This window comes from Paenibacillus sp. GCM10023252 (genome assembly GCF_042653305.1).
Classification (GTDB): Bacteria; Bacillota; Bacilli; order Paenibacillales; family Paenibacillaceae; genus Pristimantibacillus.
This window is the reverse complement of sequence record NZ_JBHSHW010000027.1, coordinates 1-57,671: the sequence shown is the minus strand read 5'-3', so window position 1 is coordinate 57,671 and position 57,671 is coordinate 1. Positions and strand designations below refer to the sequence as shown.

The window sequence follows — 57,671 nt, the reverse complement described above, 5'->3', positions numbered from 1 at the left end:
CTCAGTGCAGCCTTGAACGAATCCTCGTTGAAAACCTCGCCCGACTTCCACACCATGCCGATCTCCCGCTCCCAAGCGACAAGCTGCAGATTCTGCACCATGCATGCCGCTGCACACAGATCCTCTTCCCAGATGACCGGATTGTCGCTCCTCGGGATGGTAACTACCAGGTTAATCGGCGTGCCCATCAAGTAATTCTCATATCCTTGACGGTACTTCGCTTGATCCTCCTCGCTGAACGTTCCGACCAAGGCATCGATCAGCTTGCGCCTGCCCTCTCCTTCGAACATGAGAAACCGCCAAGGCTCGCGATTGCCGTGAGTGGGAGCCCATACCGCTACATCCAGTAGCTCCAGTACCGTCTCTGGCGTTAGCTCCGTCGGCAGGAAGTCTCGTACCGTCCTGCGCTCTCGAATCAATTGTTCGATCACCTTAAGTCATCTCGCTCTCATTAATAGATAGATGAAGTATGGAGCGCCTAGCAGCGCGATCAACAGCCCCACGGGAATCTCCTTCGCGTCCATCAAGTTCTTGCCCAGTGTATCCGCGAGCAGGACGAGTAGCGCTCCGATCAACATGGACATCGGGATGAGCTTGCGATGCGCGACTCCGACGAAGCGGCGTGCCAGATGAGGACCGATTAATCCGACGAAGGCAATTCCGCCTCCTACGGCCACACAGACTCCAGTGAGAATGACTGCTATGCCTAGGAACAGCTTGCGCTCACGCTGGAGCGCTACGCCAAGGCCGACAGCCGTCAGCTCGCCGAGCCTCATCACATCCAGCTTCTTCGCCTGATACACCGCGAGCGGTATTAGCACGAGCAGCCACGGGAGTGTCGTCCAGACGAAGGTCCAGTTGCTCACCCAGATGCTGCCTGACAGCCAGACCGTCGCTGCAGTTATCCCATAGTCATCCAATCTCATCTGAATGAAGATTAGCAGCGCATTGAACGCCGCATTCACAGCAACTCCAATGAGGATAAGACGTATAGGCGACAATCCTCCCCTTGAAGCCAGGACATATGTACAAGTCGCAGCTAGCAACGCGCCGACAATCGCGGCGAATGGCATCGTGAACGCTTGAAGCATCGACAACGTGCCAGTCGCGCTGCCATTAGCCACTAGCAGATAGAGGACAACCCCGAAGCCTGCACCGGCATTAATGCCGATAATGCCCGGCTCAGCAAGATCATTCTCGGAGACGGCCTGCAGGATTGCTCCAGCGACCGCGAGGCCTGCTCCAATTAAGATGGCGAGCACAATGCGAGGCAACCGGAATTCGAACAGGACGAGATTGCTCTTCGCTGTGCCCAGCCCAACCAGCGTCTGAATGACTTCCAGCGGGTTCAGACGTGAGGCTCCTAAGTTCAAGGAGACGAAGGCGGTTCCGATAATACCGATGAGCACAATGAGCATCGCATATCCGGGACGCCGATTAACAGCAGATGTCATCATAGGCTTGTCCTCCGTTCTCTGGAAGCCAGGTATACGAAGAACGGCACTCCGATCAAGGTCGTCACTACGCTGACTGGCACCTCGAAGGGCGGACTGATGATGCGCCCCAACATATCAGCTAGCAATAATAGTATGGCTCCCAGCACCGCGCTGCATGGAATAATGACGCGGTAGTCGCTGCCGACGAGATAGCGCGTCAGGTGAGGGACTATGAGGCCTACGAATCCAACGTAGCCAGCCATGGATACCGCTGACCCTGTTAGCAGAAGCACCGCGAGGTTGCCCAGCACCTTCGTAACCCCTAGCTTCGAGCCGAGTCCTACTGCGACATCCTCCCCGAAGGAAATTGTCGTAATCCCCTTAGAGAGGGCAATGGCCAGTACCAAGCCGGCCACGCCTAACGGGGCGACGAACGTAATAATCTCCCAATCCATACCCACGAGTCCTCCCGCATACCAGAACGTCAAGTCCTTGGCTACGTTGAACTGCAGCGACACGATCGTAGCGAATGAGCTAAGCAGCATACCTATCGCTGTTCCCGCAAGCGCGAGCTTGGCGGGCGACAGTCCTCCGCGTGAGAATGCGCCAACCAGGAACACCAGCCCGACTCCGAGTGCCGCTCCGGCTAGCGAGAACAAGCTCAGTCCCGTTGTCGTGATCGAAGGGACCAGAGCAAGACCGAGCGCAACCGCGAAGGTCGCTCCTTGGGATACCCCGAAGATCGTAGGATCGGCAAGCGGGTTGCGCGTGAGCCCCTGCATGATGGCTCCGGCTACGGCCAGCATGGAGCCGATCAACACCGCAGCTATCGCTCTTGGCATACGCGTATCATGAACGAGAATGCTATTAGCCTCCGTCGTCTTCGCCGACCACATCAGCTCCCAAGACTGCGAGATAGGCAGATTCAGATTGCCTTGAGCAATAGAGAGCAGAGTAAGCAGGATAATGCAGGGAATGCCTATTACAAGTAGTAAGGTCACCATCAGCGGACGTGAGGATGGCGAATCTGCAGGTGCTGCTGCGGTAGAGTTCATGAGTTCTATAGAGCCTCTCTTAATCCATAAGGAATGCATAGCGGAACGCCTGCGCGTTCATCCACGATAACATCCGCTTGTACGCTGAACACGTCAAGCAGCATAGCGGGGGTAATAATATCGATTGGTGCACCCTCGTAGACAACATTGCCGGACTTAATGGCAATGACATGATCCGCATAGCGAGTGGCGTGATTAAGATCATGCACGACCATCACGATTGTCGTCTTGTGCTTCGCATTAATCTCTTGCAGCAGATGGAGCACTTCGAGCTGATGAGCCATATCTAGATATGTCGTCGGTTCATCGAGGAACAGCAGATCGGTCTGCTGGGCAAGCGCCATAGCAATCCATACACGCTGCCGCTGTCCACCGGATAGATGGTCGATTGGACGCTGACGGAATGCCGTCATCCCCGTCACTTGGAACGCCCAGTCTACAATGTCGCGGTCGGAAGCCGACATTCTCTGGAAGCCGCTCTGATGCGGGAACCGGCCGTAGGCCACGAGCTCCTCCGCGGTAATGCCTTCCGGCGCGGTAGGCGTCTGCGGCAGAATCGCTAGCTTCTGCGCGACTGCCTTCGTCGACTGATGATGAATCGAATGGCCGTCCAAGTAGACAGCTCCCTTCGATGGCTTCATCAGGCGGGACATCGCCTTCAGTATGGTGGACTTGCCAGAGCCGTTCGCTCCGACGAGAGCCGTAATCTTCCCCATTGGCACCTGAATGCTCAGGTCGTTCACAATCGTTAGCTTGTCATAGGAGACCTGCAGGTTCTCCGTGAATAATCCTGTCGCTGCATGCATGAAGGATCGCTCCCTACTCCATTTATATGAATGATTAGTTATGAATGGTAATGATTAATGATTGATGAGGTGATCAATGTTGATTGAATGAAAATGATTATCAATTAAACTCTTACAATGAATAATGATAATCATTATCGGTGAGATCGTCAAGAACTATTTGCTGGCAGGTTCCTGCTGGTTGTATAATACGGAAAGTGTTATATTCGCCCATTTATATTTTCAATTAGTATAGGGAGCTGAACTTATTTGACGAATTGGAATAAGTACATTAATAACTATGGGGATTGCTATGTCTCGCTCGAAGGCCACGAGCTGCGAATCGGGAATGAGGTTGTGGAGAGAGTATGGAATATCTCGCGAGGTATTCCAGTCGTCATGTCACTGCTGAACAAGTCTACGAATAAGGAGTGGTTCACCACAGAGGACACTCATGATTGGTTGACTAACCAGCCTAAGAAGTACGCCTTCTACCACTCTTCCTTCATTAACGAGGACATGCTGTCCCTTAACGTCGAGTCGGCTGCAGGTGATGATTGCGGTATAGCCCGGAAGCATCTCAGAGTAGAAGTGAAGCTGGAATACAAGGACAGCATCGTCAACTGGATTCATATCGTCTACCCGGGGCTTCCCATCTTGCGTACTTATATTGAAGTTAGCCTGAAGGACGGAGTTGTTCTGTCCGAGAGCGTCTCCGAGAGTTCAGAGAATGATGAAGGCAAGCGACCACACTTCCACGAGCTAACCGATGACTATCAGGACAGCTTCCCACTGGAGCCTAGACATTCCGGCTGGCGCAGCGTTCAGTTCGTTGATGTCACCGACGACTTCGACAATCTGGTCTCTACCCAGAGCGGCCTCTTCACTAGACGGGAGCATCGCTTCATCCAGGGCAATCTGCTGTTCGTTCAGGACCATCTGTCTAAGGAAGGACTCACCTTTATTAAGGAAGGACCTACACCGCTTGACTATCTAGGCGGAGTGAGCAGTGACTTCTTCCTGAAGGGAATGAATGTATTCACATCGGGCTTCGGCTTCACCTCGGGCGATCTGAATAAGCATCGCACGCTGACGACCTATGGCAGCACCGTGCTGCTGTGGAGCGGCAAGGAAGAAGAGGCACTGGCTGCGCTTCATGCTTATCATGATGCGATACATATTTTCAACGGGGATAAGGATGCCTTCATCATGTCCAATACGTGGGGCGATCAATCGTCCGACGGGCGGCTGAGCGAGTCCTTCCTGCTTGCGGAGCTTGAGGTGGCGGCGCGGACGGGTGTCACCTTCTACCAGATTGATGACGGCTGGCAGAGCGGAACGTCCGCCAATTCCGTGCTTCCAGGCGGGGCTTGGGGCAAGGGGTATTACAAGCATAATCCTGACTTCTGGACCGTGAACAAGACTAGGTTCCCGAATGGCCTGGAGCCCATCATCGCGTCTGCTGCGGAGAAGGGGATACAGATGGGGGTGTGGTTCTCGCCTGACTCTCTGAACGACTTCGAGAATTGGGAGAAGGACAGCCAGGTACTGATCGATCTTCATCATCAATATGGCATTGCGGCCTTCAAGATGGACGGGATCGAGTTCACCTCCAAGGCTGGTGAGGAGAACCTGACGAAGCTGCTGAGGCGGGTGCTGGAGCATACGGATGGCAGGGTGTTTTTCAACATGGATGTGACGGCTGGCACTCGAAGCGGCTATTATGGGCAGCTGCAGTATGGATCCTTATTCCTTGAAAATCGCTTCACCGGCAAGTTCGGCGCCTGGCCGAACTACTTCCCGCATCATACACTCCGGAACGTGTGGATGCTGTCCCGCTACTATCCGACGTACCGTCTGCAGGCTGAGTTCCTGAATGTGTCGCGGAATGTAGAGCTGTACGAGGGGGATGTGCTCGCGCCGTCCGCATGCGGGCAGGAGTATGCGTTCGCGGTTACGATGTTCGCGAATCCGCTGGCTTGGATGGAGCAGACAGGGCTGAGCGAGGAATCGGTTGCGCTGCTGGAGCAGATTGTGCCGACGTACAGAGCTCATCAGGCCGACATCCTGTCTGGCCATGTGATGCCGATCGGCGAAGAGCCGAATGGGACGACATGGACGGGCTTCCAGTCGGTGACGGCTGGGGCGGCGGTGACGACCGCATCATCGGCTTCAGGTTATCTGCTCGTTGTGAAGGAGTACACTACGAATTCGTCGCAGAGCTACAGGCTGTGGAACCTTGCGAACGTAACTCTTCAGCTGGAGAGTATACTTGGATCTGGCACGCAGGAGCAAGTGAAGGTAGATGGTGGAGGGCATGCGGTGTTCGAGCTAGGTGGCGGTCCGTTCCAGTATGCACTGTACAAGTATTCTGTGCTGCCGAATTAAGCAAGAGCAGTTGGTTGGAGAAGCATCTGGCTCCGAAGGGAAGTTCCCTTCGGAGCCTTTTTTGCTTACCTGGATGGGCGCTGCTGGCAGCTATTTGTAGGCGTAGGGCTGGTGGGTGTGCCTGGTGTGCCTACAACCGGATGGCCCTCCGAGGGCTTAAGACTCCTCAGGAGGCTTAACTCCCACACTCTACTTGATTTCCTGCCACTTAAGACTTCCTAGAAGTCTTAAGTGGTGGAGTTGTCTTCAACGGGCTGAACTTCCAGTAGCTTAAGACTCCTGAGGAGGCTTAACTCCCACACTCTACTTGATTTCTTGTGACTTAAGACTTCCTAGAAGTCTTAACTGGTAGAGTTGTCTTCAACCGACTGGCCTTTCTCGGAAAGAAAATTCGCCGAGTCGGCGCTGTAACGCCAGATTTTGGCGCTGCAGGCTCGACGGCGGCTCGTTCGGCGCCAATAGCGCCAGATTTTGGCGCTGCAGGCTCCGACGGCAGCCGGTTCGGCGCTGTAGCGCCAGATTTTGGCGCTGCAGGCTCCGACGGCAGCCGGTTCGGCGCTGTAGCGCCAGATTTTGGCGTTGCAGGCTCCGACGCCGGCTGGTTCGGCGCTGCAGCCTTCGGCGATGGCTGGTTCGCCGCTGTAGCGCCAGATTTTGGCGCTGCAGGCTCCGACAGCGCCTCGTTCGGCGCTGTAGCGCCTGATTTTGGCGCTGCAGGCTCGACGGCGGCTCGTTCGGCGCCGATAGCGCCAAGTTTTGGCGCTGCAGCCTTCGGCGCCGGCTGGCCCCACCTCCGTAGCGCCAGATTCTGGCGCTGCAGGCATCGCAGCAGCCGGAACACCGTCGGCGCATTAGCGCCCCAGTCTACAGGGCTGCCGAATGGTCAGCACCTCACATGTCTGCGCTTGAACCCAATCTGCCCCTTCTCTATGGCCTTCTCTATGGTGGCGGAAGCGTTCAAGAGCTTGCTCTGCTTGAGGTGCTTATTCACCTCTACAGGCCCAACGGCCTTGGCCGTCTCCAGCGCCATCTCATGGAGAGCTACGTATGAGATACCCACCGTGTAGATGAACTGGTTCATCGCATATCTCGCTCGCTCAGGTGCATCATGAATCTCATGAGCAGCCTTGCCCAGCAAGTCGGCGAGCTTCCCGCTGTCGAACTCGCTGTCCGGCCGATTGCCGAGCAGCCAACAGTAGCAGCTCCACCCCGCCGACATCCTCAGCTCCTCGCTGCTATGAATCCACTTGTCAGCCACCTGCTGCGCAATGTCCGCCTCTGCCAAGGTTACGGCAACCACATAGTCCGACAGCATGTAGAAGTAGGCCCCGTCCAGCCAGCGGTCATAATCACTCTCGGTCATTCCCTTAGGATCGGCAATGATTCCCGCGAAGTACATCGCGTCATAGTTACCCGTCGCATACAGCTCCTCAGCTAGCGGCTGATTAATCTTAATCTGCTTCGACATCGGCTTCATCGCACCGGTAGCCACGCCGAACAGCGGCTCGCGCGCGCCATTGGACACATAGATCTTCTTCGTTCTCTCCTTGCCAAGAGCCTCAAGCTCCCCCATTACCTCTTCATATGTCAACAACACCCTCACAGTCCTTCCCTCACCATATTATCTGCATCTTACTTGCCGCATTTTACTAGCGCATCTTATTCCCCCTAGGCAGCCCTTAACCCAAGCTTCCCAGCAGCCGTCCTCGAATCTCCTGCAGGGTATGATCGCGCAGCAACCGACCATCCTCATAGACCACCTCGAGCAGATCACCCGATCGAGCAGCCTCATACTCATCCACACTAAGATTATCGACATAATCCAGGACGCCATCCTTCTCCGTCACGAGGACGAGTCCCGTCTGCGACTTTTTGAAGTGGCCGCTGTCCGTCTTCGGATCCTTGAAAATCTTGCGCTCCTCCCCATTAATGATGGTGAAGGTCGACTTCAGCGCGAAGCCGAACGTATCCCTCGTATTGTACTGATACGTGTACGAGCCGATGCCGTAGACCATATTCGTCGAGGCGAAGCCCTTCTCAGCTAGCTTCTCGCAGATCTCCCTGCAGCGGCTAATCGTAATAGCATCTCCATAGATGGCTCCAATGTGGGAGTCCAGCTGCTTGTATCCTCGCTCCGTCATCGTGCCGCCGAATATATCCCATAGAATCTCAATGACGCCCTTGCGCTCCAGCTCATCCACCGCATCCGGATCCCCGCATATAATCTTGACCGGATCTCCGCTGTCCGGACGAATGACCACCTTGCCGTCCCGGCTGAGGATATCCTCCTTCAGTCCACGAATCACGACATCCAGCACGCTCCACAGATCCCAAGTATCCGACACGATCGAGACGAATCCGCTAGGGTACACCTCCTTAATGAGGTAGCGGTACGACGCCATCTCATCCGTTCCATGCGCGCACATCACACTATGCTCCGTTGCCGGAATCGAAGTGCCCACGAGCTCCCTCTCCACATTAGCATTGTAGTGCTGCTCCATATAGAGTATAGCGGGGATCGTATCCGTTCCGGTAAAAGACAACAAATGCCCCGCGCCGCTGCTCTTCGCCGCCTCCAGCGAGCTCATGCCTCTCATCGAGAAGTCATGCCCTTGGAAGGGAACGCCTGTCAGATCTCCGTTCGTCAGCTTGGCGTACTGCTCCAGAATCTTGCGGTACTCGAACGCTAACGTCGCACTGGTCGAAGGCATCCACAGCTGGCATGACATGAGCGTCTCCAGGTAGTTCGTCAGCCAGAAGAATTCCGGCTTCGTATTCTCAATCGTCAGCATTGGGACCTTGACAGGTACCAGCTTCCCCTCCTGAACCGCCTTAATCTTGATCGGCAGATATCCAAGCTCATGCAGCTCCTCAATATGCGAAGCGTCCGGCTCCTCCACTCCCAGTGCATACTTAATTACTCGCTTATACTCCCCCGCTACCTCACTCTTCGCCCTGCCGAAGAAGTTCACGTTGAAGTAATCGATCAGGTACTCCTTAATGAATGACTGGAAGCCGAAGGCAACGACCTCATTAACCGCTTCTACACGACTGGTCCGTGCCGTCCAAGTGGAGTACACCAACTCCGTTCCTTGCGGATACTGATTTTTGTGGCTCACCTTATAGAAGTCACATAATAGCGTAGCTGGGTAGACGAATCTCTCTGTCATCTTACATACCTCCTAAGTCGAATAGATGAATACGCTTGTGTGCAGCTTCCCCCAGAATGGAGTTCGTTGTGAACACTCGATTAATTAGCTCAGATGTTAGAATCTTGCCCTCGTAGATGGATTCCTCACAGTGGCCCACGAGCAAGTAGATCTCGGCAGCGCCAAGCTCCTTCAGCCTCTCCGCACTCAGCATGAACGTTCCCCCATACGAGCACAGATCGTCTACAATAATGACCTTGAACCCTTGCCGGGCCACAGATCCTACGACATCAAGAGAAGCAATACGTCCCGTCTGAAAATCCCTCACCTTAAACCCCACCAGATGCTGATATCCGCTTACCTTGCTGTAACGCTTCTGAGCTCCAGCATCCGGGAAGAAGAGATAATCCTCCTCAGGGTTGAACCCCGTCTCACGGATCACTTCATTCAGCAGCTCGATGGAAGGATATCTCGCCTCTGATCGATTCACGAGGGCAAGTGTTACATCGGAGTGCGGTTCAATAATCGTCACCTTGTTGAACTGCAGCGAGTTGATGAAGTTCGCGACGTACTTCAGGGTGAACACCGACGTGCCTTCTACCCTGTCCATTCGACTGTAAGGCATGTAATAGATGATCAGCGAAGCCGTTGCGAGCTGGTCGTCTAGGTAGCTTTTCACCAACATCAGCTTAATCAGATCACTATCACTCTCATACTTGAAGTGAAGCTCATTGTGCTCCTGCAGCAGCTGGCGAATCTGCTCTCCGTTCACTAAGGTCTCCCCGTTCGGGAATACGTTGAATGCCAGCTCTGTTCCGTTCAATCTAATCATGCGGCTCACTCTCCCTGCTTAGCTATAGATGGATAACTGCGGCTCAAGGCCCGTGAAGCGATACAGCTGTGCCGCTCGCTGCGAGTAGCGGTTGGACTGCTTCAGACTACCGTCATCGTTACGTGCTTCTTCAATAATTCCCTTGCGGCTCTGCGTGGACGTCACCTTGCGAATGAAGTTCTTCTCCTCGAAGGCCGGCACGACCGTCTGAATGACCTGATACAGCTCGCCGATCGTGAACTCCTCTGGCAGGAACTCTCTGGCAATCGTCGTCGTCAGCATCTGCTGGCGAATGCGCAGCAAGGCATCGATGAGAATCTGCTTGTGGTCGAAGCCAAGGTCCATGCCGAGCGCCTCCTCCACGGGGAACAGCCCCACCTCTGAAGCATCGACATCTGCCTTGCGATTCGCCAGCACCCGTTCATTCACTAGCGCTAGGAAGGCGTGAGCGATCATCCACCCTCGCGGATCCCGCCCTGGCTGGCTGTATACATGGAAGTAGTCCAGATGCACCCCCTCCACACCCGTCTCCTCCTTCAGCTCCCTCGCCGCACAGGCATACACCGTCTCCGTCTCTCTCGTGAACCCGCCAGGCAGCGCCCACTTGCCATCGAACGGCCACACCTTCCTCCGGATGAGCATGACGTTCAGCTCCCGCTCCGGCAGTGACTTCTTGGCCGCATTCTTCTCCTTAGACAGGATGGTGAAAATAACAATGTCCGTAGGCGCCCCATCAGGCGTCCGATACCGGCTTGCGGAATAGTTGGATTCATTTTCAATCATACTTTGTTATCACCGTTTTATTTTGTCGTTTTGATATTATCATTATGACATAATTAGCAAAGATGTCAAGGGGATATTTGCCATTCATATGCTGTCCCCGTTCCGTTAAGCTTCTATAGTCCAGAATGCACAGGGATTGCTATAATTACTGTATCAAACAATATTGAGGTGATTACTCTTGGATAATCCGAGGCTTGAGAGGATAGATCAGAGACTTGGTTTGATAAGATTGATCGTCGGTTTGAAAACCAAGACAAGCCTCATGCCTAATACGCATGAGGCTTGATTTTTTGTCAACGTGATTACTTAACAGGGACCCAAGCGCCGTTCTGATCGGCTGAGGCGATCTCGGCTTGGACGATCTGAATGCTCTCCAATGTGCTGAGAGGCGTGGCCTTGTCCGTCTGCTTGTCCGCTAGCAAGCTCTCTACGAAGTACTTCAGCTGGCGATAGTAGCCGTTGTCCTCGGACAGCTCCGCGTAGAATGCAGGCTCACCGTGCGGGTTCACCTTCACTTGGTTGCCCTGGAATACGACATTGCCCCGCTCGAAGTTGACCCGGTAGCCCATCTCGAAGCCGAAGTCGCCGCCCATCGTCCAATCGGCCTGGCCGTTAATAACCTTGCCATCTTCATACTTATAATGAGTGGAGACGATATCATAGCCGCTGCCAGGCACGACATTGCGCGCCACGGAGGACACCTGGGACGGCTTGCCGAACAGCCACTGAATCATATCCGTGTCATGGACATGCATATCGAGCATCGCTCCACCGCTCTTGTCCCCCTGAGTGAGCCATGCTCCCCAAGTCGGCGTGTCGCTGAGCCGGGTGAAGACACCGCTCGTCGCCGCGCCGTAAGTGCCCGCCTGCACCAGCTCCTTCAAGTACTCATAGGCCGGCCAGAACCGCAAGCATTGACCAATCATGAGCTGCTTGCCCGATGCATCAGCTGCTTCCGCCATCCCCTCGCACTCCTCCACGTTCATCGCCATCGGCTTCTCGCACAGCACATGCAAGCCAGCCCTCAACGCATGGACGGATACTTCCTCATGTAGGTAAGTCGGCAGTGTAATGTCCACCATATCCAGCTGCTCCTGCCGAATCATGTCCTCATAGCTCGTGTATCGGGCATACCCGCTGAAGTCAATGACCTCTGCTCCGGTATCTATGTTCCCTTCACCGAATGAGCCCGCTTCCATGGCCAGAGGGTTCATATCGCACAGCGCAACCACTTGCACCGGCACACCCTCCCGCTCCAAGCGGATATAATTCTGAAGATGCGTGCGGCCCATGAAGCCGAGCCCAATTAGACCAATTCTAATCATAAGATTACCCCTTCCTTCTTCCTTCCAAGGATGGCGTCCATGGACGCCGAAGTGTTGTAGACGATCTGCTTCGTATGATGCGTGTACGACGGAATCATCTCTGCGATCACATAGCCGCTGTAGTTAATCCGCTCCAGAGCTTGAACGACTCCTGGATAGTTCACGTCACCGGCGAGCAGGTCCACGAACCCGTGCAGCCCGCCCGCATCGCGGCGGTAATCCTTGAAGTGAACCTTCTTGATGCGAGGCCCCAATGCGGAGATCCAGTGCTCCGGATACCCCGTTGCGAGCACATTGCCTACATCGAAGTAAGCGCCGACGTAGTCCGAGCCAATCGTGTCGATGAAGCCTCTCATCTCCAGCGGGGAGAGGAGGAACTTGTTCCATACATTTTCAAGGCCGATGGTTACGCCATGCTGCTCTGCATCCTCCGCCAGCTCCGTGAAGGCTTCGAGCGCGTAGTTGTAGGCGTCCTCATACGGCACAACCTCGGAATCCGGAATGAAGTCTACCCCAACCGCCCCCGGTACGACGAGAATCGTGTCTACACCCAGGATGGAGGCGAACTCCAGCTGCTTGCGCACGATATCCTTCGCCTTGGCACGTGTAGCGGCGCTGCTGCTAGTGAGCGAATACGACCAATAGAGGCCGCTTGCCAGACTCGTCAGCTCGATCCCGATATCCTCTGCGAGTCTCCGGTAGCTGCGCACCTCATCCGAAGTGCTGCCGAGGCTCAGCTCGCCCGTCTCATTCAGAGCCAGCTCGATCCCATCGAATCCAGCGTCCTTAGCCGTGCGAATACATGCTGTGATGTTCATATCCCCAGGGAATGACCAGATGTTGATTCCTTTTTGCATCGTCAACGCCTCCTTATGCCCTCAGTATAATGGCACCGTGCGCCGAAGCATTTATCAGATCAGCCGGAAAGTTTGCACTTTGCTATAATGAGCCTATAGCGCATATATGACGAACGAAGGACGGATGGCCATGACTGACTTCCACCGCATGCCGTTGCTGGAATCGCTTAGCATTCCTCAGCTCATTTCCTTTCATTACTTTGAATATTCCAAGGGCTTCACCTTCGAAGGGGAACAGCATGACTTCTGGGAGCTCCTCTACGTGGACAAGGGAGAGGTTGAGGTGCGTGCGGACGAGCTTACGCATACGCTTGGTCAGGGGACGATGATTTTCCACAAGCCTGAGGAATTCCACACGGTTCGTGTCGATCAGGGGCATAAGCCGCCTAATCTCATCGTCATCTCCTTCGAGTGCGACTCGCCTCCTATGAAGTGGCTGGAGAGGAAGGTGCTGCAGGTAGGTGCACAGGAGCATCAGCTGCTGTCCTCGATTGTGCAGGAGGGGTTCCGTGCGTTCCTGCCGCCCTACAACAGGCCGGACTTGCATCACGTGAAGCGCAATCCCGATGCCCCGTTCGCCAGCGAGCAGTCGTTCAAGTCGTATCTGGAGATCCTGCTGCTACGGATGATTCGCGCTCAGATGGCAGCGTGTGGCGAGGCCGCCCAGCCGGCGGCGAAGCTGCCCTCGATGCAGCAGGACAAGGCGGAGCAGCGCATCGTGCAGCAGGTGCTGTCGTATATGGGGAGCCGGCTCGGCACCTCCCTGTCGCTTGACGAGCTATGTAGGGAGGTTCACCTCGGGAAGAGCCGGCTGAAGGAGATTTTCCAAGGGCATACGGGGAGCGGCGTGATGGAGCACTTCAAGCTGATGAAGCTGGAGGAGGCGAAGGCGCTCATTCGCGAGCAGCTGTACACGTTCACAGAGATTGCGGACCGACTCGGCTACGCCAGCCTCCACTACTTCTCCAGAGACTTCAAGAAGGGAACCGGCATGTCGCCGAGTGAGTATGCAAGGTCGGTTCGGGTGAGGGGATAGGGGTATTTGTTGCAAAAAAAGAACCTTCACATCCATGTTGGGATGGTGAAGGTTCTTTGTATTACAATACCAGTGACTCAGGTCCAGCTAGATCAGATCGGAATTGATCAGCAGGCGCTCGATGATGACCGCCACTTCAGCACGGGTCAGCTTCGCTTGCGGAGCCAGTTCCTCGCTGCTTCGTCCTGTAATTAGACCCGACTGCAGGCATTCCGCAATCGCTTCTATTGCCCAGCTTGAGGCCTGATCCGCATCGCCGAATGGCTGCAGCAGCCCTTCGACGTCGACCTCTCCCGCCTCAAGCTCCGTAATCATCATTGCTCTAGCCACGATTACCATCGCTTGCTCTCGAGTTATGGAATTAGAAGGATGAAGCTTGCCTGATTCATCGCCTTCGATTAACCCATTCTCGTAAGCCGTCTGCACTTCGTCCGCGAACCAATCCTTAGCCGTCACATCGGCGAATGGAGCTTCACTTGTCACCGGCTTGAGTCCAAGTGCACGAACGATGATCGCGATGAATTCAGCCCGCGTTATCGCCGCTTGCGGACGGAACTGCCCCTGGCCGTTGCCTTCCACAATCATCCTAGCGCTCATGCCAGCAATGCTTGCTTCCGCCCAATGGCCTTGGGTATCTCCGAAGGATTGCTCATGCGACACAAGCACATAGAGGCTGTTCGAGAGGCTCTTGAACACAGCATAATACTTGCCATCCTTCTCCACGACCCGGGTCGGGATGTGGCGAATCTTACCGCTCGGATCAACCACGGCCACCGTCGTGACTGTCTTCGGATCGACGTCATCCGGTATGAGAATTGAACGCTGGACATACCCCGTGAAGCCAGTCACCTCGACAGACTTGCCGCCATATTCGGCGGTCACGGTGAACTCCACCGGCGGAATGACCAGCTTCAATTGGATCAGCCCTGCTGCATCGCGCACGAATTGTACGGCTGTATCCGTAGGCTTGGCAATCGTAATGTTAATCTTGATGTCGTCCTGAGGCACGTTGTCGCCCAGCTGTGCAGCCAGCGCCTCCAGGTCCATCTCCGAGGAAGGGAGCGTATAGCTCGCACCTGGCGTCTGAAGCACGATAACCGCTTCTCTCTGCAGGAGATCCTTCACAATTCCTCCAGTGAGTTGTCCGGTGTACTCATCTGAACCCGCCGGGAATGGAAGCGTGACGACCGCCCCGCGCCCCTCTGTCTGGAGGAGTGAGGACAGCTTGTCACGGTTCACCGTCAGCGTGGATACCCAGCGGCCATTGACAAGAGTCTTCACGATCTTGCCCAGCTTCACAGGCTTGCCGTTGATGAACACTTCATCCCCTTCATCCTGTGAGCCGCCGCTGCCGCTGCCGCCGCCGGATGGTGCCGCGGCGCGTGTCACGGTAACCGTGTACGTCTTCGTCGTCGTACCGTCTTGGGCAGTGACGAGTATCGTCACGGTGTTCCCGCTGCCGACCGCGAGCGTGATCGGTCCGCTGGCGCTGCCGCTGACAACCGCCGTACCGTTCACCTTCACCGTAGCGCCGCTGTCAGCTGCTGTCGGTGTCACAGTTAACGTACTTACGCTGTTGGCTGTGTCTGCCGTATAAGTTGCCGTACCGCTTGCGAAGGTCGGGCTGAGCGTTCCATTCGATAGCGTCAGGCCGCTTAGATCGGCATTGCTGCTCGGCGCCCGCGTTACCGTCACCGTATACGTCTTCGTCGTGGTACCGTCTTGAGCAGTGACGAGTATCGTCACCGTATTCCCGCTTCCAGCCGTCAGCGAGATAGGCCCGCTGGCACTGCCGCTTGCAACCGTGCTGCCGTTCACCTTCACCGTCGCGCCGCTGTCGGCAGCCGTCGGTGTCACGGTCAGGGTGCTCACGCTATTGGCTGTATCTGCCGTATAGCTGATTGTCCCGCTTGCGAAGCTCGGGCTAAGCGTTCCATCCGATAGCGTCAGACCGCTTAGATCCGCATTACTGCTCGCCGCTCGCGTTACGGTCACCGTGTACGTCTTGGTTGTGCCGTCTTGGGCGGTAACGAGTATCGTTACCGTGCTAGCACTGCCAGCCGTCAGCGATATAGGTGCGCTGGCGATGGCGCTTGTAACCGCGCTGCCGTTCACCTTCACCGTCGCACTGCTGTCAGCTGCTGTTGGTGTCACCGTTAAGGAGTTCACGCTGTTAGCTGTGTCTGCTGTATAGCTAGTCGTGCCGCTTGCGAAGCTTGGGCTGAGCGTTCCATCGGATAGCGTCAGACCACTTAGATCCGCGTTGCTGCTCGCAGCCCGTGTTACTGCTACCGTATACGTCTTCGTCGTGGTGCCATCTTGGGCAGTCACCACCACCGTCACGCTGTTCCCGCTGCCGACAGCCAGTGCAATTGCCCCGCTGGCTGCTCCGCTCGCAACGGCAACCCCGTTAACGGTTATCGTGGCTTGGGTGTCGGCTGCCGTTGGTGTAACGGTCAAGCTGTTCACACCGTTCGCCACATTCGCCGTGTAACTGATCGTCCCGCTCGCGAAGCTCGGGCTCAGGGTCCCGTCTGACAGGGCTAGACCGCTTAAGTCTGCGTTGCTGCTCGGTGCGCGTGTCACCGTTACGGTGTACGTCTTGGTAGTCGTACCGTCTTCAGCGGTGACAAGCACCGTCACCGTATTGCTGCCGACGTTCAGCGCAATAGCACTGCTGGCCGCTCCGCTGGCGACCGTTGTGCCATTGACTTGAATGGATGCCGTTCCATCAACAGCGGCAGGTGTGACTGTCATACTGCTTACGCTATGAGGGACTCCTGCCGTGTAGCTGGTCGTACTGCTCGTGAAGGTTGGGCTTAACGTTCCGTCCGACAGCGCTAGACCGCTTAAGTCCGCGTTCGTACTTGCCGCCCGCGTCACGGTCACGGTGTACGTCTTGGTCGTACCGTCCTGTGCGGTGACGAGCAACGTCACCGTATTCCCGCTCCCGACCGTCAGCGGGATGGATCCGCTGGCATTACCGCTTGCAACCGCGGTGCCGTTCACCTGAATGGATGCCGCTCCGTCTGCTGACACCGGCGTCACGGTCAAGCTGTTCACGCCATTCGCTACATTCACCGTGTAGCTTGTCGTACCGCTGGCGAAGCTCGGGTTCAGCGACCCGCTCGACAGCGTCAGACCGCTAAGATTCGCATTGCTGCTCTGCGCTCTCGTCACGTCGATGGTATAGGTCTTCGTCGTCGTGCCATCCTGGGCGGTAACCTCCACGGTCACGGTGTTCCCGCTGCCGACACCCAGTGCAATCGCCCCGCTGGCTGCTCCACTTGCAACGGCAGCCCCGTTAACGGTTATCGCAGCGCCGCTCCCCGCCGCCGTTGGTGTAACGGTCAAGCTGTTCACGCCATTCGCGACGTTCGCTGTATAATTGGTCGTTCCGCTTGCGAAGCTCGGGTTCAGCGACCCGCTCGACAGCGTCAGGCCGCTAAGGTTAGCGTCACTGCTAACTGCCCGCGTCACCGTCACCGTGTAGGTCTTCGTCGTTGTTCCGTTCTGAGCGGTTACGACGACTGTTATTGTGTTGTTGCCGACATTCAGCGCAATCGGGCCGCTGGCGACTCCGCTTCCAACCGCGACACCATTCACCGTAATGGTACCAGGCTCAGCCGCTGTTGGAGTCACAGTTAGACTGGTTATGCCGTTGGCAACACTGGCGGTATAGCTCGTTGTCGAGCTCGCGAAGGCTGGACTCAGCGTGCCGCTCGACAGCGTCAGATTGCTAAGATCAGCATTCGCGCTAGCTGCACGCGTAATCGTCACGGTATACGTCTTCGTCGTCGTACCATTCTGTGCCGTTACCGTTACATTCACCGAGTTGCTGCCAACGGACAGCGGAATGGAGCTGCTGGCGGTCCCGCTTGCAGCTGCGCTGCCGTTCACCTGGATCGAAGCCGTCCCATCTGCCGCAGTCGGTGTCACAGTTAGACTGCTCACGCCATTCGCAACACTGGCGGTATAGCTCGTTGTCGAGCTCGCGAAGGCTGGACTCAGCGTGCCGCTCGACAGCGTCAGATTGCTAAGATCAGCATTCGCGCTAGCTGCACGCGTAATCGTAACCGTATATGTCTTCGTGAGCGTACCGTTCTGTCCTGTCACCAAGACCGTTACCGTATTGCTCCCGACTGCCAGAGGGATTGCCCCGCTTGGCGAGCCACTTACTACAAGTGTGCCGTTAACCCTAATTGAAGCCGCACTGTCCACCGCCGTCGGGGTTACCATCAAGCTGCTCACGCCGTTTGCAACATTCGCTGTGTAGCCGATAGTCCCGCTAGCGAAGCTTGGACTGAGCGCCCCGCTCGACAGCGTCAGTCCCCCTAGGTCCGCAGGTGTCCGAATATTCGAGATCGTGATGTTCTCGATGTTCAGATTGGACGGCGCCATCGTGTTATTGTAGTGCCAAGACAAAGTGAGCTTAGCCACATTCGCTACATTATAAGGCGATTGACCAAGCAGCGTGCTTAGCTGCACGATACTGTTGCTCAGATTCAGAATTCTGCCCGGACCGCTCGTGATCGTGTCCAGCACGGAATCATTCTTGTCGTAGAGCACCACCGTAATTGACTCCAGACTCTGGCCCGCTGGTTCATAGGTGCTGATGCCAAGGTTGTTGAACGTGAACGTCTCATTAACGAGATTACTCTCAGCCCGAATGGTCAGCGTTCCTGTCGCATTAGGGGCTTGCTGGCCGTCGGACCAGATCGCCGTTCCATCCTGTGAGAAGCCGTTACTCACATGGAACTTGTCCTCATACGTCTTGAAGCCGGTGCCTCCACTATCGTGCGCTCCCAGTGAGCCCCCGAAGTGATAGGTTCCGTCAGCTGTACCCGCAGAAGCTTGCACGGCTTCTGGTGTGATATGGATACACATTGTGAAAATGACGGCGATTGCTAACAGCAATCGTGCCGCGCTCCCTATCCGCTGCTTAAGACTGGCAGCTAGCGCCCACCTTCCCTCACCTGCAGACTTAGGCACCAGTCTCCCTGCACTACTCTTCCTTCCTTGCATTCCCTGCCTCTCCCCTTCCATGAATCCCCTCTTACCCACGCGATGGAAACTCGCCTTGCATGCAGATAATGTAGTTCATGGCTAGGAATGGCTGCATGTTGTTGTGTGCTTGGCTTCCGCCTGCTGCTTGAAGTGCCTGTGAAGACATCGGAACATTGGGCGTTGGTCCGTACATTGGAACTTGTTGGGGCGGCCTGCCGCTTGCAGGCGTCTCACCCCAGTAATGGTTCGTCGGGTCGTTCAAGCCGCCTACATTCTGATAAGCAACCGCTTGATGCGAGTGGGCAGGAATCTCAAGCTCAGTAAGGGTCACCTTCTCTGTACCAGTCATCTCGCCAACGAATCTCTCCGTCAGCCCCGGCCCTTGTCCTTGTCCCATCGGAGCTGCCCCCATCAGATTCGGCAGAGCGAAGGTCACCTTGCCGTCTCCGCCGTACTGGGTTCCAAGAATGGAGAACAGGGCGGTATTCTGAGCGATGCTCAGCAGCTGCCCGTTGCAGAATGCCCACCCCTTCGGTTCATAATTGCCGCCGAATATGCGAATCTCGCCAATATATGCTTCAGCCATACGATTGCTGCCCCTCTCTAATTACGTGATGGATAGATGCCTTGCAGTGCAATGCAGAACTGCAATCCTAGATACGGCTGCATGTTCGAGTGAGGCTGTCCGCCTCCCGCATTCTGAACAGCAGACGGGTTCATCGTTACTGTATCAGCCGAGAGACCGTAAGGGCTCGTCGCATGGGCCCATACCTGACCAGCAGGCTCCGCAGCTGATGCCGGGCTCGAAGAGGCGTTCACCATATGTCCGTGGATTTGAAGCTCTGATTCCGTAAGGGTATGATTCTCTTCTCCAGATAACATGCCGAGCGGCGTTGTCGGACTTGTATGAATTGGAACTCGGCCTCTCAGATTAGGCAGAGCGAATGTTGTAACCCCGTCCCCTCCGTAAGTCACACCTAGCAGGGAGAATAATGCCTGATTCGTATTAATTGCCAGCAACTGCCCGTTGCACGGGGCCCAGTTCTTCGGCGTGAAGCCGATCGGGAATACCTTGAGCTCCCCAATGAATGGATCTGCCATTGTACATTCGCCTCCATTAAGATTCATGTCTTCGTTACTTGTGTACCTAATCTAACTCTGCTGAGGATAGACCCCTTGCAGGGCGATAATGAATGAGATACCTACTGAAGGCATCATATTATCATGCGGCTGATTGCCTCCTGTGACAGTGATCGCAGATGAATTCATCGCCACTTGGCTGCCGGAGGAGCCGTCTGCATAGTTGCTGAGCGTAGAGCCTGCCCATAGCTGCTCGGACGGATCCTGCGTATTGCCTTGAGCTGCTGTTGCCCGTACCGTATGGCTATGCGCAGCTAGCTGGGTTGTCAATAACGTCACGGTCTCGGAACCGCCCTGCTGTCCTTGCACAATGCTCGGACCGGGATGCACAGGAATACGTCCTCGCAGATCGGGAAGGCCGAAGGTCGTCATCCCGTCTCCTCCGAATGTTGTGCCGAGCAGCGTATATAACACGTCATTGTCGCTAATGTTGAGCAGCCGCCCGTCGCAGAGCGCCCAGCCCTGCGGGGCATAATTCCCCCCGAACATCCTAATTTCTCCTACATAAGCTTCACTCATTGCCAATCACCTCGGTGCTAGATTTGGCTTGCCATTTGAACCTGGTACTTGTGTTGCACTCGTCATTCGAGCTGATTCTCTCTCTCGCTCTATGCCTCACTGCTCACCTCCACCTCATAGCCTCCGCGCAGCAGGCTGCCAGACCATCGCCATATGCACCTCGCCGCCGCCTTCTACAGGGCGGAAGCCGAGCCGCTCATACAAGCGTCTCGCCGGATTGGTGTGCAGCACATGCAGCTTTATCGGCCGGCCCGTCGCCTGCGCTTCCTCTTGAAGTCCGCGCAGGACGGCTGTTCCGATGCCTGCATTGCGATACTCGGACAGCAGCGCCAGATCAACCAGCCGAATAGCTGCCGCTGACCGCTCCACCATCAGGTAACCTGCCGGGACACCCTTCGCCAGGACGACCTCATACTGTGCATCTGGATACTGCACGGCATACGACCGCTGCTGGAAGTCGAACTGCATGCGAAGGAAGGCCTCCCGCTGCGCTTCATCCCAGCCCCAGCCCGCCATCTCTTCCTCTCGCGTCTGCCTGTAGATGTGCAGCCGAAGCTCCTCATCACGCGCTTCCAGCGGCCTCACTGCCAGCGCCCCCGCTTCATAGGACCAATGTCTCATGGACCCTCCCCATGTACATGGAGCATCTCTGCTCCTTATTAGGAATCAGCTGTAATTAATTCTACAAATATCGCCAATTTCCTCCATGCAAATGGTAAAACGAGAGAAATATTGTAACCGTTATCCAGCTTTCACACGAATCCATATTCACACTTCCTAACAAAAGAGCCCTTCTAATGCAGCAGGCTGTTGATTCCAGATGGAGCAGCTTGGGCGTTCTACTATCAACCAGAGTGCTGCCTGCTATAATCCGAATAGGCGGGAGGTAACCATTCAGGCTCCTTCGGGTTAAAAAAAGAAAGGACGTAAGTCGGCAAGCTAATCGTGGAAACGATTAGTCATTGCCAAGTTACGTCCTGCTTGTGCTTCTAGCTATTCGGAAGCCCAGGTCATCGATGCGGAAGGTAGGATGGCTGCGGCGGCGGCAGGTTGCTCCGCAGCCTCTCGCCTCCTCAGCCCAGCTTCCGCCACGGAACACGCGGTACGAGCAATACACCTCCGCATCATACACATCCCAGCACCACTCCCACACATTGCCCAGCATGTCGTAGAGCCCCCAAGCATTTGGCTCCTTGCTCCCCACTTCCCGTGCTCTGCCCTCCGAGTTCTCCTCGTACCAAGCAATCTTGTCCAGCTCGCCGTATTGATAGGCTGATGTTCCTGCCTTGCAGGCATACTGCCACTCCGCTTCAGTTGGCAGACGATAGCCGTTGGAATGAAGCAATCCCCTCTGTCCACGAAGTATTTTTCCGGTCGTCTCTTAGAGGAATGACCCCTGAAGGGATGGTTACCATGGGGTAATGAATGGAATCCTGCGTTGTCATCTGCTGCCCCCTTATACGTGCCATGCTTGATTAAGATCACTAATATTGCAAAAACAGACCACTTATCGTGGTCTGCTCTCTAAGCTCTTTATTTTTTGGATTCGTATTCCTTCGTCGCTGTATCCAGCATGGACTTCCAATCCTTGAAGGAGGTCTCCCTAGCAATATGGCGGTCAAACAGCTCGTCATCGAGTTTATTGATATCCTCTTGCGATTTGATATGAAAGTTCCCTTGCTCTAAGAACTCTCCGAAGGACGTAAACTTGGAGTGACTCTTCATGAACCCTTCATTAAACAACTCGTCAAAAGAGACATGATTCGGATCTTCTTCAATCGTATTCTGGCCTTGTAAGTCTTTGAGAAGATCCTCAAAGGACATTGGTTTTTGCTTTCTCAATTTACCACCCCTAGATTATTGTAATGGAAGCTTAGCTGCTTATAAGGAAGCACACGGCGGAAGCCTCAACAACTTGATACACTGCAACCTAATTGCCGTATGCGATTGCATTCGCACTTTGAAACCCGCCAGATCTTATTATATTACTGAAGGGCAGCTAAAGTACAGAAAACAAAGATGACGTCGACAACCTTCGTTTAACAAGAGTGTTGATACGATGTACTTTTTAGATACTTCCATTACGTCTTATGGAGGTCTGCAGGGCTGGCCTCGTGTGCACCCATAGCCTTGCGGAATCGGCGAACAAGAACGTCATCTCCGATTTAGGCATCGGAGCCATTCTGTTCGAAGCCGCTGCACAATCTGCCTTGCTGACTATAGAGATCAACCTCGCATCCTTGAAGGACTTGGAGCTGAGGCGAGGATATTCGGATAAGCTGTCCTCGTTGATTGGTGATATTGGGGAGTTGAAGAGTAGAGCGGTTCAGATTGCCCGAGATAGGATTGTGGGGTAATGGTGCTGCGATTAAGAGTGGAGTTACGAACGGAAGCAACCCCGCGCTTTTTCGCGCAAGGCTGCTCCGCCATTCCTAATAAAAAATTCATTATTTTACAGATATCGTATCAGCATAAACATTATTGTACAAGCTTCCTACTCCGATTTGTCCGGAGACTATGTTCGAATCGGAAATGTTGGTGAACAAGTTCGTGACTGTGCCCGTGCGGTTAGCCGTTACATTGATGTTCCCGTTATTGTAATTGATACTGATAACCGGCCAGTCCCACGCCCCTATATTGTAGTTGCCGGCATAGGTTGCCAGAGTGGTTGCCGTACCGTTCAGTACGCGTACAAGGCTGACCGTGTTGGATGCACCGCCTCCAAACTCCACATAGTAGGTATTGTTCGCATCCACATAGTTGAACAGGACGCGCGTCTTCGCACTGTTGCTCAAACCATCGGATTGCAAGGCGACATTGTAGGTGTACGATTTCCCGAAGATCTGGTTGTAGTAAGTCGCACGGGCATCTCCGTTGAAGTTGGTTAATTGCAGCATATAATTGTTAACCTTGGCCTTCAGGAACGTCCAATCATAGGTGGCGTTGGACGAAAAACCCTCCGTATAGGCATCAGCCTTCGTTGTGATCAATGTGGAGTTACTGGCTGACGACACATTTCCAGCCAAGTCCACAGCTTTGACCGTCAGGTTATAGGTTCGTGAAGGGAGCGGATTGGTAATCGTGTAGCTCAAGCTGCTCGTGTAGCCGATAGCTGCCTTGTCGTTGTATATATAATACCCTCTTACCCCAGTATTGTCGGTCGCTGCCGTCCAAGCCAGGTTGATCTTGTTCGTGCCGGCCAGCGTTGCTGCAGTGAGTGAACCTGGCGCCGTCGGTGCCGCTATATCGCCGATGTCGTTCGTAACATTGACATTGTCTATACTGAAGTTCTGATAGCTGGCAGCATAGCCTATCTTGCCAGAGGAGAAGGTGCTGTCGGCAATCTTATTGAAAATGGTTGTTGCCGAGCCGCCCTTCGTCGCAATCAAGCTGATGGCATTCCCGCTGCTTCCGGCCTCCAAGCGAACTTCCGCATTAGCACCGCTCAGATTATAATTGTAGGCCGTAGCCAACGTGGTGGTCGTACCGTTCACGGTCTTGTTCAGCTTAATGGTATTGGTGTCACCGCCTGTGAACCATATGCTGTAATAGTTGCTCGCATCCGTGTAGTTGAAGTAGATCTGCGCTTGGTTGCCATAGTCGCTGCCTTGTGTTGATAGATCCGTCTTGAATCGGTACGGAGCCGTAAAGCTCGAGCCGGTATAGATCGCACTCGCGCTCACTAGCCAATTCGGGTCTACGGTTAACTTGTTGCCGGCAATCGTAGCATTGGTAAGAGACCAGGCGGTACTTGCCGTATCAAAGGTCTCGGAGAAGCCCGGGGCCGTGGTGAACGTAACCGTGGAGCTGAAGGTGGAAGCGTTGGTGCTGCTGTCCTTGGCTCTAACTCTCAACGTGTAGCTGGTGTTCGGCTTCAGTCCGGTTACATTCGCATAATTGTTCGTGAAGGATTCGCCAATCTTGGTTGTACCGTTGTAAATCTCGTAGCGAGCCACCTTGACATTGTCCGTGGAAGGCGTCCAGCTGAGGACCGCGGAGTTGTTGGTCATGCTAACCAGCTGAAGCCCGCTCGGTGCGGTTGGTACTACGCTATCCATCGTACCGAATACCGGATCGGCAAGAGGTGCTCTTCGATCGCCGCCACCGCCGACGCTGGTCGGACTGTTGTTGTCAACGGAAGCCAGTGCCTTGACAATCTTATTCATATCGTCATACCAAGAGCCGCTCCTCGAGTCGAATGAATAGCCGTAGGTCTGCTCGAAGGCTCCCAGCTCTTCCTCTGAGATGCTGAAGTAATGGCCGTCCCAGGAAGCGTCATCCGCGTAATAGCCGCCGTAATCTTGAAGAGCCTTGAACACCTTCTTGCCAGGCTCCGTAGTGATACCGAGCGATTCAGCCGTTACATTCGGCGGGATGGCTAGCAGGACGCCCATGACGAACTTGGGATCCGTTCCCTTGTAGCAATTGTATGAACTATTGACACAATCCCCTGCATAACCGTCCGCACTGTAGGCAGGCCATCTGTAATTCTGGGTTGGATCACCGCTATTGCTGAAGTAGAGATACTTCTGAGCGAACAGCTCCAGCTTCAAGGCGTGCCGGATTGGTGTACTGCTCGTCAGGTCTCCAGCACGGACGGTTCCGCCGAAGCCCGACAGCCGCGAACCGAAGTGAACGCCGGGACGACCATCTGATTGCAAGGAGACGGGGCCTTCCTCAGGGTATTGGTAGCCGTACACCGGTCCTCCATGCGCATCCCGGCATAGGGGTCCGAGCTGGAACAGGTTCCCATTAGGAAGCAGGAAGGCTGCAACGTTGTTGGGCGTATACTGTGGCCTAGCGTCTGGTATGATGAAGTCATCCGGGATATTCATGCTGGTAATTGTACCGTCTGCAGGGTTCGTACCGGCACAGCGATCATTCCAAGTATTAATCGTATAGATAGGCCGAACCGGGTCAGAGGCCGAGGTCTTGCTGTGGATCTCAATGTCCGCACCGACGAACCCCGCCTGTCCGAAGTGTCCTTGCCCGTAATAGACGGCATTGGAACCAATTGGCGTGTTCCAGATGCTGTCTTGCGTGAACGGCCATAGCCACGGATCACGTGCCGCAGAGGCCATAGAGGAGAACATACTGATGAATACCGTCATTACAACTAACAGGGACAAGATCCTTTGCCATCTTCGCAACTTCAATTACCTCCTAGCAATATGTGTAATGGTGCTGCCTTCATCAATCGACGCTCTGCTACCCTCCTCTCACGATTGCAGCACAAGGATTACCGGGTCAGAGAACCAAGAAGCCGCTCCATAGGACGGTTGTTGCAACACTACCATGGGAGCAGCTTCAAGGTTTTAACACAGATGTCCTGGGCAAAAAAGATACCTCAGTTAACTTCTACTTTTTCGTAACGTTGTCATACCATTCGTTCACTTCCTTGGTCATTTGCTCTCCGCCGTTTTTGTACCAGTCCTCAACGAACTTATCGAAGGCATCGATCGGCTCGCGGCCATAGATAATTTTGGTATACACATCCAGACGCATCTTATCCAATATGGATTTCTTGCTCTGCATCGTTTTAGTAGGGGCGCCTGTAAATTCGCCTTGAATGGCGTACCCTTTCTTTTCCCCATCCATGATGACATCAAAAGCATGCAGCGTAGCTGGAGTCTCGCCGTTTTTACGGGCAATCTCAAATGGTGTAGTCGGCTCTGCACCGCTGCTGATCTTCACCATCGAATCTCTGAATTGCTCAGGCACTCGTGCCCCATCTGTGCTTACGCTGTATCGAACGACGTCGAACCATGGATCCGATTGAACAATCTTGCCGTCCTTCTCATCCCAGTCATAGCCCTTGGCCAGACCATGCTCGTACTTCGTGCCCGGCTCAGGGTTCGCATAATTATCGAAGAACCAGTTCAGATATTTGATAGCTGCTTCTGGATGATCATAGTCCTTGCTGATTAACATACCGCCCGCGCCTACTGATGCATTCGTGTGGTAGCCTGCCTTGCCATCGGGACCTACCGGTACCTGATAAGCCTTGTATTCCGCTTTGGGATTCACCTTCATCAAGTCCGGCAGCGGGAAGCCAGGCATCCAGTAAGCTCCGGCAACGATTCCGGCCTTCTCTTGTGTGAACAGCTCCGTTGCCTTCATCTCATCAACAGTGGCAGCGTCCGGGGAGAGGTAGCCCTTCTTCATCCAGCTTGCTAGGCGCTCCAGTGCCGGCTTCATCTCTGGACGGATATCGCCGTTCACAAGCTTGCCTTCTTCTCCTTTGTTCCAAGAGCCCTGAATGACACCGTAAGCTCCGCCAATCCAGTCACCGTTAGCCATCCATGTATTCAGTGCGCCCTTCAATGAGATGGCCAGCCCATACGTATCCTTCTTATTGTCGCCATCCGGATCTTGATTCACGAATGCGTCCATGATGGCTTCCAAATCATCCAATGTCTTCGGTGCAGTTAGATTCAGCTTCTTCATCCAGTCCTCACGGATCCATAGAACGGTATCGCCTTGATTCAACCAATTAAGCTTCGGGATCGCCATGATCTTGCCATTCAATGTTGTTTTGTACCAAGCCTCCGGATGATTGTCCATAACGGACTTCCAATAATCTCCGGCATACTTGTTGAACAATTCTTCTACGTCCATGAATTTGCCGGAGGCCATGAGATCGGCTAACACCAGATCATCATCCGTTGCAACGATATCCGGCATTTTCTGATTGGACGCCAGCATTAAGCGAAGCTTCTCATTGAACGCGTTTACATCGGAAGTCGTCCACAGGTATTTCATTTTGATGCCTAGATCCTCTTCAATTGCTCGATTTAACACATTGTTTTCGATCGATTCGCCTTCCTTGAACTTAAGATCTGCTGCTACATTTTTTACCGTTGTCATTTCAATCGGCGGATTGTATTTCGCATTTGGATTCGTTTTGACCGTGTCATTGTTAGCCGTGTTCTCATTATTGGCTGCTGTATTTTCTTTGCTGTTATTGTTTGAGGAACATGCAGCAATCATCGTGACGATCAGTGCTATAACGATGCCTAGTGTTACTGCCTTTCTGCCTGTCATTGTTTATCCTCCCCTTGCTATTTTTTGGATTGCCGTGTCACAATTCAACTATAAGTTAGTTGATACTTTGATCACAGAACAGATTATGTACTTTTATAATAATTTATTGTCTATTGGGAGCAAGACATCCGAACAGGGGGCATTGAATTGAGAAGAAGAAGCTCTATCTTTATCAGAATGCTAGGAGTCGTCATGCTGCTGACCGTACCAACCCTCTTGTTGTATACGTATTCCAATCAGACCAATATCAAGGTGATCGAGCAGGAGATTGAATCTACGAACCAGAATCAGTTATCCTTCTTATTGAATCAGATGGAGACGGAGGTCAACCATCTAGCCCTGTTGGCGGTCATGCTGAGCCGGGACAGCTCCTTTCAACAGACCCAGATCCCTCTTCCTTATGACTCGTATGACTTAGTGACAGCAAGCCGAATGATTGAAGAGAAGTTGAGATTACAGAATGTATCCAGCAAGTGGAGGAATTACTTCTTAGCCTATATTCCAGAGAACAAGATCCTGATATCAAGCTCTGGCAAGCAAAATTCCGATTCCTACTCTATCCCAAAATCGGTCAATGCGGATTGGACCTATATGCCTGAGGGTTCCGCAAACTGGAAGGTGGAATCCTTTCACCAGTACGTGATCTATCCCACTAGCGCCTATCAAAATACGGATTCTGCCAACCTCATCATCGAGGTCTCTTTCTCTGCCGACAATTTACGGAACATGCTGGCTCAATTCCACACAGACAAGCAAGGCGGTACCTTACTTTTCAAACCCTACACAGGTAAAATATCTCCTAACCCACAAGCCGATTTTCTTGAAAACAAACTGCTCTCAACCCTGTCACTCAAAGATCAGGATGCAACCCTATTGAACAAGACGGTCAGCATTGACGGGCAAACCTACCTCGTTAACGTCATGCCCTCACCAAGCCTAGATTGGCTCCTGATCGACTACAGTCCGCTTGAACAAATTTTGAATCCGATAGCTAAAGGTCAAACCATTTTCTATTCTTCCATTACGATCATGCTTCTGTTAGCCGTAATTTCTATTGCCGTCCTCTATCGTCAGGTCCAGCAGCCTATAAGACGATTGGTAGGTAGTGTCAAGAAAATCTCTCGAGGGGATTATTCCTCTCGTCTGCATCAAGCCAATTCCAACGAATTCGAATATTTGTTTATGCAATTTGACAAAATGTCGATTCAAATCCAGGATTTAATAGAGAAAGTGTACAAAGAAGAGCTTCGATCCAAGGAAGCCGTCTTAAAGCAGCTGCAATCTCAGATTAATCCGCACTTTCTATATAACTGCCTATTCTACATTATGAATATGTCAGCACTAGGGGACGACGAGGCTGTTCAAGCGATGGCTTCCAATCTCGGAAAATACTACAAATATACAACTAGAGTTGACCAAGGATTTACAACGATTAAGGACGAGCTCGCACTGGTTCACAATTATTTAACGATTCAAAGCCTGCGCCTGGATCGATTTGCTACAAGCGTTACCGTGCCTGAAAGCATGCAAGGTATACAAATTCCTAGGCTGCTGCTGCAGCCCCTTGTAGAGAATGCCATCATTCATGGATTAGAGCCGAAGGATACGCCGGGTCAGATTGAGATTATCGGTGAATTTCTTAACGGGATACATCGTTTGTCCGTAATCGACAATGGAATCGGAATGAATGAATCTGACTTAACCTATCTTCAAGCCAGCTTGGAGCATCCTGCCCAGCTGGACCATGGTTATGGTGTATGGAATGTCCATCAGCGGATGATCCATCATTTTGGCAGAGGGGCTGGATTGGAGATTGCTTCACTGAAGGAAGGCATGCGATTCACCCTATATTGGCAAGAGATTGAAGAGGAGGAGTGATACGAATGTATCAGATTATGATTGTTGACGATGAACCGTCCGTCGTCAACGGACTGGCTGAACGAATAGATTGGTGCAGCCTTGGGATATCAGAGGTTCATAAGGCATTCTCCCCTAAGGAAGCACTGGAGATTCTAACCCGCACAACAATTGACTTAATGATTACGGATATCAGGATGCCGGGTATGAATGGAATCGAGCTTGTAGAGCGCATTCACGCCATTAACAGCCGTACCAGATGCATTATTCTAACCGGCTTCTCCGACTTTGATTATGTGAAGAACGCCATGCGGCATAATGTTTCCGATTATTTGGTTAAGCCTGTTGATAATGAAGAGCTGCTGGAATCCCTGCACAAGGCCATTCACTCGATTCAGGAAGAGTGGAACCTGATTAGCTCCTATCAACGAACGCTCTACTCTTTTCGAGAGAATCTGCCTGCGATGAGAATGGTTCTGCTTAATGATCTCTTGAATGGATTCCGCATGCCAATCGAACAACTCAATAAGAAGCTGAATATGATGGACTTGCACATTGAAGCCGGGAACCCTTGCTCACTGCTGCTATTGCGGATGGATTCTGAATTTCCTCACTACAATGTCGATAATGTGCAGCTCCTTCAATACAGCATTGGCAACATTGCGGAAGAAGTATTCCGCGACAAGTTCTCCATTCTACAAGGACGCGACCGCCATGATTATCTTATCTTCTTAGTCACGTTGAAGGACGGGCAGAGAACCATTACGGATTCTCTGAGCGAGATCTATGTACGGCTCTCCGAAGAGCTTCAACGGAATATTAAGGTCTACTTGAAAGGCTCCGTCACCTTACTTGCGAGTCAGTGGGGTACATTCCCCAAGGATGTTCCTATCTTGTATGAACAATTGCTGTATGAGGCTCGCAGAAATGTAGGCAATGGAGGTGACTACTTCTTCGTTGCGGGCAAGCATACCAATAGAGATGTTCAGTGGTTAAAAAAGCTATACGAGCCGCCGCTGCTCCTGCACTTACTTGAAGTGGGCCGCTGGGAGCAGGCCGGTCATAAGCTTGCTGAGATCTTCCAAGAGCTGGATCAGAAGAACCTGCACTCACGAGAGCATCTGCTCGAGGTGTATTACAATATCCATTCCTGCTATGCAGCTGCTGCACATAAGAATGGCAAGCAGCTCTCCGATCTTGCGCAGGATTCACCGACTCTCGCTGAAGGCATCCCCTTCTCTAATCATCAGGAAGTGTATAAGTGGGCGCTTGACGTGTTACAGCAGCTTCAGGAGGATATGACGAAGGAAACCAAGCACAATCGCTCGAAGGTGGTCAAGCAGGTCCGGAAGTATATAGAAGAGCGGCTCTCCGAGGATGTATCTCTTCAAGCGATTGCTGATCATGTTAATCTGAATCCGGGTTATCTCTCCAGAATCTATAAGATTGAAGCAGACGAGAACTTAAGCGATTATTTACTTCGCACCCGAATGGACAAGGCATGCCATATGCTGAGAAATTCACAAGATAAGGTGTATCAGATCGCCGCCCAATTGGGTTACGGCAACGCTCCTTACTTCATTCGAGTATTTAAGAAGCAATTCGGCTTAACTCCCCAAGAATATCGAGAGCGCGTGTAACCAGCAGCAAAAAGTTAAAGGTGAACAAAGTACAACAGAACACCAAATGTTATTCTATCCCCCCTAATAACGGCCTGCCTATAATAAGATTGACTCCAGAATTCGTGGATTTAGTCTTATTATAGGAGGATTATTCGATGAAAACCCAGCCTCATGCAACCATCATTCCGCTGCGCCCACCATCCAAATATAAGCGCAAGAACCATATCCTCTACGCCATGCTCGCCCTTCCCTTTTTATTTGCCCTCATCTTCAACTACATTCCTATGTTCGGCATTGTCATTGCCTTCCAGGACTACAAGCCTTGGTTAGGTATTCGAGGCTCCGAGTGGGTGGGACTCGATCACTTCCGTCTCATCTTCACGCTCGACGGACCGACTGTCATATGGAACACCCTGGCTATCTCATCCATGAAAATCGTGTTCGGCTTGATTACCCCCCTCACCTTCGCTCTGCTGCTCAATGAAGTCCGTGTCGAAGGCTATAAGCGTAGCATTCAGACACTCGTTTATTTACCTCATTTTCTGTCTTGGGTTATTCTAGGCGGAATTCTGATCGATCTGCTCAACCCCGACGGAGGGCTCATGAATCGAATGATTGGAGCCTTAGGCTTCGACCCGATCTTCTTCCTCGGAGACGGGAATTGGTTCCGATTCACCGTTGTTGTGAGTGATCTATGGAAGGAGTTCGGATTCGGCGCCATCATATTCCTCGCTGCCATTCTATCCATTGATCCCTCCCTATATGAAGCAGCGGAGGTTGATGGCGCTAATCGCTGGAAGCATACTGTGCATATCACGCTGCCTTCCTTGGTTCCTATGATTATCGTTGTCGGGACACTCTCCTTAGGCAATATCCTGAACGCAGGCTTTGACCAGATCTTCAACCTATATAATCCATTGGTCTACAATAAGGGCGATATCATCGACACTTACGTATACAGGAATGGCCTCGAGAGCGGCCAATTCAGCTTCGGTACGGCCTTCGGCTTGTTCAAGTCGATCATTGCAACGATCTTAATCGCTGTCTCCTATCGCATCGCCTACAAGTATGGCAACTATCGTATATTCTAGAAGGAAGTGAACCACGATGTATCATAAGACGACTGGGTACCGCATCTTCACTTGGGTTAACAATAGCTTGCTAGCACTGCTTGCCTTCGTATGCTTGCTTCCACTCATACACGTGCTCGCTGTCTCCTTCAGCGGCAAGGAGGCTGCCGGCGCTAATCTTGTTAATCTATGGCCTGTCGACTTCACGACAGTTGCCTATCAACAGACCTTGCAGAACAACAACTTCGCGCATGCGATGCTGGTGTCGTTCACTCGTGTTCTCCTTGGCACAGGAATCGGAATGCTGCTCTGTATCCTGGCAGCCTATCCGCTGTCCAAGGGCGCCGAGGTGCTGAGAGGAAGGACAGCCCTCAGCTTCTACTTCTTGTTCACCATGCTGTTCAACGGCGGCTTGATTCCTACTTACATCCTGGTGAGCAATCTGCACATTATGAACAGCATATGGGCGCTCATCCTGCCATCTGCCCTGAACGTATGGAATATCATTCTCATGATGAACTTCTTCCGCAACGTACCGAAGGAGTTAGAGGAAGCGTCCCTCATTGACGGAGCTAACCATCTACGAACACTCGTCTCTGTCTATCTTCCCATCTCCTTGCCGTCCTTAGCTACGATAGCCCTCTTCACGATCGTATATCATTGGAACTCATGGTTCGAAGGGTTGATCTACATTAACAGTCAGGATGATTATCCATTGGCAACCCTGCTGCAGACGATTATCGTCCAGCCCGATCTTAGCAAGCTGAACGGCAATGTGAATGCCTTGAAGGAATATTCCCAGCGTACCGTCAAGGCGGCCCAGATTTTTATCGCTGCCTTACCCATACTACTGATATATCCATTCCTTCAGCGGTTCTTTGTAAAAGGGATTGTTCTCGGAGCAGTTAAGTCTTAGGTTGGGGGTGGGTGGGGATTAGAGATTAATGAGGAGTAAATATGGCTATGCTCTCCTCTGCCGATTGAGCGGTGGCAATGCTGAGATTGCGTTCGTTGCGGTTGGGCGCCCTAATGTCGTTACGCGAGATATGGTTCATTCCAGCTTGATTATGATCGATGCAGGAATCAATGAGATAGAGGGCGGGAAGATCTTTGGGGATGTAGCCATGAATGTAAGCTCTCACGCAACAGCCCTCTCCCCTGTCCCGGGTGGGGTTGGAACCTTAACTAAAGCTATCAATTTCTTGAGAGCAATAGACATTTGCTGAGGTTATCGGGAAGATGAGAAGCTTGACCGTTTATGTGAAGAGTGGCGGCTGACATCGAATCATTCAATAAGTACATGAACGCATTGCGGCTGCCTAAGGGAACGGATGAGGAGAAGCTCGCGCGTATGGGTGCCTTGCACGAGGCATCGATAGAAGCTATCAATATTCCTCTACGTCTTATGGTAGTCTGCATGGCTGGTCTCGTGTGCACCAATAGCCTTGCCGAGTCTTAGAACAAGAATGTCATCTCCGATTTAGGCATCGGAGCCATTCTGTTCGAAGCCGCTGCGCAATCTGCCTTGTTAACTATTGAGATTAATCTAGCATCCTTGAAGGACTTGGAGCTGAGGCAGGGATATTCGGATAAGCTATCCTTATCAATTCGTGATATTGGGGAGTTGAAAAGTAGAGCTGTGCGATTACCCGAGATAGGATTGTGGGGTAGTTGCAACTAGAATTACTAGAGTGGTTGTCATAATCCTAAATAGTCATCTCACGCCCCTCCCACCAAATCCCCCAAATCCCTAGTCCCACCTGGCTTTAGCGCTCCTACCCTAAATCCCTGATTCGACGCTGACAATTAAAGTCGTCTTACGAATCCGATAGAAATCGGGGGTAAATCGGAGAAAATCGGGATAAGACGAGCAATCAAAGTCGTCTTAGAGCAGGAAAGTACATAGGGGAGAAATGGGTCTAGGGGAACCGATGATCGGAGTAAAGATCGGAGAAAAGCTTGATTATCAAATGACTGGCAGGTCACAGCGACCACTCCAGCAATAAAACACAGCCGAGGAAAACAGGAGTGGATACCTGAGGTTCGCTCGGCTCGTGACACGACTATTTAGGCTTTGAGATGACTATTTAGGCTCTGAGATGACTTTAAAGTTATTCACATTGGTTTAAATCTCAAGCCAATCCAGAATCAATTGTTCTAACAAAAAGAAAAACCGAATGATTCCAGGCTAAAACCTGATTTTTACTTGGTAGTTTTGGCTTTCTTTTCTAACTTCAACCCCTACCTCGATTCTTCTTATAATTAGTTGTTTCCAACTTCAAACTTGACCTCTTCGTCTGTTATATCAATGATCCTCATAATAAAATCCATATTATTTCTTTGTATAAATGTATTTTCGCTACTAAAAAACAATCTATTCTTATCATGAGATTTTTTCAATAGATTAGTAAGTAGAAGGAAATTCTCTTTTTGCATAATATCAAATTTTGATATAGAGCTAACTAATTTTTGAACAATTCTTCCGTTTTCCATTTCATCATTTAATTCCTCTATATATGTAAAAAACCTCCCCAATAATCCAACTATAACATCGCTGATTTGTATAAAATTATCTTCCTTAGAATTCTTGAATATAAAATTTCTATCTTTCTCAAAATTAGTTGTATTGATTATTTCTTCAATTGTTGGTTCTTTATCAAATATATGAATTGAATTTAAAAATATAACGGGTTTAATCAGGTAATAGTTTGAATAATCTTTAATAATATAATCGTTTTTACCAAATCCTATAAAATCATCATCGTATTTCTGCTTATCGAAAAGTTTCCATAATTCATCATACACGATCATCCTAGCAACTTCTTCAAACTTATCTTTTACAGAAGGCAGTTTTGATTTCAAACTTTTTATAAAGGTAACCCACTCTTCACAAAAATCTGTTATAGCATCCTTCTGAATTTTAGGATAGTCATATTTTGTTAGTATTTCGCATACTTCATCTAGATTGCTAGATATATGTTTATATAGGGTGTGTCCGTGCATAAGTTCTAACCCTTTAATTTTCTCATTATCCATATTATTATTAATTATTATCTTCAAAATGTCATTAACAATTGCGTATAAATTATCAACATTTATAAAATGAATATAAATCTCATGTTCAAAAATCCATTTCAACACTATATTAAGTTGTTTTGATCTCAAAGATTCTATAAAAGTTAACTTCAGAATATGTTTAGACTTCATTTCATTTATATTATTTTGAAACTTTAGTTTTTCATGTAGATCTTTGGGATTACCAATAAATTTTTTTTCATCAATAACTATTCCCCCTAGCACAAAGTTTTTATTAACAGGTGAATTGAACTTACTTCCTTTTATCCAAAATTTCCTTGGGTTATTTGTTTCATCATAATAAAATTTGAGTTTCGCATCTATATCACTACCACTATCAATAATTTCATTCCGTAGAATGACAATTTCCTCCTCGGTTATTTCTTGCTTAATTCTATTAAATTCGTTTAGTAATATTTCTGCTATTTGCTTCCCTTTAAAAGACACACCGCCATATGTTGTTTTGCGTCCTAAACATGCTTCTATATCTAATTTCAATTTCTCTCTTAGCTCTTTATCGAATTTTTGTATAAATATAATTTCGTCAAATTTTTCATTATCACTCATTGCATTTTTTACTATATTATTAAATGACTGAAGTATAAACGTATTTATTTGTTCTTCAGAAAGCTCTTTTGTTTGTTTTGAGAAAAAGCTATTATAGAACCTATAAATAGGATTTTTTTTTGTATTCACCAATAACACTCCAATGATTTTATCTGACGTAGAAAAAAGCTGAACAATCCCTATTTATCTTATCACTTTTGTCTATTCCCAACCAAAAACGATTATCGAGCTTATTGCCAATTCTTTAGTATTTGGTATAAATAATAAGAATGGGCTGCCGCTGCAGCCCGTTCCTTCAAAAAAATTCAATTCAATCTTATAATGCATCTACATAAAGCCGTATCTTCCAGTTGTTCTATCCTTTGTAAACTCAATAAAGTTCATCTTCTCTCCATTAACATCCATAGAGAATTTATTCTCTAATATTATTATTTGAGATCCAACTATGTTGGAAAATGTATTTAAAAATCTGACTTTTAATTCTTCGGGAACCTTCTCTTCTTCATCCGTCCCATTTGCTTCTTGATATGTTGTTAACGGTGAATCAATTAATACAAATCCAGCATGAGGTAAGTTATTTTTTTGACAATAGTCCATTAAACTAATTACAAAAACACTGTAGATAATAGATCTGAATCCTTTTCCAAAAACAGACCTTGCTTTACCATTAATAATAAAATCAAATTCCTTGAAATCAAAAGAAACGTTATTAGACTTTAAATTAATGCCTGGAAATTTCATGTTTATTAAAAAGCCATTCATTATCTTCATCAGCTCTTCAATATTTTGATCTACTACATCATTTTCGACTGTGGGTTCTTGTGGTGAATTAATTAGTATGTTTGTTGTGCTAAACAATTTTTTTTGCGAATTTAATCTTATTAGCTGATTTGTTAAATACTCTATTTTAGCTTTAATTAATTTTGCATCTACCTGCTTATCGATTTTTTCTTGAAGTGAAGCTTGAGTTGGTTTAAGTTCATTTTCAACTTTTTGTTTTATCTCACGATATTTTTTTTCCTCTATTAATATCTCTTCATTTATTTTTTCAATATCTTCTTCTAAGTTTCCCGTTGTCATACTTAAATCACTTAGATTCAGCATTATTTTTTCTTTCTCGGAACTGTATGATGAGATTAACTTCTCATAATTAACTCCTCTTACAACTTTTTCGTGGTGTGATTCATCGTGGTAGGCATCAAGTTGTTTGCCGCATACTGGACAATTTTCTGGTTGAAGATTTGAAATAATACTGCCACCTTCTAATATAAAATCAAGACGTCGAAGGTCAGAATTGAAATGCTCCTTTAGTAAATTAAATCTTTTTATGAGTTCTTGATTCATCAATCTTTTGGTTTTTAGTTTCTCCGTACTTTTAAAAGTCTCCCTTATAACTTCACTGTGCTGTTTTATTTCGGAAGTTACAAATAACAATTCTTCTTTAAACGAAATTCCTGATGAATCCTCACTTGATTGTAATGTAAATAATTGATTTTGAGTTTCAACTATTAATTCATCCAAGTAATCTGTTTTGTCAACCTGTGGCTTCTCTTTCGTCTTCTTACCAGCTCTTAACTTAGATAAGTAAGAAACATAGGAAGTGTACTTTCCTGAAATAAAATAGAAAAATGCATTTAATTCCACTGTCCTTGATACGTACTGTCCCGTTGTTAATAACGTTTTATCTTTAATTACTTCTTTCTCATCTATTAGGGAAAAGTGTAAAAAATCACGGAACGCTAATTTCCTATACTTCTCTTCCCCAATATGTGTTCTTAATTCAATTTCAGAGTTAACTCCAATATACTCCATCATATTACTGGAAATTAACTTTGTTCTCCCTTTTGTATTTACTCGTAAGTACTCGGTTTTATCGTTAATGATTTCAAAAGGACAAGAATATATGTAAACTTTGTTTGTCGAAAGTACCCGTCTTAAAGTAATAATATCTTTTTTAGCAAAAGAGTAAATTTCTAAATACCCGTCCAAATAATCTCTATTTTCAGGTATATTTTTGGGGGAATCATTAGAGCCAAGCATATACTTCAACCATTGGAATACATAGGTCTTCCCTGTATCCGTTGGCCCTGAGATGATGTTAAGACCTTCAGAGAATTTAACTTCTCTCTTATCCGCACCATTCGATAAAATAAGTCTTTTTATCAACAAGCCGCAGTTTTTATTCATAATTACCTCTCACTAATGATTCATATTCAAACTCTCCACCCCACTGTTGAATGTTCTTATTTACGATGGAGTTTATTTCTGTCGTTTCAATAGAACCGTATTTTTCGGCAACCCAAGTAGACAACTTTTTTAAAATTATAAAGTAATCGCTCTTTAGCAATTCAACAAACACTTTAGTTAAGCTGTTTGATCGATAGTATACACCGGAAGCTTTATATACGATTTCAATTAACCCTCTACTTACTAATAAGTCTAAACCTTCAGAAATCAATTTCCGTTTAATGATGATTTCAGAACCCCTTAAAGGTAACGATGGGTGCAAATTTATTTGTTCGCTATCAACATCATTCGCATGGATGATAAAGTAATCAAAAATCACTAACCTATCTAAATCATACGTATTATTTGAATCCTGGCTTAATAGTACAAGAATTCTTAATGCAACTTCTAAATTCGAATTAAATAATAGAAAGTCATCAGGATTTTTGATATGCCTACTCATTTTTACTCACCCATTCGATTAAGCCGTCATTTGCAAGATGATGGCAAATCCCATGTCTATCATCATCCTCCACTACTGAAATTAAAGGATTTCCTGATAGCTGTAGACTTCTTGCTGTTTTTGTAACCTCTTTTACCCTTGCAAAGCCACTTGAAAAATCCGATTCAACAGTATCAATAACACCCATATATACTGAACTCTTCAATTTAGCAAATGCATTCGCACCTTCTGGTAATGTATCTCGTTCAAATGATGCAAGTGACTGAGCCTTGTGGTAATGGATTCTTTCACGTTGAAAATGATTTTTATAAATACTGTAACTTGTTAATTCGTCAGTATGATTAAATGTTACTCCCTTATCTTCACTGTACGCTTCTAACAATTTTGTTACATAAGTCAACTCAGACTCTTGAACTTCATCAGGGGTAATCGCTTGTTCCCTAAATTTATTAAATCCTCCACCAAATCTCGGTACATAATAAGGCGTCTTTCTGTGTTGTTCAATTACCTCAAGAGGATCAAGAAATCCTACTATTTTGAAATCAAATTTCTCCACATATTTTCTAAACTCCTCTGTTAGCTCCACAACTTCAGTATCGGTTATCTTATTTTTACAATGTTTTTCCCAATTTAGAATAAGGTTGTTTTTTAGTTGCTCAGGATTTTGAATGTAAGATTTAAGCAACGGACCGACACCTTTGGAAGTCGCAAATATATATCTTTGTGGTACAGTGAATTCTCTGTGAAACGTGTAATAACAAAGTTTTCCGAACTCAACCCAAACATCACTCGGAGTTAAAGGATGATCATAATGCTTACACTGATAACAATCCCATTTTTCTCCTAAGTCGTCATGACAGGCTACGACATCCCTTCCCTTATCTCCTGCACCAGCGTTACGATAGACTTTTTTATACCCGACTATTTCAATTAAATAACCTGTTGCCCATTCTTGAATAAACCTTTCGAAATCTGCATCAGAAAATAGAGTTAATAATTCAATTGCTGGAATAGTTATAGCCATTCCATAGAGGATTTGCTGATTAGTTAAACTTTGAACCTTTGGTTTACTTATTTCACTTAATTCTTCCATGTTATGTTCCCCTATATTAGTTCCAATTCTTATTTATCCTTATGAATTCGACATATTCCCTAATTATTCCTCCCTCTATATCCATCTCTTTAACCCCTTCTCCATTTATATTCCGAAAAGGCATGTTTTCACCATAAGCTTGCATTCTGCCAATAGTTTTGATGAACGTACATTTCATACCAGCCACGATTTAATTTAATCCTTGCTACCATCGGAGATTTTATCTCCTATCTCTGTTCCCTATTCCCTTTCCCCAAAACAAATAAAGAGAAAACATTTTTCTCTCTTTTTTCATTCCTACTATGTTCACAATGAATAAACCTCTGCTAAAAACAGCCCTCAAACCCGCATTCCACCGTTGACCTAATAAATAAACTCTTGCAACAAATCTATGGTTTTTGAATCTATTTTTCGTAGCATGACTATTTTCATAATCTGAATTATGTCTGGATAGAAAAACAGGGGAAGGGCTTGAGGGATAAGGGTTTTGCCCCTTTTTCCTCATACCTTCCCCCTATGTTTATCAGGTCTTTATTCGATTTTTAGCAAAGGTTATTGCTAATATCAGGGCTTTATTGCGGGGTTACATTACTTGTTCATAATTAATATACTCCTGCCAAATAACAGCCCTCAAACCCGCATTCCACCGTTGCCCTCATAAATAAAGTCATGCTACAAAACCGTGTTTTTCTCCACTTTCGACTCAACTTTTTGTATCAAAACTTTATTATAATCTGAATAATGTCGTGACATCAGTGCAGGGGAAGGCAAGGTAAAAAAGATAGAAATTAGGGGAAGTTCAAGGGCTACTGCAAGCAGGAAGCAAGTCCAGGTAAAGAGCTGATTAGAGGTGTGGGGAGAGATCTGGAAAACATTTATAGCGTGAGAAAAAGAGCGAGGAGAAGCCTGAGAAATTCAGGTTTGGTACGGCTTTACAGGTGTTTTATATGCGGGAGAAGTAGCCTGAGGAAAGGTTTAAACGGCATCTGAAGCGTAATCCAGCAAAGCCTGGAGAAAAGAAAAGCCGAACGAAAATCAGGACAAATGCCTGAAGATCGATCGGCTGTTCGTGGGTAGTTGGAGGCATAACATTGATGCCATCAATTACTTCCTCGATGATTTATCACGACTTTATTCGATTTTTAGCATGGGTTTATTGCGAATAGCACAAGTTTAATCATTGTCTACATTACTTCTAACTATCAGCGCACAGCACTCCACATGCACAGTTTGAGGAAACATATCCACCGGCTGAATCTCCACCGTCCGGTAGCCGCCCTGCTCTAGCACCTGCAGGTCACGCGCCAGAGTAGCGGGATTGCAGCTGACGTAGACGACGCGAGCTGGCTGCATCGCGAGGATGGTGTCCAGCAGGGCGGGGTCGCAGCCCTTGCGCGGGGGGTCGACGACGATGACGTCTGCGGCGGAGCCTTCCTCGCTCCAGCGAGGGATGACGACCTCGGCTGGGCCGGCCTCGAAGGTGGTGTTGGCAATGCCGTTCAGCTCGGCATTGCGCTTGGCGTCCTCGATGGCCTCGGGGACGATCTCGACGCCGTAGACATGGCCCGCTTGGCGAGCGAGGAAGAGCGAGATGGTGCCGATGCCGCAATAGGCGTCGATGACCTTCTCCGTGCCGGTCAGACCGGCATACTCCACAGCCTTGCGATACAAGGCGACAGTCTGGACGGGATTGACCTGGTAGAAGGATCGAGCCGATATGGCGAAGCGAATGCCATCGAGCTCGTCATAGATGACGTCGCTGCCCCACAGGGTACGCGTCTCGTCGCCGAAGATGACGTTGGTGCTGCGCGTATTGACGTTCTGGACGATGCTCCGCACGTCCGGCAGCGCTGCGCGTATACGCTCCACCCATTGCTCTCCCTTCGGGAGGCGAGTCCCGTTCGTGACGAGCACGACCATGATCTCACCGGTGACGAAGCCGGTGCGGACGACAACATGGCGAAGGATCCCGCCGCCAGTCTCCTCATTGTATGCCGAGATGCCGAGCTCGAGGCCAATCTGCTTCACGACCCGAACGACCTCGTCGTTGCGGTCGTCCTGAATGTGGCAGAGGTCCATGTCAATGATCCGGTGGCTGCCGCTGGCATAGAAGCCGGCGATCAGCCTGCCGCTGTCGCCGCTCTCCCCTACCGGAACCTGAGCCTTGTTCCGGTAGTTCCACGGGTTGTCCATCCCGATCGTAGGATGGACAACGACGCCCTCGCCCGCTGCTGAGCTACTGTCCTCAGCAACCTGCAGCTTGCCGATCCGCTCGAGGCTGTCGATGACGGACTGCCGCTTCCAGCGCAGCTGCGCCTCGTAGTCCATATGCTGCAGCTGGCAGCCGCCGCATTGACTGAATATGGAGCAGGCCGGGCCTACCCGGTCCGGGCTCTCGACCAGTATCTCAAGCAGCTTGGCGTAGCCATACTGCTTCTTGACCTTGAGCACCTTCGCGCGGACGCGCTCGCCCGGGAGCGCTCCGTGCACGAATAGGGTGTAGCCGTCTACACGGCCAACCCCTTCACCTTCATGGGTGAGACCGATGATGTCGAGCGTTACCTCGTCGTTTTTCACCACGGGGGTGTCGTATACGACTGGTGTCCCTGCGCGTCCCGCTCCTGCTCTCACCCCAGCTACTGCACCTGCTCCACCTCGGCCGCCGCGGCCGCCTCTGCCTCTGTTCTTGTTGCCGTCTTGCTTGTTCATGTCAATCGCTCCGCTCTATAGTAGAAACCGTCGCAACAATCGTCGCAACGGTTCATTGGAATACTCTGTTCAATTGTAGCTTACCGGTAAGTCGACTCGCCCGTCTCGTCCGCGAAGATCTGCAGATGCTGCGGCAGCACGGAGAAGGTGAACGGGAGCTTGCCGCCGTACTCGCCGTCGAGATTAATCTGGACATAATCCGGCGTCGTCACCTTCAGCTCATCGGTCCGGAAGTGGATCACATGCGGATCATTCAGATGCTCCCCGCGCAGCGCGGCGGTGACGAGCTTGATGAACTCCGGCAGATTGCACTTGCGCACGAGCAGCACATCGAGCAGGCCGTCGTCCAGCTTGGAATCCGGGGCGAGCTTCTCGAAGCCGCCGACCGCATTGGAATTACAGATGAGGAATAGCATGAATTCATCGTGGAACTCGCCAACGCCGCGAGCGGTGAAGCTCAGTTCGGTGGGCCGGAGCCTAGTCATCTTCTCCAGACCCTTCATATAATAAGCCAGCTGCCCAATCATCGTCTTGAGCCGGCTTGGCACTTCATAGGTCAATTCCGTCAGAGAGCCGCCGCCCGCCACATTGATGAAAAAGCGCTCATTCGCCTTCCCCACATCAATCGGCCGAGTGTATTGCTGCAGGATCAGGTCGCACGCATACTCCCAATGCTTCGGAATGCCCGTCGCGCGTGCGAAGTCATTCGTCGTTCCGAGCGGCAGGATGCCGAGCGGCGGACGATGCGGCTTCTCCGCTACGCCGTTGATCACTTCATAGAGCGTCCCGTCGCCGCCGGCCGCAATAATAATGTCGAAGCCGCGCTCCGCTGCATCCGCAGCTGCCAGAGTCGCATCTCCCTCGCCCGTCGTGGCGTGGCAGCTCGTCTCGATCCCGCCTGACTCCAGCTTCTGCAGAATGTCCGGCAGCCGCCGCTTCATCTCTTCTCTGCCCGATGTCGGGTTATATATGAGTCTTGCTCTCTTATTCGTCACTGTTCTCTACCCCCAGCCCCTCGCGTCCAAGCGATCATCTGTCGCTGCATCCAGCGTTCAATCGCGGGATGGGGCAGCATCGCTAGGCCGTTATATCGATAGGTTAACCCGGTTAGCCTATTCGGAATCACATGATTGGTGAAATACCCTGTACTTAGGAAGATTGGCACCACAATAACCGCGGCCTCCGGCTCTCGTCGCTGCATCGCCTTCAGCACACAGCCAGCCTGGTTCGGCAGCAGCATCGCGATCTCTGCCCTGCGGAAGCCGCCTAGATCCTGCATTCGCGCCGCTAGACTCGTAAGACCTTGTCTCCAGCGCCCGTGGAAGCCAGCTTCCTTGCTGCCGTGGGCAACGAGGAGTAGCGACTCCTCGGACGGTTGGTCCGAGAGCTCTGCTATATTCGACAGCAGCAGCTCCGCAATGTCTGGGTCATCATCGATCGGCAGGCCCATATGAACCGTGGTAGCTGATGCGGTGCGGAATGTGCCGAGGTCGCCCTCAAGCTGATAAGCTCGCGGGAAGCCGAACGCCTGCCCGATCTCATCGACATGCGTGCTCCCGGAGGAGACGAACAGCGGCAGGACGAACAGCTCCGTAACGCCAAGCGCTTCCAGCGCATCCACACCGTCCTGGATGAGCCTGCCCTCCACGATCTCGAGGAACGAGGAGTAGACCGGCACACCGGTCAGCTCTGCTGCCGAGGCAGCGGCGGTTACCGCGCGATCGACCAGCCCCACCCACTCCGCTTCACGCGAACCGTGGGAGATGACCAGTATACCGAGCTTCGTTGACATGGCTAGCGACCTAGTCGGTCTAGCGTCATTTTGTAACCATCGTTCCCGTAATTCAGACAACGCTTGACCCGAGAGATTGTAGCCGTTGACGCCCCTGTCTCCGCCTCAATCTGGTTGTATGTACTTCCCTTGCCCAGCATGCGTGCCACTTCCAGCCGCTGTGAGAGGGACTGAATCTCGTTAACCGTGCATAGATCGTCGAAAAAAACATAACACTCCTCGACCGACTTCAGCGTCAGAACCGCTTCAAATAACTGGTCGATCGCCTTATCATTCAGCTTCTTAAGCTGCATAGAAACGTTCACTCCCTAGTAGAACTCAATACTCTGATTGTATCAGTTATCGAGGGTAATTATCAACATTACCGCATTACAGCACTGAAGACTATGCAGATGCAGGCAGGCTATAGCTGAATTATTGTGCGGAACCCGGGACATTCGTCCAATCCGTATGTTCGCCTATGCCATAGACTATTATAAAAAAAAGGGTTGTGATACGTGTGAATACCCGTGATTATCCCGGCCTCAGCCCCACGAGCAGGCCGCGGGCGGTACAGGGCAATACGCGTGATGGCAAGAGCCAGGTAAGCCAGTTATTCCCCGGCGTCTCCGAGCCGTACGGAGGTCCAGGCATGGGCATGGGTCCCGGCGGCTTAGGCGGGGGATTCGGGGGAGGGTACCAGCCAGGTCCTGGCGGTATGACCGGCTATCCTCCTACCGTGCCCGTCGTAGAGGAGGCTGTTCCGGTCGTCGTCGTGCCGAAGACGGCTGCTGAGCTCGTTGAGACGGCATCGGATGACAAGTCGAGTATATTCTCGATGGAGAAGCTGCAGGAGATCAAGGGGTTCGTTGACCGGATGGGCGGCATCGATGGCATCCTCGGTACCGTGACGAAGGTGCAGAAGGTGATGTCGAGCGTCTCCCAGATGGCGCCTCTGGTGAAGGTCATTATGGGCTCCTTCGGCAAAAGCGGCAAAGGCGCCACCGTCAGCGACGACGAAGGCGGCGAATGGACGCCGCCGAAGAAGCGCCGCAAGCGCAAGCCCGGCAGCGGCGGCAAGGCAGGCGGCGCTGCCGGCGGAGTGAAGCGCCGGCGAAAGCCGGTGAAGCGCCCTCGGTAGGGGCGGGCTGTTTCGTAGGATGGATTGGAGAGCGTTCCCGATGGTGGGGCCGCTCTTTTTCATTTTCACATCAATTACCAATCAACAAGCAGGATGTTATGTGAGATGATTGCTTATTGGAAGATATACGAGGGGAACTGAACGGGATATGAGAAGATTTGCTTCGCTGCACGTTATGCTTTACCTTTTATTCATTGTGAGTACAATTGCTGCAATCACGTTAGCCTACCTAGGCATTGGTGACGGACAATCCCTAGCCTACAAGTTTCTCATTGGCTATTTATTTTTTTCGATTGCCTATGCTCTTTACATAACATGTGCGCTTGTTTACCATATGTCGAAGCTGCGGTGGGCTGAGATGAGGAAGCGATTGTACACCTTCGTAAAGTGGTTTATCTATTTAAGTATTCCTTTAATTATAATCAAGCTGATATTCAGCCCCGAAGACCTTGATCTTTCTACTATGAGTACGCCATTTGGTTTATCCATAGCCATAAGCTTCTTTGATCTGTTGTGGGGCAAGAGGGAGATCGAAGAGGATTAAAATGGTTGGGAGCTTGGAGACCATACACCACAGAAGCTCTCAACCCGTGGGCATCATAGGATAGGTGCATTACTGCTCCTATCTCGACTCTCGGACCCTCACAAGCATCGCAATAGGTGCACTTCTGGTTACTACTTAGGTCCCTTTAGCAATTGTATTGTCCACCGAGCGCTAAGTGAACAATTTAGTTTCTTAGATTGGTTAGCTAGCGAGGTCATGCGAGCGTGGATAGGGTATAAATTGCACCTATTGGTTAGCTAGCGAAGTCATGCGAGCGTGGATAGGGTATAAATTGCACCTATTGGTTAGCTAGTGAGGTCATGTGAGCGTGGATAGGGTATAAATTGCACCTATTGGTTAGCTAGTGAGGTCATGCGAGCGTGAATAGGGTATAAATTGCACCTATTGGTTAGCGAGCAAGGAGGTACCTAAGTAGTAACCACTTCTGCTCCTATCTCATCCGACCTTCAGACGAGGACTATCATCTACTTCCCCCGCTCGCCTCACTCTATAGTTATGGTGCATTTTTGCACCTCGTTGGCGGCTCGGCAGGTCTCGACTACTCAATATGGTGCATTTTTGCACCTCGTTGGCGGCTCGGCAGGTCTCGACTACTTGATATGGTGCATTTTTGCACCTCGTTGGCGGCTCGGCAGGTCTCGACTACTTGATATGGTGCATTTTTGCACCTGGATGGCGATACATGAAATTCTATAGACATGCCAAGGAGCGGTCCCGGTTGGGACCGCTCTTCGGCTTGCTCGTAAATCACTGTCTAGCCCAGCTTCGCTGCCTTCAGCCAGCGGGTCAGCATGACCGCTGTCTCGGCGCGCGTTGCTTCCCCTTGCGGCTCGAATAGGCCGCTTGGGTTGCCCTTGAGGATGCCCGCCTTAGCGGCTTCATCAACGGCTGCTCTGGCCCACGCGCTGATCGCCGCGTGGTCCTTGAACGGCTGGCTGCTGCCATCACCTGCAGCAGCCGAGCCCAGCTCCGCGCCGGCCAGCTTCGCCGCGCGCGATAGCATCACCGCGAGTTCCTCGCGGGTGATACGGTCATTCGGCGAGAACATCTCCGCCGACTTCCCTTGAACGAGCCCGAAGCGCGAGGCTGTCGCCACCGCTCCTTCATACCATGCTCCAGCCTTCACATCCGTGAAGCCTGTCGCACCTGCACCCTCGCCCGCTAGGCCGCCTTCCAGGCCTAGCGCCCGAACGAGCATCGCGGCGAATTCCGCTCGCGTCACTGCAGCCTCCGGCGCGAATTCCTCGCTTCGTCGGCCCTCCACAATCATGCGCGACGCGATCCACTCGATCTCCGCGCGCGCCCAATGCTGCTTGCTGTCCGCGAACGATGCCTCTCGCTCCAGCAGCGCATAGATGCTGTTGCCCGGACGCTTCAGCGCTGCGGACAGCTTCCCATCCGCCGACGTCACGAGCTCCGTCGGCACATAGCTCCACTGCTCCGTGACCGGGTCGAACATCGCCCCGAACACATTCTCGTTGCCCTTGCTATCGGCATCGTTCCCACTGCTGCTGTCCGCACCGTTCCCACTCTTGCCGCTCTGATCGTTCGCGCTGCTGCTGTCCGCAGCGTTCCCACTCTCACTGTCCACAGCAAGCAGACGAGTCACATACACCCCATCGAAGTCAGAGACTTCCTTTTTGTCACCCTTCCAGTCCACCGTAACGTCGAACTTTACCGGGCTGCCAAGGAGCGAAGCGCCAGCCTTCTTCACCGAAGCCTTCATCTTATCCTCAGTCTTGCCATCCGCCTTACCGAGAGAGATAACGACCTTCAGCTCATCTAATGGGACATCCTTCTTGTACAGCTTCTTCAGCACCTTGCCGCTAATGCCAGCAAGCGGAAGCTCATAGCTGCCGAGCGGTGTCTTGACCACAACTACGGCTCCAGCAGCAGCTGCTTCCTTCAATATCCCTGCAGGAAGCTCCAGCGCATAGCGCTCACCTGCCTGATCGAACACAGCCGTCAACAGCGGCTTCCCATCTGTTCCTTCTGTTCCTTCTGTTCCACCTGTTCCACCTGTTCCACCTGCTCCACCCGTTCCGCCTTCTCCCGCAGCTGCAACAGCCAGCTTCCAAGCGGCTTCCCAAGCTTCCTTGGATACGGAACCGATGATAGTCTTATTCTGTTCAACAACAGTTACTTCCAGCTTGGTTCCAGCGCTTCCATTATTCTCGCCATTTTCACCATTACCACCATTATTCCCGCCATTATTACCGCCAGTTCCCCCATCACCCCCGCCATCTCCCAGATCCACTTCCCCTCCGGTTCGCGTGATGCGCATCATGACGGTCTTCGTCGCTTGCCCCGCACGGCCCTTATCCGTATACCAAGGCTGCGCAAGCGTCTCGGCGGTCGGCTCAATATGCAGCTCGAACGTGTTCAGCCCCGACTTCAGAGGGAGCGCATCCACGAGCACATTGCCGTATTCGTCCATCTCTTCGTCCTTGATCGGCTCCCCATTAATGGTGAAAAGCACGCCATAAGGCACAACCGCCTTCAGCTTCACCGAAGCTTGGTCCGTCGTATACTCAATGTCCTCGCCGAACGAGGATCGCGGCAGCGTCACCGCCATCGGCATATCGACCCAGCGCAGTACATAATCGTCCACGATCATCTGATTGCCGCCTTGGTTGCTGATCGTCAGTCTCATATTCGTATCGGTGGAGCTGTACGCCCAGTTCCCGTAATCCTCGGTATCGTCCGCCTTCCTCGTATGGGAGGAGAAGGCTTCGGTCGACCAAGAGCCGCGGGTGTACTTATACTGAATCTGCTTACCCGCCATCATCCGGAAGGAATACTCCACGACATCTCTTGACGTTGCACCGCTCGGTACATTCAGCTTGTTGCCCGATGCGTTCCAACCGTTCAGATCGCCCGCCAGATAGATATCATCCGTTGCCGGTGTGTAGCTTGGCAGATGCAGCCGCAGCTTCACATCGACCATGACGACCTTAGGCGTGACGCTCTTCTCGCCGGAATCCGTGCGGTTGTAAGCCCCATCGAAGGCAGCCACCTTGTACGTATAGGACACATCATTGCTGACGGTGTAGTCGATATACGCTCTAGCCTCAGCCCCCAGCACCGCCAGCTTCGTGAACGCAGACTCGCCTTCTGCCTTGCGATACACTTCCAGCCCCTTCACCGTATCATCCGCTCCCAAGGTCCAGCCCAGAGCAGCCCGGTTCGATTCTTGCAGGATATCCCCCAGCTCAGGGCCAACCGGAGCCGTCGTATCTGAACCATCTGCAGCGGCATTCAGCACAGCCTCGGCTGAATCCGTATAGCTCTCTCCGTTGTTCGTGGATACCTTCGCATAATAGTGATACTCTCCAGCTGCCGTCGGCTCGAATACGCCGTAGTAGACTTTCTTGCCGCCAGCCGCGTCACGCTTGAAGCGCAGCTTCACATCCGCTGCCGAAGCAGCACCAGCCGCCGCGTCGTAATAGAACAATCTTGCTGTCAGTCCTGCTGCTTCCTTGCCTGTATAAGCCGCGTCGTCCGTCAGCCCCGGCACATCGACCGCCACTTCAATCTCGCTGGTCGTCTTGCCAACACCGATGGTCAGGTCAGCAGCTGGCGTAACCAGCTCCACCCCAGCCACCTCATAAGCTGGTGTAGCCGAAGCCATCGAATCCGGCTGTGCACTCTCCGCATCTCCGATAACGGCCGTTACTGCGTAATATTGCTTCGTTCCGTTGACGACCCCTGAATCGGTATAACTCACAGTCGGTGCATCAACTGTACCGGCCAGAGTCAGGGCTGCTCCCTCCATCGCAGAGCGATAGACGTTGTACTTCACCGCGCCGCTTACCGGCTGCCAGCTAAGAGACACTTTCCCATTGCCACCGGTCGCTGCAAGCCCTTCTACCTTCGGCACATTCACCAGCGGCTGCTGAGATACCATGAGGTAGCCGGTGAGTGCCGGGATGGTTAGGGAGATTTTGCCCGAGGGGCCGACTTGAGCTTCTGCAGTTCCGTATACTTCATCCTTCAGCGTCAGGCCAGCCGGCAGGAAGCCGGTCACATCGGCTGTAATCTGCTGCTCGGTCTCCGAACGGTTAACGACGACGAGCCCCGCTTCCGCTCCATTGGTACGGGCGTAGACGATGACATCATCCTTCGCGTAGGCTGTCTTGAGGTCGCCCGTGCGGAATACCTCATGCTCCGTTCTCACCTTACCCGCTTGCGTGTACGTGTTGAACAACTCGGCATGTCGACCAACACCCTCATAGCTTCCAGCCGACCCGCTCACCCGATCCCACGGGAATGTACGGCGGGAATCCGGATCCTTCGTGCCTTCCAGACCCAGCTCATCTCCGTAGTAGATCGTTGGAGCACCAGGATAACCCATCTGCAGGATGGCCGTCAGACCTTGGAGCTTCAGAGCCTTCTCTGTCGCGGCTGGCGCAATCTTCAGATTCTCTTCCTCCCAGTTCGGGTGGTCCAGCTTCGTAATGTTGCGCGTCGTATCATGGGAGCCGACGAGGTTCAGCATCGCGAGCCAAGCTTCCTGCGGATAATCCTCGCGGATGGACTCCAGCGCTGCATTCATCGCTGCCGCGTTGCCGCTGATCATGTAGCTCTGCAGAGCACCGCGGAACCGGTAGTTCATGACAGAGTCGAACTGGTCGCCCAGCAGGTAATGCGTCGCGACGCCCCACTCTTCCCCAAGAATGATTGGATCGAGGATCTCCTCGCCATTGCCATTCGTACGTCCTGCCGTAGACTTCACGGCTTCGCGGAACTTCTTCCACGTCCCGGAGGTCACATCTGGAGCCACATCAAGCCGCCAGCCCTGTGCCCCCATCCACATCCAGCGCTGCGAAGCGGTAGACTGCATCACTTCCGCTGCCTTGTCGTCCGATAGCCCTTCCAGGTTGTAGCCAATGACTTCATCCCGGTAGGTGATGAGGTTCCATTCATGAAGTCCTTGGATGGCCTTGGTATCGCCAGCCTCCGGCTCCTTCGCATCCATAGCCGGCAAGGAGTCGTAGCCCCACCAAGCTTCATACTTGTAGCGCAGCTTGCCGCTGTCATCCGCTACCTTCTTATTCTCCACCGTGAACCAGCCGATATAGTCGAAGTCATCTGGGTAAGCGTACTTGACACCCGTTGCCGGGTTAGTCTTCGCCGTATAGGAAGCGATGACCTCGGCCTTCGCATCCGCTTCGGACGCGCCCGCGTTCACCTTATCCCACACCTTCGCCCAGAACTCATAAGCTCCAATCTCAGGGTACTTCTCGTACCGGTCGAAGTAGATCGAATCATCTCCGACGTGGTTGAACACGCCATCTGTGATCAGCGCCATCCCTTCCGCACGAGCCGCCTTGGCAAAAGCCTTGAACACCCCGTCCGAAGCCTCGCGCGTCTCATCATAATTCAACCCAGAGAGCGGGTCTCCCGGCGTGTTGTACACCGGCTTGCCGAACATCGGATCGAGATGCTTGTAGTCTGTCGCATCATACTTATGGTTGGATGCCGCCCATGCCACCGGGTTCAGGTAGAGCGCGGTCACACCTAGCGACTTCAAGTAATCCAGCTTCTGCTCAATGCCGGCAATATCACCGCCATAGAATTCATTCGTGAAGACACCGTCGGATGTCGCACCCGGGAAGTTGTAGCTGTTCTCCGGCAGAATCCGTCTTGGATTCTCCGGCACATCACTCCAGTCGCCCTCTACTTGGCTGGCTGCAGGATCATTCGGTACGCCGCCATCGAAGTATTGAATCGGTGTGGAGGTAATCGGACTGTTCGTTCCGTTATCATTACGAACACCGCGAACGCCGTCCTTCAGCTTCGCCCGGTTGTTCGTCTTGTCACCGTCCAGGAAGCGGTCAGGGAAGATCTGATAGACGATCGCGTTCTTCATCCAGTCTGGAGTCTTGTAATCGGTTGCATACACCGTCAGATCATAGGGCAACGCGCCTTCCGCCGCCGCTGCACCTGTACCGCCGCGCACGCCGTCATCGCCGTATTCCACCTTCGTTCCACCGTCGATCAGGATGAACTTGTAGCCCCAGATGCCGATCGTGTCGAACACGCTCTTCGGAATCGTCGTCTCGTAGTAGTCGAGCTCGCCGATCGTCGTCGCCTTGATCATGTTATACGTCTTGGACAGCCCATCCCCGCTCGTCAGCTCGACCTTCGCCAGCTGCACGTCGTTCTTGCCTGCGGCAATTCTTAGCGTCAGGTCCTGTGCCAGCTGCTTAATCGCGCCGAACGGCTTGCGATAGGTGAGCTGACGGCTGTCGAAGCTGAGCTTCGTCTTGTCGATCTGGCCGTCATACGCGCCGTCCTTCGGTTGATAATTGTGAGTCAGGAAGCGGTCCGCAGCCGAATAATCCACTGTGAAAATAACCGCAGACTCATCCAGCACCTTCAGCGCCAGGTCGCTTCCTCCCTTCGCCCCGTAGCTCTCGTTCCAGTTCGGACCGAACGCTGCCTTCACATTGTAGCTGCCTGCCGGAATCGTCCGCTGCAGCTTATAGACCGATCCGTCGAAGTTGTAATCGACGAACAGCTGCTTCGCGGTCTCGGGGCTCCAGTTCGTCTCCCCGAATACTGGAGCCTGGATGTCGCCGACCAGGCGCGGCTGCTTGTCATCCGCAAGCTGTGGTGTATATGGTGTTAAGCCCTCTACGTCAGGGATGGAGATTCTAGCCTGTCCCAGCTTGTCGTTCACATAGAAGGTCACCTTGGTCTGTTCAGTAAGCGTCATAGAGAAGTTGCCTCCATTGTTGGAGTAACCGTCCCAAGTGCCGTTCTTTACTATTTTGAATGGATAAGTGCCCGCTTCAAGCACAACGGAGTAGGCATAGAAGCCATCAACCAGGTGAGTGAATTGGTACTCCGGCGCATCCTGCTTCCAAGTCTGCCCTGGCAGCGCTCCGACCAGGAACCACTTATTCAGCCCGCCAGGCTGGCCTTGCCAAGTGTCCGCAGCTGCTGTTGCTATTGCTCCTGCTGCTGCGCTTGCGCCCGTTGGCAGCAGCGCCGCACCCAGCATCACCTGAATCATCATGACCCACACTAGCACTGAACTAACACGTTTCTTAACTCGATTCCCACCTCGACCTCGACCTCTACCTCTACCTCGACTTGCACTTGCACTTCCACTTGCACTCCCACTCCCACTTCCACTGCTTCTCCCTTGCACAACCATTTCCCCTCTCGAGTTGGAGTTTCTCTTCACACGGCACTAGCTCTTGATTCAGCGTAAGCAACCAACATTCTTAATCGAACTTGAGCTCAACTTAAGATCACCTTGAGATGCCCTTCACTTTGGTGCAAGCGTTTGCACAAAAATGTGTGCAACGCATTCTACACACATACAAGCTCACTTTCTACTCAATTAATAGAAGCCCTCCTCACGAGTTATGTAAGAGCTGAACATCCTATACCGTCATCCTCCGAATTGCGCTAACGTTTGCACAATCCTCCTACCGAATATACTATCACCGCAATGAAAGCGGTGTCAACAATCTTTTCACAATGAAAAAAAGACCCGCTCCCCGCCCCCATAAGGGGCAAGTCAGCAGGCCTGGGCATTACAAGTCTTCATGCGCTTAACAGTATGACAGTCTTCCCATACTCTATTGCAAGAACAGCTTCTCAATAATCCAGTACACCAGCGCCGCGAAGGACATTGTAATTGGAATCGTGATGACCCATGCAATGACAATCCGGCCGGCTACCGACCAGCGCACGGAGGAGAATCGCTTCGCACTGCCCACACCCAAGATGGATGAGGTAATAACATGCGTCGTGGAGACCGGCAGGTGAATGACCGTAGCGGTTAGAATAACCACAGCTGAACCGATATCAGCAGCGAAGCCGTTAATAGGCTCAATCTTGAAAATCTTCGTGCCCATCGTCTTGATAATCTTCCAGCCGCCGACGGACGTTCCGAGCGCCATCGCTACAGCTGCGGAGATCTTCACCCATAGTGGTACGTCATAGTTGTCCTGGACTTCAGCAGCTACAAGAGCGAAGGTGATAATCCCCATCGCCTTCTGCGCATCATTCGTACCATGGGAGAACGATTGGAACGCCGCTGTAATGATCTGTCCGAACCGGAAGCCCTTGTTGATCGAATGCGGGCTTGCCTTGGCGAACGCCTTCTTCAGAATCCACATGAGGATGAAGCCGATGGAGAAGGCAATGAGCGGTGATAACAGCAGTGCCTTCATGATGTCAGTGAAGCCTTCCTTGTTGATCGCCGAGAAGCCTGCTGCTCCGATAACGGCACCAGCTAGGGAGCCAATCAGAGCATGGGAGCTCGAGGAAGGAATGCCGAACCACCAAGTAATCAAGTTCCATGCAATGGCAGAGATCAGCGCTGCGATTACGACTTGAACCCCGAATTCGAGATCCGCGGGATTCGCTACGCTTCCTCCAATCGTCTTCGCAACTCCGGTGAAGGTGATCGCTCCTACGAAGTTCATCGTCGCAGCGAGCAGAATCGCAACCCGAGGCTTCAGCGCACGAGTCGATACGGTAGTGGCAATGGCGTTCGCCGTGTCATGGAATCCATTTATGAAATCAAAGGCCAGAGCCAAAAATACGACAATCCACAAAATTATTGTTGCATCCATTAGAATAACTCCTACTCCCTATGGTTAGCTGTTGCGCATGATGATGGATTCAAGCGTGTTGGCCACGTCTTCGCAATAGTCCGTCGTCTGCTCCAGCATCTCATATAGTTCCTTGTACTTCATGAGCTGAATAGGATCTGTTACATTCGTGAACAAGCTCTTGATTCCAACGCGGAGAAGATCATCAGCCTGGTTCTCCAGCTCATTAAGGGCAATGTTAGGTTCACGGATGGCAAGCAGCTTCTTCTTCGTCAGCAGGTAGATCGCCTTGTGAATCTGTTGAGCAGAGCGGACAAGGATGTCGCCGAAGAGCGTTATGTACTCGTCCTTCTCCCGAATATCGTACATCTCGAAGCGCGATGCGCAGGCCTCAATACCGTCAAGCACATCATCGAGTGAAGTAACAAGAGCCATTATGTCTTCACGCTCAATAGGTGTAATGAACGTTTTGTTCAGTTCCTTCAGAATGGTGTGAACGTACTTATCGCACTTGCTCTCGTATTCCTTCATCGTCTTGGCGAATGCGCCAACATCCGACAAGTCGTTAAGCCCATTCCCGAAGAATTGTACCGCTTCAACCAGAGTATCAGCCATCTCTTCAAACGTTGAGAAGAAAATATCCTTTTTCTTAAACATCGTAATCCCCTTTATCCACTGGATGTGTAGGCCCTTCGAACAAGCCCAGAATATCTTAACATAGTTTACTTTAGTTTTGTTAAGAGATTGTAAACGTTCGTGCAAATTCTTAATTATTTTTACATTCTTCGATTTTTCGCCACAAAATTAGCGGTCCTCCGAGGAGAACCGCCAGCTGTCATGCTGTAAGCCGCTTCCTCTTCTACACCTTTCTAGAAGTGTGTCCGAGTTGGCTTGTTTTTACCCGCGAAGGGGGGGCTGTCTGTCTAACTTATTCACCATACCGAATGTGCTCCGCGAAGGTCGGCTTGTTCGGTACGATATGATAATACGTCTTGCCCGTTGCAAAAGGCAGCTCGGTGCCGTCCTTCACAATCCGAATCAGCCCGTCGGGACTGCGAACCCACTCTGCCTCCACTGCCGTACCCAGCTGGAACAGTATAGCCTTGCCGCCGCTGCTGAGGTCAACCGAGAGCCGTCCCTCGCCATCCAGCGTTCGATGATTCGCACCAAGGACGACGAGATTCGCTGCGGTCAATGGTTCCCCGGTATTCAGGTCGATATGCGGCTGGTCGCCCAGAGACCGCTTGTAGAGATGGGCTTCGCTGTCGTACGTATAGTTAACCTGATAGCTCTGAAGCAGGAAGGAGATATTCACTTCAGAGGCCGGCACACCTGCAGGAGGAGTTAATCCGTCTGTGAATGTATACGCTGGAATCGGGAGCTCATTCGAGTAGCCCTTCTTATCCGCAGCCGTGTGCAGCCTCTCCAGATTGGAGTAGAGGTTATGCGGAGCCTTGCGCTCCTTGCTGCGCCAGTATGCGCCTCCCGCATTCGTAATCTCGTCGAGATATGCCTTCTTCTGTCCGCGCAGAATCGCATAAGCGTCATTGCTGCCACCGGCATGAACGAGGACGGCGCCGTAAGTCTCTCCCAGCTCAATGAGATATGGACGAATGCTGCGAATCGGACCAATGTTGAAGTCGCCCGCGGCCTTGCTCTGGAAGATGGCGACGAGTCGTGTAATTCCTCCTTCGGCGAGCACTTCCCACACTATATCGGCTTCGCTCAGCCCGGACTGAGGACGCGCAGCCGCGAAGTTGTTGATCATGACCGCGTAAGGCCGGCCTGCCGGCTCCTCCTGCTGGCGAATTCCTGTGAGCGGCGCGGCGTAAGGCAAGTCAGCTGCAGGAGACGCTGCTGGGGAGGCCGTTCCTTGAGGGGGAGCGGTAACCTCTTGACCTTCCGAAGGTGCTGGCTCATTGCCGTCATTCCCGCTGCAAGCGGTCAGTGCGAAGGCCAGAGTGAGGATTAGAATGAGGATAGTACGAAGACTGTGCTGGCCGCTGCTGCCGATAATAGACATACGTGATCCCTGCCTTCACGATGGAGTATGATGCTCCTTCCATTTAATCACAATATAGGAGGGCTGTCAGGCAGGAGTTTATGTGGTGCAGGGCGGGGCGCCTAGCATTCGTGGGCATATGAACAACCGCTCAGGCGTCGTGGGCTGAGCGGTTGTTTTTTTTCACACATAATATTATTCACACATAAGGACTGAAGTCCTCTTATATGCTCCAATGATGCCATTCCTCTTGACGCTTATCGAGGCCGGACAGCCAGTCCGACGTTACCCGAATCGCCTCTTCCTGGTGCGCTCTGGAGGAATACGTATGATTCGCCTGGAAAATAATCTCCTTGTCGCACAACCCCTCGCTCCGGGTCCAAAACACCTTCTGATACAGGAAGCTGTAGTCGACGGGGATGAGCTCATCACTCGTGCCGTGAATGAGCAGCACCTCGCCGCTGAACTTCGGAGCCGATTGGAACGGCTGATGCTGCATGAGGGAGTCGAAGAAGGCGGGCTGAAGAGTGAAGCCGGAATGATCCGTGCCGCCTCTGTTCACAGCCTCATCATACCCCTTGCGGCCCACGATCCTGACGATGTCATTGAATGGGTAAGCAACGGGAGACCACAGCACAATGCGCTTAATCCGCTTATCCTTCACCGCGGTCTCGATGGCAATAGCCCCGCCCAGACTATGTCCCAGCAGCACAATTCGAGTTGGATCTACGCAGTCCATGCTGGCCACATAATCAATGGCCGTACGTGTCTGATCGATCATGGAGTCGAAGCCGAGTGAGCCGTAATCTCCGTTGCTCTCGCCGCAGCCTCCATAATCGAATCGCAATACGTAGTTGCCTTCCCTCGCCAGCGCCCTGGCAGCCTTCACGAACAGCCGGTCCACGCCGACTCTGCTGCCAATGAAGCCGTGGCAGATGATGATGGCCTGCTTCTTCTTCCGATCATCATTGCTCCCGTTCGTCGGATAATGAAGCGTAGCTGTCAGCTCCAGCCCTTCATGTCTGAGTACAAGCTGCTTCTCCATCGCCGCTGCCTCCCTAGTCATCGTCATCCAGTCCCCTCTGCTCTATCTAGTTGAAGTGAGTCCACTCCACTTAATCTATATAATTCCTACCCGTATACTATGAATTAGTGTATACGTGTATTCTATAATGGCAGGCGGCTCGGTGTCAACCTCCTGCACCATATTCGCCTCGCGGGCTGGCGCCGGCGCTCATTCTGGTGCACTTATGCACCACATTCGCCTCGCGGACTGGCGCCGGCGCTCATTCTGGTGCACTTATGCACCACATTCGCCTCGCGGATTGGAGGCGGCGGTTGATCTGGTGCACTTATGCACCACATTCGCCTCGCGGACTGGCGCCGGCGCTCATTCTGGTGCACTTCTGCACCACATTCGTATCGCGGACTGGCGCCGGCGGTCATTCTGGTGCACTTATGCACCACATTCGCCTCGCGGACTGGCGCCGGCGCTCATTCTGGTGCACTTACTCCTAGGCCCCGTAATGGAACTGGAGTCTCTCCTAACAATCTATTATTCTATAGATAAGGGAGAGG

44 protein-coding genes and 2 pseudogenes (1 of these 46 running past the window's edge) are annotated in these 57,671 nt (G+C 51.5%); 11 read left to right on the top strand and 35 right to left on the bottom strand.

Annotated features, from left to right (window positions below; translation table 11 throughout):
- The 4 genes in view from ACFO9Q_RS15385 to ACFO9Q_RS15370 are tightly spaced (at most 6 nt apart) and all read right to left on the bottom strand, a layout consistent with a single transcriptional unit that may run on beyond the window.
- On the bottom strand, positions 1-431 hold the 5' portion of the coding sequence (locus ACFO9Q_RS15385; protein WP_379183572.1) for a nitroreductase family protein. The gene continues 115 nt to the left of window position 1, outside the view; the window shows 431 of its 546 coding nt (coding positions 1-431); it begins with the start codon at positions 429-431; its stop codon lies off the left edge, out of view.
- A gap of 6 nt (positions 432-437) precedes the next feature.
- The gene (locus ACFO9Q_RS15380) at positions 438-1,457 is read right to left on the bottom strand and encodes a FecCD family ABC transporter permease (protein WP_379183570.1); all 1,020 of its coding nucleotides are present in this window, start codon (positions 1,455-1,457) and stop codon (positions 438-440) included.
- Positions 1,454-2,491: a FecCD family ABC transporter permease gene (locus ACFO9Q_RS15375; protein ID WP_379183568.1), complete on the bottom strand. Its 1,038-nt coding sequence runs from the start codon at positions 2,489-2,491 to the stop codon at positions 1,454-1,456. Before ACFO9Q_RS15375 ends, ACFO9Q_RS15380 begins: the two co-directional genes overlap by 4 nt.
- A 5-nt stretch (positions 2,492-2,496) precedes the next feature.
- On the bottom strand, positions 2,497-3,297 hold the full coding sequence (locus ACFO9Q_RS15370; RefSeq protein WP_379183566.1) for an ABC transporter ATP-binding protein: 801 nt from the start codon (positions 3,295-3,297) through the stop codon (positions 2,497-2,499).
- Between the two features lie 249 nt (positions 3,298-3,546).
- Here ACFO9Q_RS15370 and ACFO9Q_RS15365 point away from each other — a divergent pair, with 249 nt between their 5' ends.
- Entirely contained in the window at positions 3,547-5,664 is a 2,118-nt protein-coding gene (locus ACFO9Q_RS15365; protein WP_379183564.1) for an alpha-galactosidase, read from the top strand.
- A 322-nt stretch (positions 5,665-5,986) separates the two neighbouring features.
- Here the strand turns inward: ACFO9Q_RS15365 and ACFO9Q_RS15360 are convergent, their stop codons facing one another.
- From ACFO9Q_RS15360 to ACFO9Q_RS15330, 7 genes are all read right to left on the bottom strand, one after another.
- The gene (locus ACFO9Q_RS15360; RefSeq protein ID WP_379183562.1) at positions 5,987-6,505 is read right to left on the bottom strand and encodes a hypothetical protein; all 519 of its coding nucleotides are present in this window, start codon (positions 6,503-6,505) and stop codon (positions 5,987-5,989) included.
- Between the two features lie 42 nt (positions 6,506-6,547).
- The gene (locus ACFO9Q_RS15355; RefSeq protein WP_379183700.1) at positions 6,548-7,255 is read right to left on the bottom strand and encodes a DNA alkylation repair protein; all 708 of its coding nucleotides are present in this window, start codon (positions 7,253-7,255) and stop codon (positions 6,548-6,550) included.
- 88 nt (positions 7,256-7,343) lie between these two features.
- Positions 7,344-8,834: a nicotinate phosphoribosyltransferase gene (locus ACFO9Q_RS15350; protein ID WP_379183560.1), complete on the bottom strand. Its 1,491-nt coding sequence runs from the start codon at positions 8,832-8,834 to the stop codon at positions 7,344-7,346.
- Between the two features lies 1 nt (position 8,835).
- Complete coding sequence (locus ACFO9Q_RS15345) at positions 8,836-9,645, bottom strand: ribose-phosphate pyrophosphokinase (RefSeq protein ID WP_379183558.1); 810 nt, start codon at positions 9,643-9,645, stop codon at positions 8,836-8,838.
- Positions 9,646-9,663: 18 nt separating this feature from the next.
- A complete protein-coding gene (locus ACFO9Q_RS15340; protein WP_379183556.1) occupies positions 9,664-10,428 on the bottom strand; it encodes an NUDIX domain-containing protein in 765 nt (254 codons plus the stop codon).
- A gap of 302 nt (positions 10,429-10,730) precedes the next feature.
- Positions 10,731-11,753, bottom strand: coding sequence for a Gfo/Idh/MocA family protein (locus tag ACFO9Q_RS15335; protein WP_379183554.1), 1,023 nt, complete (start codon positions 11,751-11,753; stop codon positions 10,731-10,733).
- A complete protein-coding gene (locus ACFO9Q_RS15330; RefSeq protein WP_379183552.1) occupies positions 11,750-12,610 on the bottom strand; it encodes a sugar phosphate isomerase/epimerase family protein in 861 nt (286 codons plus the stop codon). Before ACFO9Q_RS15330 ends, ACFO9Q_RS15335 begins: the two co-directional genes overlap by 4 nt.
- A gap of 106 nt (positions 12,611-12,716) precedes the next feature.
- Here ACFO9Q_RS15330 and ACFO9Q_RS15325 point away from each other — a divergent pair, with 106 nt between their 5' ends.
- Entirely contained in the window at positions 12,717-13,646 is a 930-nt protein-coding gene (locus ACFO9Q_RS15325; RefSeq protein ID WP_379183550.1) for a helix-turn-helix domain-containing protein, read from the top strand.
- 87 nt (positions 13,647-13,733) lie between these two features.
- Here ACFO9Q_RS15325 and ACFO9Q_RS15320 read toward each other — a convergent pair whose 3' ends face one another.
- The 7 genes and pseudogenes from ACFO9Q_RS15320 to ACFO9Q_RS15290 form a co-directional block, all read right to left on the bottom strand.
- A complete protein-coding gene (locus ACFO9Q_RS15320; protein WP_379183548.1) occupies positions 13,734-18,671 on the bottom strand; it encodes a cadherin-like beta sandwich domain-containing protein in 4,938 nt (1,645 codons plus the stop codon).
- A 31-nt stretch (positions 18,672-18,702) separates the two neighbouring features.
- Complete coding sequence (locus tag ACFO9Q_RS15315) at positions 18,703-19,239, bottom strand: phage tail protein (protein ID WP_379183546.1); 537 nt, start codon at positions 19,237-19,239, stop codon at positions 18,703-18,705.
- A gap of 17 nt (positions 19,240-19,256) precedes the next feature.
- On the bottom strand, positions 19,257-19,754 hold the full coding sequence (locus ACFO9Q_RS15310; protein WP_379183544.1) for a phage tail protein: 498 nt from the start codon (positions 19,752-19,754) through the stop codon (positions 19,257-19,259).
- Between the two features lie 51 nt (positions 19,755-19,805).
- Positions 19,806-20,312 carry a phage tail protein gene (locus ACFO9Q_RS15305; RefSeq protein WP_379183542.1) on the bottom strand — a complete coding sequence of 169 codons (507 nt, stop codon included), beginning with the start codon at positions 20,310-20,312 and terminating at the stop codon, positions 19,806-19,808.
- A gap of 114 nt (positions 20,313-20,426) precedes the next feature.
- Complete coding sequence (locus tag ACFO9Q_RS15300) at positions 20,427-20,933, bottom strand: GNAT family N-acetyltransferase (protein WP_379183540.1); 507 nt, start codon at positions 20,931-20,933, stop codon at positions 20,427-20,429.
- A 349-nt stretch (positions 20,934-21,282) separates the two neighbouring features.
- Positions 21,283-21,648, bottom strand: a pseudogene (locus ACFO9Q_RS15295) (formylglycine-generating enzyme family protein); the annotation flags it as partial.
- A 197-nt stretch (positions 21,649-21,845) separates the two neighbouring features.
- On the bottom strand, positions 21,846-22,136 hold the full coding sequence (locus ACFO9Q_RS15290; RefSeq protein ID WP_379183698.1) for a hypothetical protein: 291 nt from the start codon (positions 22,134-22,136) through the stop codon (positions 21,846-21,848).
- A 290-nt stretch (positions 22,137-22,426) separates the two neighbouring features.
- Between ACFO9Q_RS15290 and ACFO9Q_RS15285 the strand changes: the two genes are divergently transcribed.
- Positions 22,427-22,669 (top strand): cyclodeaminase/cyclohydrolase family protein, encoded by a 243-nt coding sequence (locus ACFO9Q_RS15285; protein WP_379183538.1) that lies wholly within the window; start codon positions 22,427-22,429, stop codon positions 22,667-22,669.
- 90 nt (positions 22,670-22,759) lie between these two features.
- Here the strand turns inward: ACFO9Q_RS15285 and ACFO9Q_RS15280 are convergent, their stop codons facing one another.
- Both ACFO9Q_RS15280 and ACFO9Q_RS15275 read right to left on the bottom strand, forming a co-directional pair.
- Positions 22,760-25,462, bottom strand: a complete 2,703-nt coding sequence (locus tag ACFO9Q_RS15280) for a fibronectin type III domain-containing protein (protein WP_379183536.1) — start codon at positions 25,460-25,462, stop codon at positions 22,760-22,762.
- 208 nt (positions 25,463-25,670) lie between these two features.
- Complete coding sequence (locus ACFO9Q_RS15275; RefSeq protein WP_379183534.1) at positions 25,671-27,356, bottom strand: extracellular solute-binding protein; 1,686 nt, start codon at positions 27,354-27,356, stop codon at positions 25,671-25,673.
- A 147-nt stretch (positions 27,357-27,503) separates the two neighbouring features.
- Here ACFO9Q_RS15275 and ACFO9Q_RS15270 point away from each other — a divergent pair, with 147 nt between their 5' ends.
- The 6 genes and pseudogenes from ACFO9Q_RS15270 (at position 27,504) to ACFO9Q_RS15245 (ending at position 33,586) form a co-directional block, all read left to right on the top strand.
- Positions 27,504-29,234, top strand: coding sequence for a sensor histidine kinase (locus tag ACFO9Q_RS15270; protein ID WP_379183532.1), 1,731 nt, complete (start codon positions 27,504-27,506; stop codon positions 29,232-29,234).
- Between the two features lie 5 nt (positions 29,235-29,239).
- Entirely contained in the window at positions 29,240-30,853 is a 1,614-nt protein-coding gene (locus tag ACFO9Q_RS15265) for a response regulator transcription factor (protein WP_379183530.1), read from the top strand.
- A gap of 218 nt (positions 30,854-31,071) precedes the next feature.
- A complete protein-coding gene (locus ACFO9Q_RS15260; RefSeq protein ID WP_379183696.1) occupies positions 31,072-31,926 on the top strand; it encodes an ABC transporter permease in 855 nt (284 codons plus the stop codon).
- Positions 31,927-31,942: 16 nt separating this feature from the next.
- Positions 31,943-32,821 (top strand): carbohydrate ABC transporter permease, encoded by an 879-nt coding sequence (locus ACFO9Q_RS15255; RefSeq protein WP_379183528.1) that lies wholly within the window; start codon positions 31,943-31,945, stop codon positions 32,819-32,821.
- A gap of 28 nt (positions 32,822-32,849) precedes the next feature.
- Positions 32,850-33,131 carry a hypothetical protein gene (locus tag ACFO9Q_RS15250; protein WP_379183526.1) on the top strand — a complete coding sequence of 94 codons (282 nt, stop codon included), beginning with the start codon at positions 32,850-32,852 and terminating at the stop codon, positions 33,129-33,131.
- Between the two features lie 74 nt (positions 33,132-33,205).
- A pseudogene (locus tag ACFO9Q_RS15245) lies at positions 33,206-33,586 on the top strand (cyclodeaminase/cyclohydrolase family protein).
- A 581-nt stretch (positions 33,587-34,167) separates the two neighbouring features.
- On the opposite strand, the gene ACFO9Q_RS15240 reads toward ACFO9Q_RS15245, so the two are convergent.
- The 10 genes from ACFO9Q_RS15240 to ACFO9Q_RS15195 all read right to left on the bottom strand — a co-directional run bounded on the left by ACFO9Q_RS15240 (position 34,168) and on the right by ACFO9Q_RS15195 (position 44,123).
- The gene (locus tag ACFO9Q_RS15240; RefSeq protein WP_379183524.1) at positions 34,168-35,676 is read right to left on the bottom strand and encodes a DUF3800 domain-containing protein; all 1,509 of its coding nucleotides are present in this window, start codon (positions 35,674-35,676) and stop codon (positions 34,168-34,170) included.
- Positions 35,677-35,874: 198 nt separating this feature from the next.
- Entirely contained in the window at positions 35,875-37,734 is a 1,860-nt protein-coding gene (locus ACFO9Q_RS15235; protein ID WP_379183522.1) for a hypothetical protein, read from the bottom strand.
- Positions 37,727-38,236 (bottom strand): ABC-three component system middle component 2, encoded by a 510-nt coding sequence (locus tag ACFO9Q_RS15230; protein WP_379183520.1) that lies wholly within the window; start codon positions 38,234-38,236, stop codon positions 37,727-37,729. The genes ACFO9Q_RS15235 and ACFO9Q_RS15230 overlap by 8 nt, the downstream gene beginning before the upstream one ends.
- Positions 38,229-39,329 carry an ABC-three component system protein gene (locus tag ACFO9Q_RS15225; RefSeq protein WP_379183518.1) on the bottom strand — a complete coding sequence of 367 codons (1,101 nt, stop codon included), beginning with the start codon at positions 39,327-39,329 and terminating at the stop codon, positions 38,229-38,231. Before ACFO9Q_RS15225 ends, ACFO9Q_RS15230 begins: the two co-directional genes overlap by 8 nt.
- Before the next feature lie 16 nt (positions 39,330-39,345).
- Entirely contained in the window at positions 39,346-39,516 is a 171-nt protein-coding gene (locus ACFO9Q_RS15220) for a hypothetical protein (protein ID WP_379183516.1), read from the bottom strand.
- A gap of 33 nt (positions 39,517-39,549) precedes the next feature.
- Positions 39,550-39,834, bottom strand: a complete 285-nt coding sequence (locus ACFO9Q_RS15215) for a hypothetical protein (RefSeq protein WP_379183514.1) — start codon at positions 39,832-39,834, stop codon at positions 39,550-39,552.
- A gap of 668 nt (positions 39,835-40,502) precedes the next feature.
- Positions 40,503-42,038 carry a 23S rRNA (uracil(1939)-C(5))-methyltransferase RlmD gene (rlmD, locus tag ACFO9Q_RS15210; protein WP_379183512.1) on the bottom strand — a complete coding sequence of 512 codons (1,536 nt, stop codon included), beginning with the start codon at positions 42,036-42,038 and terminating at the stop codon, positions 40,503-40,505.
- Positions 42,039-42,118: 80 nt separating this feature from the next.
- Positions 42,119-43,033, bottom strand: coding sequence for a diacylglycerol kinase (locus ACFO9Q_RS15205; protein WP_379183510.1), 915 nt, complete (start codon positions 43,031-43,033; stop codon positions 42,119-42,121).
- A complete protein-coding gene (locus ACFO9Q_RS15200; protein WP_379183508.1) occupies positions 43,030-43,830 on the bottom strand; it encodes a sirohydrochlorin chelatase in 801 nt (266 codons plus the stop codon). The genes ACFO9Q_RS15205 and ACFO9Q_RS15200 overlap by 4 nt, the downstream gene beginning before the upstream one ends.
- 2 nt (positions 43,831-43,832) lie before the next feature.
- Positions 43,833-44,123 (bottom strand): YerC/YecD family TrpR-related protein, encoded by a 291-nt coding sequence (locus tag ACFO9Q_RS15195; protein WP_379183506.1) that lies wholly within the window; start codon positions 44,121-44,123, stop codon positions 43,833-43,835.
- A 206-nt stretch (positions 44,124-44,329) separates the two neighbouring features.
- On the opposite strand from ACFO9Q_RS15195, the gene ACFO9Q_RS15190 reads away from it, so the two are divergent.
- Together ACFO9Q_RS15190 and ACFO9Q_RS15185 are read left to right on the top strand one after the other, a co-directional pair.
- Complete coding sequence (locus ACFO9Q_RS15190; protein WP_379183504.1) at positions 44,330-44,950, top strand: hypothetical protein; 621 nt, start codon at positions 44,330-44,332, stop codon at positions 44,948-44,950.
- A 148-nt stretch (positions 44,951-45,098) separates the two neighbouring features.
- A complete protein-coding gene (locus ACFO9Q_RS15185; protein ID WP_379183502.1) occupies positions 45,099-45,494 on the top strand; it encodes a hypothetical protein in 396 nt (131 codons plus the stop codon).
- A gap of 775 nt (positions 45,495-46,269) precedes the next feature.
- Here the strand turns inward: ACFO9Q_RS15185 and ACFO9Q_RS15180 are convergent.
- From ACFO9Q_RS15180 to ACFO9Q_RS15160, 5 genes are all read right to left on the bottom strand, one after another.
- Positions 46,270-52,539 (bottom strand): alpha-amylase family glycosyl hydrolase, encoded by a 6,270-nt coding sequence (locus ACFO9Q_RS15180; protein WP_379183500.1) that lies wholly within the window; start codon positions 52,537-52,539, stop codon positions 46,270-46,272.
- 571 nt (positions 52,540-53,110) lie between these two features.
- Positions 53,111-54,112, bottom strand: coding sequence for an inorganic phosphate transporter (locus ACFO9Q_RS15175; protein WP_379183498.1), 1,002 nt, complete (start codon positions 54,110-54,112; stop codon positions 53,111-53,113).
- Positions 54,113-54,136: 24 nt separating this feature from the next.
- Complete coding sequence (locus tag ACFO9Q_RS15170; RefSeq protein WP_379183496.1) at positions 54,137-54,748, bottom strand: DUF47 domain-containing protein; 612 nt, start codon at positions 54,746-54,748, stop codon at positions 54,137-54,139.
- Positions 54,749-55,019: 271 nt separating this feature from the next.
- Positions 55,020-56,114 carry a DUF3048 domain-containing protein gene (locus ACFO9Q_RS15165; protein ID WP_379183494.1) on the bottom strand — a complete coding sequence of 365 codons (1,095 nt, stop codon included), beginning with the start codon at positions 56,112-56,114 and terminating at the stop codon, positions 55,020-55,022.
- Positions 56,115-56,316: 202 nt separating this feature from the next.
- A complete protein-coding gene (locus ACFO9Q_RS15160) occupies positions 56,317-57,138 on the bottom strand; it encodes an alpha/beta hydrolase (RefSeq protein ID WP_379183694.1) in 822 nt (273 codons plus the stop codon).
- Positions 57,139-57,671 lie beyond the last annotated feature (533 nt).

What these genes read in the sequence shown, in the direction of transcription:
- ACFO9Q_RS15335 (WP_379183554.1), bottom strand. Translation starts at nt 11,753, where the DNA reads ATGATTAGAATTGGTCTAATTGGGCTCGGCTTCATGGGCCGCACGCAT.
- ACFO9Q_RS15300 (WP_379183540.1), bottom strand. Translation starts at nt 20,933, where the DNA reads ATGAGACATTGGTCCTATGAAGCGGGGGCGCTGGCAGTGAGGCCGCTG.
- ACFO9Q_RS15250 (WP_379183526.1), top strand. Translation starts at nt 32,850, where the DNA reads ATGAGGAGTAAATATGGCTATGCTCTCCTCTGCCGATTGAGCGGTGGC.
- ACFO9Q_RS15185 (WP_379183502.1), top strand. Translation starts at nt 45,099, where the DNA reads ATGAGAAGATTTGCTTCGCTGCACGTTATGCTTTACCTTTTATTCATT.
- ACFO9Q_RS15175 (WP_379183498.1), bottom strand. Translation starts at nt 54,112, where the DNA reads ATGGATGCAACAATAATTTTGTGGATTGTCGTATTTTTGGCTCTGGCC.
- ACFO9Q_RS15370 (WP_379183566.1), bottom strand. Translation starts at nt 3,297, where the DNA reads ATGCATGCAGCGACAGGATTATTCACGGAGAACCTGCAGGTCTCCTAT.
- ACFO9Q_RS15340 (WP_379183556.1), bottom strand. Translation starts at nt 10,428, where the DNA reads ATGATTGAAAATGAATCCAACTATTCCGCAAGCCGGTATCGGACGCCT.
- ACFO9Q_RS15330 (WP_379183552.1), bottom strand. Translation starts at nt 12,610, where the DNA reads ATGCAAAAAGGAATCAACATCTGGTCATTCCCTGGGGATATGAACATC.
- ACFO9Q_RS15320 (WP_379183548.1), bottom strand. Translation starts at nt 18,671, where the DNA reads ATGCAAGGAAGGAAGAGTAGTGCAGGGAGACTGGTGCCTAAGTCTGCA.
- ACFO9Q_RS15350 (WP_379183560.1), bottom strand. Translation starts at nt 8,834, where the DNA reads ATGACAGAGAGATTCGTCTACCCAGCTACGCTATTATGTGACTTCTAT.
- ACFO9Q_RS15375 (WP_379183568.1), bottom strand. Translation starts at nt 2,491, where the DNA reads ATGAACTCTACCGCAGCAGCACCTGCAGATTCGCCATCCTCACGTCCG.
- ACFO9Q_RS15310 (WP_379183544.1), bottom strand. Translation starts at nt 19,754, where the DNA reads ATGGCAGATCCATTCATTGGGGAGCTCAAGGTATTCCCGATCGGCTTC.
- ACFO9Q_RS15195 (WP_379183506.1), bottom strand. Translation starts at nt 44,123, where the DNA reads ATGCAGCTTAAGAAGCTGAATGATAAGGCGATCGACCAGTTATTTGAA.
- ACFO9Q_RS15230 (WP_379183520.1), bottom strand. Translation starts at nt 38,236, where the DNA reads ATGAGTAGGCATATCAAAAATCCTGATGACTTTCTATTATTTAATTCG.
- ACFO9Q_RS15275 (WP_379183534.1), bottom strand. Translation starts at nt 27,356, where the DNA reads ATGACAGGCAGAAAGGCAGTAACACTAGGCATCGTTATAGCACTGATC.
- ACFO9Q_RS15255 (WP_379183528.1), top strand. Translation starts at nt 31,943, where the DNA reads ATGTATCATAAGACGACTGGGTACCGCATCTTCACTTGGGTTAACAAT.
- ACFO9Q_RS15160 (WP_379183694.1), bottom strand. Translation starts at nt 57,138, where the DNA reads ATGGAGAAGCAGCTTGTACTCAGACATGAAGGGCTGGAGCTGACAGCT.
- ACFO9Q_RS15265 (WP_379183530.1), top strand. Translation starts at nt 29,240, where the DNA reads ATGTATCAGATTATGATTGTTGACGATGAACCGTCCGTCGTCAACGGA.
- ACFO9Q_RS15345 (WP_379183558.1), bottom strand. Translation starts at nt 9,645, where the DNA reads ATGATTAGATTGAACGGAACAGAGCTGGCATTCAACGTATTCCCGAAC.
- ACFO9Q_RS15380 (WP_379183570.1), bottom strand. Translation starts at nt 1,457, where the DNA reads ATGATGACATCTGCTGTTAATCGGCGTCCCGGATATGCGATGCTCATT.
- ACFO9Q_RS15290 (WP_379183698.1), bottom strand. Translation starts at nt 22,136, where the DNA reads ATGTCCTTTGAGGATCTTCTCAAAGACTTACAAGGCCAGAATACGATT.
- ACFO9Q_RS15165 (WP_379183494.1), bottom strand. Translation starts at nt 56,114, where the DNA reads ATGTCTATTATCGGCAGCAGCGGCCAGCACAGTCTTCGTACTATCCTC.
- ACFO9Q_RS15170 (WP_379183496.1), bottom strand. Translation starts at nt 54,748, where the DNA reads ATGTTTAAGAAAAAGGATATTTTCTTCTCAACGTTTGAAGAGATGGCT.
- ACFO9Q_RS15225 (WP_379183518.1), bottom strand. Translation starts at nt 39,329, where the DNA reads ATGGAAGAATTAAGTGAAATAAGTAAACCAAAGGTTCAAAGTTTAACT.
- ACFO9Q_RS15200 (WP_379183508.1), bottom strand. Translation starts at nt 43,830, where the DNA reads ATGTCAACGAAGCTCGGTATACTGGTCATCTCCCACGGTTCGCGTGAA.
- ACFO9Q_RS15215 (WP_379183514.1), bottom strand. Translation starts at nt 39,834, where the DNA reads ATGAGGAAAAAGGGGCAAAACCCTTATCCCTCAAGCCCTTCCCCTGTT.
- ACFO9Q_RS15325 (WP_379183550.1), top strand. Translation starts at nt 12,717, where the DNA reads ATGACGAACGAAGGACGGATGGCCATGACTGACTTCCACCGCATGCCG.
- ACFO9Q_RS15180 (WP_379183500.1), bottom strand. Translation starts at nt 52,539, where the DNA reads ATGATGATTCAGGTGATGCTGGGTGCGGCGCTGCTGCCAACGGGCGCA.
- ACFO9Q_RS15305 (WP_379183542.1), bottom strand. Translation starts at nt 20,312, where the DNA reads ATGAGTGAAGCTTATGTAGGAGAAATTAGGATGTTCGGGGGGAATTAT.
- ACFO9Q_RS15260 (WP_379183696.1), top strand. Translation starts at nt 31,072, where the DNA reads ATGCTCGCCCTTCCCTTTTTATTTGCCCTCATCTTCAACTACATTCCT.
- ACFO9Q_RS15235 (WP_379183522.1), bottom strand. Translation starts at nt 37,734, where the DNA reads ATGAATAAAAACTGCGGCTTGTTGATAAAAAGACTTATTTTATCGAAT.
- ACFO9Q_RS15315 (WP_379183546.1), bottom strand. Translation starts at nt 19,239, where the DNA reads ATGGCTGAAGCATATATTGGCGAGATTCGCATATTCGGCGGCAATTAT.
- rlmD (WP_379183512.1), bottom strand. Translation starts at nt 42,038, where the DNA reads ATGAACAAGCAAGACGGCAACAAGAACAGAGGCAGAGGCGGCCGCGGC.